Here is a 44578-nt window from a genome sequence, read left to right on the forward strand (position 1 = left end):
AGGGTCTCGAGATCCATGATCTCGTCCTCGTAGATCGCCTCGCCCGTGGCCCGGTCGAAGCCCGTCTGCACCGTGCGGGTGATGACCTCGCCCTTTGCCTTGGCCTCGGCGACTCTCGCGTTGAAGCCGTCGATGTTGCGCACACCGAGCTTCGACATCTTCTTGTAGCGGTCCTCCATCTCGCGGACCGCCCATTTGAGCGCGATGACCGCCTTCTTGGGATCGGTGACGACCGGGGTCAGGAGATGCGGGATGCCGTCATAGACCGATAGCTCGAGCATCTTCGGATCGACCATGATCAGGCGGCATTCCTCGGGCCGATGGCGATAGACCAGCGACAGGATCATGGTGTTGATCGCCACCGACTTGCCCGAGCCGGTAGTGCCGGCGACGAGCAGGTGCGGCATGCGCGCGAGATCGGCGATCACCGGCTCGCCCCCGATCGTCTTGCCGAGGCAGAGCGCCAGCTTGTGCTTAGTGGTCTCGAAATCCTGGCTGGCGAGCAGCTCGCGCAGGTAGACGGTCTCGCGCTTGTGGTTGGGGAGTTCGATGCCGATCGCGTTGCGGCCCGAGACCACGGCGACGCGCGCCGACACGGCGCTCATCGAGCGTGCGATGTCATCGGCGAGCGAGATCACCCGCGACGACTTCGTTCCCGGCGCCGGCTCGAGCTCGTAGAGCGTGACGACCGGTCCGGGGCGCACATTGATGATCTCGCCCTTCACGCCGAAATCCTCGAGCGTGCCTTCAAGAAGCGTCGCGTTCTGTTCCAGCGCCTCCTCGGAGATCGTCGGCACGGTCGGACGCTTCGGCTCCGCGAGCAGCGTCCGAGCCGGAAGCTGATACTGGCCCTCGTCGAGCAACGAGGGTTGCGCCTCCTGGGAGATCCGCTTGCCGGGGCGGGGAGCCGGCGTCGGAGAAGCGACCCGCGCGGAGGGCGCCTCGCGCCGCGAAACCGGCACAGCATCGAAGGAATCCTCGTCGTCATACTCGTCCTGGACAGGCGCTAGGCGTCCTGCAGGAGAACGGCCCGTCGTCTCGAAGACCGGCTCCCGGCGCGCGGTTCTCGCTCTGCCGATGCCGGGCAGGGGTGCGTCGGAGCGCTTGTGCGCGGCGAGCCGCCGCCGGATGACCGCACGCAGGCTCATCGCCGCATGCGCGAGAGCGCCCAGCGAGACGATGCCCCAGCCGGGCTCATCGGCGCCCGGCTCGTCGGGCTCCTCCCAATCGCGGGATGATGCCGCGCGTCCCGTGGGAGCTGGCTCCTCGTCGGGATCGGCCGAGAGGGTGCAGGCCCCACTGAGCGACAGGATCGCCAGGACGGCAAATCCGAAGCCCACGATGGCGCCGCCCGGTCCGCTCGTCAGGCCCGTCACGGCCTTGGCGGCGGCCAGCAGGGCATCGCCCGCGACACCGCCGAGCCCGCTCGGCAGGGGCCAACGCGCCGTCGCCGGGAGCGCGCTTGCGACGGCCGTCGAGGCGCCGCTGCCGAGAATCCAGAGGGCAACCCGGAGCTGCAGCCGGCCGAGCGTGGAGCCGCGCAGGAGACGCCAGCCCCAGATCACCGGCGGCACCAGAGCCGCGACGGCGGCGAGCCCGGTCAGCTGCATCAGGAGGTCGGCGATGATCGCGCCGGGCCAGCCCAGCATGTTCCGGATCGGAGCGTCGGTCGCATGATTGAGGCTGGGGTCATCGACCGACCAAGTCGCCAGCGCAGCGATGATCGCCGATGCCGCCGCGATGAGGCCGAGCCCCGTCAGCTTCAACGTGCGTTGCGCGATCGCTGCGCGCAGAGTCTCGAAAAGTCCCTCATAGACTGACGTGGGTCGACGACTCGCGTGCATCTTTTCGCTTCGACGGGTTTGACGCTCCACCCCGAGTGTTAGGGAGCGCGGGTTAAGGGTCGTTTAACCGTAACGATCGCCGGCACGCGTTGGCACTCTTTCAAAGGGCGCGGAGACCCAAAAGGAAAAGCCCCGGCCGCAGGAGACCGGAGCTTTCGGAACGGCGCGAGCCGATTCCAAGAGTCAGTAATTGTAAGCGCGCTCGCCGTGGTCCGCGAGGTCGAGACCTTCGCGCTCGCTCTCCTGCGTCACCCGCAATCCGACGATCGCGTCGACGATCTTGTAGAGAATGGCCGACCCGATGCCCGACCACAGGAGCGTGAAGACGACGCCCTTGATCTGCGCCCACACGGCTGGTCCGAACGCATAGTCCGCCACCGAGAGCGTGCCGGGATTCGATACGTAGTCCGGAATGCCGACGCCGCCGAGGGCCGGATTGACGAGAATCCCCGTCCCGATCGCGCCGATGATGCCGCCGATGCAGTGGATGCCGAATACGTCGAGGCTATCGTCGTAGCCGAGTGCGATCTTTACCGTCGAGCAGAAGAAGAAGCACACGGCGCCGGCGACCAGTCCCAGGATGATCGCGCCCATCGGGCCCGAAAAGCCGGCGGCCGGCGTGACTGCGACGAGACCCGCGACGACGCCCGAGACGAGGCCGAGGAGCGAGGGCTTGCCCTTCGTGCTCCACTCCACGAAGAGCCACGAGAGGCCGGCCGCTGCAGTGGCCACGAAGGTATTGATCATGGCGAGCGCCGCGGAGCCGTTCGCCTCGAGGTTCGATCCGGCATTGAAGCCGAACCAGCCGACCCACAGCAGGCAGCCGCCGATCATCGTCATCGTCAGCGAGTGCGGCGCGATCAGATCGCGTCCGTAGCCGATGCGCTTGCCGATCATCATCGCGCCGACGAGGGCGGCCATGCCGGCATTGATGTGTACGACGGTGCCGCCCGCGAAGTCGAGTGCGCCCCACTGGAAGAGCAGGCCCGCATCGGCCAGGGTCTCGTCGAGAGCAGCCTGCGCATTGGTCTTTGCTGCAGCATCGCTCGCGTCTGCAACCGCCTGCGCGGCTCCAGCGACCGCATCGGGCCCGGCCCAGTACCAGACCATATGCGCCATCGGGAAATAGATGAACGTCACCCACAGCACCGAGAACAGCAGCAGGGCCGAGAACTTCATGCGCTCCGCGAAGGCGCCGACGATCAGCGCGGGCGTGATCATCGCGAACGTCATCTGGAAGGCGATGTAGACGTATTCCGGAATGACGACGCCGTTCGAGAATGTCCCGGCGACGCTGTTGACATCGACGCCGGAAAGGAAGGCCTTGGAGAAGCCACCCACGACGGCGTTCAGATTGCCACCATTCGTGAAGGCGAGGCTGTACCCGTAGGTCACCCAGATCAGGCAAACCGCGCAGCCAATGGCGAGGACCTGAGTGAGTACGGAGAGCATGTTCTTCGTCCGCACGAGGCCGCCATAGAACAGCGCGAGCCCCGGTACCACCATCAGGAGGACGAGAACGGTTGCGAGCAGCATCCAGGCGGTATCGCCCTTGTCGGGTGTAGGCGCGGCTGCCTGGGCGAGGGCCGGCATGGCGGTCATGATGGCGAATCCGGCTCCAAGGAGGGCGGATACGGAAGTCGAACGAAACGTCATGAGGGGAACTCCGCTGCGGTCTGTCGGGAAGGCTCAGAGGGCATCGTCGTCGGTCTCGCCGGTTCGGATGCGGACCGCGTGTTCGAGCGGCAGGACGAAGATCTTGCCGTCGCCGATCTGGCCCGTGCGTGCGGTTGTGCCGATGGTCTCGACCACGCGCATCGCGAGTTCGGCCGAAACTGCGACCTCGATCTTCAGCTTCGGAAGAAAGCTGACCGCGTATTCCGCGCCGCGGTAGATTTCGGTGTGTCCCTTCTGGCGGCCGTAGCCCTTCACCTCGGTCACGGTCAGCCCATGCACCCCGATCGAAGTGAGGGCGTCCCGCACCTCCTCGAGCTTGAAAGGCTTGATGATGGCCATCACGATCTTCATCGGACCTCACCCCTTTGCACCGCTGGCTTGGCCGAGCCTGCGGCTGTGTTGACGAGAGCCCGCGCCCGAGGACGCAGGCGGCAAGGTCAACTATTCAAGGGGCGTGCCAACCGGTGGCGCGCCGGGGTGCGGACGAGTTCAGAGAGGAATGCACACGCGCCGTGCAGAGCCGGATTGCGCCGAACAGGTCCTGCCTGCTTAAAATTTAGGCAGTCATTCCGCGGGCAGATCGGTCCGCTCGCGGACCAGCCCTTCCTGGGCCACCGAGGCGACGAGCCGGCCGTCGCGCGTGAAGATCAGGCCTCGCGAGAAGCCGCGCGCCCCTGAGGCGCTCGGTGAATCCTGCGCATAGAGCAGCCATTCGTCGGCACGGAAGGGTCGGTGGAACCAGAGCGCATGATCGAGGCTCGCGGCCTGGATCGAGCGATCGAAGACGGTCCGTCCATGCGCGATGAGCGACGAATCGAGCAGCGTCATGTCTGACGCATAGGCCAGCACGCATTGGTGGATTGCGGGATCGTCCGGAAGCGGGCCCGTGGCGCGGATCCAGACATTGAAATGGCGCCCGAGCGGAGCCCGCGACGTGTAGCGTTCGAACTCCACGGGGCGCAGCTCGATCGGCCTCTCGCGCTCGTAATAGGCTCGCACGGGATCTGGCATCAGCGGCAGCACGCCTGCTTTCATCTCGCTTTCGCTCGGCAGGTCCTCCGGAGCCGGGACCTTTGGCATTTCGGCCGCGTGATCGAATCCGGGCTCCGCGACATGGAAGGAGGCCGACATCGAGAAGATCGCCTGGCCGTGCTGGATCGCCTTGACGTGGCGAGTCGTGAAGCTTCGGCCGTCGCGCAGGCGCTCGACCTCGTAGATGATCGGAACCTTCGGATCGCCCGGGAGCAGGAAATAGGCGTGAAGGGAATGCGGCGCCCGCCCCTCGACGGTCCGGCAGGCGGCGACGAGCGCCTGGCCGATCACCTGCCCGCCGAACACCCGCTGCCAGCCGACCTGGGGGCTGCGCCCACGGAAGAGATTCCGCTCGAGGGGCTCGAGATCGAGAATGGCGAGAAGGTCGTCGACGGCGCGAGACATGGCGGTTCTGTCGCAGGATGCGGGTCGGTCGATCCATCCGCCATGCGCGAGTGTCGGTCAAGGCGCAGGTCGGGCACACAATGCAGCCCTGGCTTGACGGCGCTCGCCTGACGGGGGACCACGGTGAACTGTTCGAGGACTCAACCGATATGATGATCGATCAGCGGGATAGGCGGTCAGACGAAGATACCGATATGCAGCCCTCATCCTCGCCACGCGTCGTCATCGCCGGCGGCGGGCTTGCCGGCCTCTCATTGGCGCTCGCCCTGAAACGGAGTCTCGGCGCGGGAATCGAGGTCACGATGGCGGACCCGGCCCTGCGGCGTGATCCCAGCGCCGACAAGCGGGCCTATGCGATCGCTGCTGCGGGACGGCGCCTGCTCGAGGCGCTCGGGATCTGGCCCCTGGTCGCCGGGGAGGCGCAGCCGATTCTCGAAATGACCCTCACGGATTCGAGCCTCGCCGATCCCGTCCGGCCCGTCTTTCTCAATTTTGTGGAGGAGATCGCACCCGGCGAGCCGTTCGCGCATATGGTTGAAGGCGGGGATCTCACGCGTGCTCTCGTCGCGGCCTGCACCGAGAATGGCGTCGTCCTCAAGGCAGCCGCCGTCGAGCGATTCACTGCCGGATCCGCCGCCGTGACGGTGCAATTCTCCGACGGCGAACGATCGGACGCGGCGCTCCTGATCGCCGCGGATGGCGGGCGCTCACGCCTGCGGGATGCAGCGGGAATCGGCTGGATTTCCTTCCCGTACGGCCAGAGCGCGATCGTGGCGACGATCGCTCATGAGCGCGACCACGAGGGCCGTGCCGTTCAGCATTTCCTGCCGGGGGGGCCCTTCGCGATTCTTCCGCTCAAGCCAGGCGGGCCGCTAGGATTTCGCTCCTCGATCGTCTGGAGCGAACGATCGAGCGAGGTGCCGACGCTTCTCTCGCTCGACACCCAGGATCTCCTCGCCGAGGTGGAGCGGCGCTTCGGCCTGCAACTCGGACAGCTCGCCTTCGAGACGAAGCCCCAGGCGTTCCCGCTCTCCTTCGGCGTCGCCCGGCGTTTCGTGGGCGATCGCATTGCTCTGCTCGGCGATGCGGCCCACGTCATTCACCCGATCGCGGGGCAGGGCCTCAATCTCGCCTTTCACGATGCTGCCGCACTCGCCGATGCAATCGTCGAAGCCGTGCGGCTCGGGCTCGATCCCGGCTCGGAGGCCGCTCTCCAGGGCTACGAACGGGCGAGGCGCCTCGATGTCACTGCCATGGGGGCGACCACCGACCTGCTTAATCGCCTGTTCTCGAACGATGTCCTGCCGGTCCGCCTGATCCGGGATCTCGGGCTTGGCCTCGTGGACAGGATGCCGACCATGAAGCGTTTCTTCATCCGCCAGGCTGCGGGCGTGGCCAGCGGGAACGCCGCCCCGCGCCTCCTGCGCGGCGAGCTGCCCTGAACGGCCGCGCCGATCCCACAAGGCACTCCGCGGAAAGTCGCGTCCCTGAATCCGGGGTGGCGGAGCAGCGTGAGACGGAGCCGCTCAGGCGCCGGAAGACTTCCGCGCGCGCTCGATGCCCTGAGTGATGAGATTGCGTGCTTCCTCGGCATCGCCCCAGCGCACGATCTTCACCCACTTTCCGGGCTCGAGATCCTTGTAGTGCGCGAAGAAATGCTCGATCTGCTTGATCGTGATCTCCGGCAGATCGTCGATCGTGTCGTAGCGATCGTAGCGCTGCGTGAGATGGCGGGACGGTACCGCGATGATCTTCTCGTCCTCGCCCGCATTGTCCTCCATGAGGAGGACGCCGACGGGGCGAACGCTCATGATCGCCCCCGGAACGATCGCCCGCGTGTTGGCGACGAGCACGTCGCAGGGATCGCCGTCTCCCGACAGGGTGTGCGGAATGAAGCCGTAATTCCCCGGGTAACGCATCGCGGTGTAGAGGAAGCGATCCACCACGAGCGTGCCCGCCTCCTTGTCCATCTCGTATTTGATCGGCTCTCCGCCGATCGGCACCTCGATGACGACATTGACGTCGAAGGGGGGATTCGTGCCGATCGCGATAGCATCAAGGCGCATGGGAATCTCCGGTCCAGGAAACGGGGCGGCCGCTGCGCGGGGCTTCTACGCGCCGACCCCAAAGGCCACAAGGCATGATGCTGGCACAGGACGCCGTGGTGACGTCAAGGGCAACGTCGGCCGGAGAGCCGGGAGGGATCTGTCCCGCAGCAGCAGGGAGCCGGGGCCTCAGCGAAACAGGAAGGCCACCTTTCCGAGTTGCGCGCCCCCGATGCGCTCCTCGACCTCCGCGATCTGCCGGCCGCCGAGCCGCCGATAGAACGCGCAGGCGCGCTCATTGTCGCGCAGGGCCCAGACGACGACGCGCGTGAGCTCCCGGTCCTGCAGATCGTTCCGCGCAGCTCTGAACAGCCGTCGTCCGAACCCAAGCCCCTGATATTCCGGCGCCAAGTAGAGTTCGTCGACCTCGCCGTCGGCGGGCAGCGAACGGTCGCGGCAACGGCCATAGGAGACGTAGCCGACCACGCCTTCCCCGACGTCGAGGACCGCGAGCGGCCGTCCTCGCCCGATCGTGGACCGCCACCATTTCGGGCTTCGACGCGCCAGCATCCGCTCGAGCGGGACGCCCGGAATGATGCCCTGGTAGGCATCCCTCCACGACGCCTCGAAGACGCGGGACAGCGCAAGGGCATCTTCGGCCCTGGCGCGGCGGATACTGACGAGAAGATCGCTCATGACATGGAACGCGGACAGGTTTTCAAGCTTATCGATTGCCGCCGAAACCACAATGAGTCCCGCGGCCTCTCTGCCATCCTTCGTTGGGCGGAGGCTTTGCTGTTTAGCCCCAAGTCCCGGGCTAGGAAGGACGCTAAATCGCCGCAACGGCTCTGCCGGGGCGAAGTTGCCCCGGTCAGGTTGTGCTGGTATGGCCCCGTCCTGCGATCCACCGGCCGTCCTCGCCTTTGCAAACGGTTCAGGCGCTCTCCACGATCGATCTGCTGTGATTAACAGGTTCTTAAAGCCGGAGACCCGCTATGCGCGTCGCATGGCCCGCATCGCCCGCTGGGATCGACCCCTGCGGGGGCCTATCGGGCGCATCCGCGCCTGGGCTCACATGCTGCTCGTCGATCATGGCGTGTTCCGGCTCATCTACCTGAACAAGCACCGGGTGTCCGGACGGCTCTGGCGATCCGCCCAGCCAGCTCCGTTCCAGCTCGCGCGGCTCCAACGGGAGGGAGTCAGGACGGTCATCAATCTCCGGGGCGGGCGCGAGCATGGCTCCTGGCAGCTCCAGAAAGATACCTGCGAGCGCCTCGGGCTGAAACTCGAGGAGTTCGTCGTGCGCTCCCGCGGCGCGCCGGAGCGCGAGACCATTCTAGGTGCGAAGGAATTCTTCGACCGGATCGAATATCCGGCGGTGCTCCACTGCAAGTCGGGCGCGGACAGGGCGGGATTTGTCGCAGCGCTCTATCTCATCGTCCATGAAGGGCGCCCGGTCGAGGAGGCGCTGCGGCAATTATCGCCGCGTTTCGGCCATTTCCGGTTCTCGAAGACCGGCGTGCTCGACGCGTTCTTCGAGCGCTACCGTGTCGAGGGCGAAGCCAAGGGGCTCGGCTTCCTGGAATGGGTCGAGACGGTCTACGATACCAAGGCGCTGGAACGCGAGTTCAAGCCGTCCTTCTGGTCGGACCTGCTCGTCGATCGTGTCATGCGGCGGGAATAGCCGACGGTCTCTCAGGACGCGGTAGTTCGTTCCGCTCCGGCATCGTCGGAGAGCTGGAGCCGATGCAGCCGCGCATAGACCCCGCCCTGCGCGATGAGTTCGTCGTGTCGCCCGGTCTCGATGACGCATCCGGCCTCGAGCACCACAATCCGGTCCGCGTCGCGGACCGTCGAGAGCCGGTGTGCGATCACGAGAGTGGTCCGGCCGGCCATCAGACGCCGCAAGGCGGCCTGCACTAGGCTTTCGGATTCGGAATCGAGGGCGCTCGTCGCCTCGTCGAGGAGAAGGATCGGGGCATCCTTCAGAAAGGCGCGCGCGAGCGTGATGCGCTGACGCTCTCCCCCCGAGAGTCGGCTGCCTCCCGTTCCGACCCGGGTGTAGTAGCCCTTGGGTAGGGCGCTGATGAACTCGTGCGCCGCCGCCGCCCGCGCTGCTGCGACGATCTCCTCGTCGGAGGCGCCGGGGCGTCCGAAGGCGATGTTCGCGCGGATCGTGTCGTCGAAGAGAGACACGTCCTGGCTGACGACAGCGATGTGAGCGCGCAGTGAGGCCTGGGTCACGGACCGGACGTCCTGGCCGTCGATCAGCACCGCCCCGGATGTGACGTCGTAGAGACGCGGCACGAGCGACAGGAGCGTGGACTTGCCCGAGCCCGAGCGGCCCACCAGAGCCGTGGTCGCGCCGCCAAGGACCATCAGGTCGATGCCGTCGAGAGCCGCCGCATCGCCGCCATAGCGGAACGTCACGTCCGCGAACCTGATCTCTCCCTTCCCGAGCTGCAGGGGAGAGGCTCCCGGCCGGTCGCGGATGCGCGGCTCCTCGTCGAGGATGTCGAAGGTCCGTTGGAGCGCTCCGGCGGCTTCCTGCACGATTGCATTGAGATTCCCAAGGGCGCGGATCGGCTGCGCGGCGAGGATCAGCGCGCTCACGAAGCCCGTGAAGTCGCCGACCGTGCTCTCTCCCGAGGTGATCCTGAACCCGATGAGGATCAGGACCGCTGCCACCGCGAGCCCACCCCCGGCTTCGAGAAGCGGATCGAGGCGCCCGCGGGCATTCGCACTCTTCATCTTGAGCCGGCGGATCTCCTCGAAAGCCGCGCTACCCTTGGCCTTGAGGTATCCCTCGAGGGCATAGGTCTTGGCGACGCGTGTGGCCGCAAGGCTCTCCGAGACGAAGCTCGCCATCTGCCCGATCTGCTCCTGGGTCGAAGTCGCGACCCGGCGCAGCTTCTTGCCGATCCGGGCGATCGGCCTGGCGACGAAGGGCGCCACGACCCCGGCGACGATCGTCAGGACGGGGTCGATCCAGATCATCGCGACGATCAGGGCGGCGATCGTGGCGACCTCACGAAGGAAAACCGTGGAGAGTCGGGTCAGGGCCTCCTTGATGAAGGCGAAGTCGGTTGTGAAGCGCTGTGTCAGGGCCGCCGGGCTTTCTCGCCCGATCTGGGCGAGGTCGGCCTCGACGAGATGCGCGTAGAGAGCGCTCTGGAGGTCTGCCTCGATCCGGGTCACGACCCGATTGGTGAGGACCGTGAGCCCGAGAAGCGAGAAGCCCTTCACGGCGGTCACGCCGATCACGAAGAGCGGCGCGAGGCGGATGGCATCCGCATCCCGGGCCGCGAAGGCATCGAAGGCCGCCTTGATGAGGACCGGGTAGAGCCCCGTCGCGCCGGCGACGAGTGCCACGAGGCCGAGCACCACAGCAAGCGCGCCGCGGTGCGGGCGCATCCAGTCTCGCCAGAGACGGCGCAGGAGAGGAAGGGTCTCGGCCCTGACAGGCAGCTTCGAACGGGACATTGAGGCCGGGTTTCAAACAGGGCGGCGGTCGGTAACACGCGGGCCACGCAAGGCGCAAATTCCGCTCGGCGCATTGGCATTGCGCCCGCGTGGGACCATGATCTGCCCTACTGGAGGTCCCATGCCGATAGAACACCCGTACCTCATGTTCCTCGGCGACGTCCCGGATCAGCTTGCGGCGAAGACGGCGAGCGGGATCGTCGATTGGCGGCCCGAATGGTGCCTGGGCCAGCTTCGCCTGCCGGGTTGCCGCGCCGACCTCGGCCTGCCCGACCTGACGATCCCTGAGGCGAAACACAAGGGTGCACGCACCCTGATCGTCGGTGTCGTCAATGCCGGCGGCGTGCTGCCGGCTCACTGGATCGAGACGATCGTCGCGGCCCTCGAGGCAGGTCTCGACGTCGCGAGCGGACTCCACACACGGCTCGGGGACCAGCCCGCGATCGCGCAAGCGGCCGCGGCTCACAGCCGTCAGCTGTTCGACGTGCGCCATTCCGGTCAGCGTTTCGCCACGGGCAAGGGCACGAAACGATCCGGCCGGCGACTCCTCACGGTTGGGACGGATTGCTCCGTCGGCAAGAAATATACGGTGCTGGCGCTCGAGCGCGGGATGCGCGCCCGCAGCTTCGATGCGGATTTCCGGGCGACGGGCCAGACCGGAGTGTTCATCTCCGGACGCGGCGTCGCGATCGATGCCGTCGTGGCGGATTTCATCTCGGGTGCCGTCGAGTGGCTGTCGCCCGCTGCCGACCCAACCCATTGGGACCTGATCGAAGGCCAGGGATCGCTCTTCCACCCCTCCTTCGCGGGCGTGAGCCTTGGTCTCCTGCACGGGGCGCAGCCGGATGCCTTCATCGTCTGTCACGAGCCCACCCGCACGCACATGCGCGGCGTCGAGCATCCGCTGCCGTCCATCGGCGAGGTGATCGATCTCACGATCCGCTGCGGGCGCCTCACGAACCCGGCGATCCGCTGCGCCGGCATCGCGATCAACACGCAGGCGCTCTCCGAATCCGACGCCAAGGCCTTGCTCGGCGCGACGAGCGCGGAGCATGGCTTGCCGGCAACCGATCCCGTGCGCTTCGGTGTGGATGATCTGATCGATCGCCTCGTCGAGGAGTTCGGCCTTCTCCCCGGATCGGCGCCTGCAGCGTAAGAGAGAAGGCCGAGCCTCCGATCCAAATCCGCGAGCCCTATTGCGAGACCGACCCTCATGAGCTCTTCCCGACCACTCGTTTTCGAGTCAGCCCACGCCCTCCCCGACGATGCCGCCGCGGCGACGCTCGCCGGGCGCGTCTGGCGCCCCGATGTCCAGGGCCCGTCCGTGGTGGTCCTGCGCGACGGTGCGGTCCACGACGTGTCACGACGTTTTCCGACGATACGGGACCTCTGCGAGGAGGAGGATCCGGTTACGGCCTTGCGCAGCACCGAGGGAGAGGTCGTCGGCTCTCTCGCCGAGATTCTCGCCAATACACCGATCGAGCGGCGCGACCCGGACCGCCCCTGGCTTCTCGCACCGGTCGACCTTCAGGTCGTCAAGGCGGCCGGCGTCACCTTCGCGATTTCCCTGCTCGAGCGAGTCATCGAAGAGCGGGCAAGGGGCGACCTCGAAGCGGCATCCGCAATCCGGCAGGAAGTGCAGCGCCTCGTCGGGGACGATCTCCAGCGTCTCAAGCCCGGCTCGCCCGAGGCCGAAGCTTTGAAGGCAGTCCTCGTTGAGCGCGGCGCCTGGAGCCAGTACCTCGAGGTCGGGATCGGCCCGGACGCGGAGATCTTCACCAAGGCGCCGCCGATGGCTTCCGTCGGCACGCTCATGGATGCCGGCCTGCTCCCGAGCTCGAACTGGAACAATCCGGAGCCCGAGGTCGTCCTCATGGTCGCCTCGTCGGGCCGCATCGTAGGAGCGACGCTCGGCAACGACATCAATCTGCGCGATCTCGAAGGCCGCTCCGCCCTGCTTCTCGGCAAGGCGAAAGACAACAACGCGTCCTGCACGATCGGTCCGTTCCTGCGGCTCTTCGACGACGGATTCGATCTTAACGACGTGCGCCGGATGACCGTGACCCTGGTGATCGAGGGCGAGGACGGCTTCCGCCTCGACGGCGAGTCGTCGCTGTCGCAGATCAGCCGCGATCCTGCGGATCTCGTCGCGCAGATGATCGGGCCGCACCATCAATATCCCGACGGCGCTGCGCTCTTCCTCGGCACAATGTTCGCTCCGATCGAGGACCGGGACACGCCGGGTCAGGGCTTCACGCACAAGATGGGCGATCTCGTCACGATCGCGAGCCCGCGCCTCGGCCGGCTCGTGAACCGGATGCGACACACACATGAATGCGAGCCCTGGACCTTCGGCACGGGCGCGCTAATGCGCAATCTCGCAGCGCGTGGGCTTCTGAGTCGTTCGTGAGGTGATGCGTGCAGATCCCGCGCAGCGCGCGGGATCAGGCGACGCGATTTGTTACGCCCTCTTCGTAATTGCGTGTCACGGGCGCGATGCACAACCCATTCCGACACACCCGTCCTTGCGAGCCGGAGGCGAAGCAATCTACCCGTCGAAGGATGCGCTCTTGGATTGCTTCACTTCGTTCGCAATGACGGTGAGGGCATGAGAGCCGGAAGAACACTGCTGAAAATAAAAACAAGCTCCTGACTCACTCCGTCGTTGCGAGAAGGCGAAGGCATCCGGGCTGCACTCGCAGATCTGCTCTGGAATTACTGCCGACGGGCGCGCCGGCGATTGTCGCCCTGCACTTCGTCGACGATACCGCCAGGCGCGGAGGCCACGGCTCCGGCTCCGGCGCCGACGGCTGCCCCGACCGGGCCACCGACGAGTGCTCCGCCAGTCGCTCCGACGAGCGTTCCGGTCGTCTGCTGCTGTGTGGAACATGCAGCGGCGCCAAGGCACAGCACTGCAACGAGGGCGAGTTTCTGCATCCGTTTCCTCCATGCCTGCGACGGCAGGCACGGGATCAACTCGCGACAGGCGAAGCGGTTCAAAGCCTTTGCTACGGGCGAAACTTCGATCGAGTCGTGCTGCGCACGAGATCGGCGTCAGAATCGGATTCGTTGGCGCGACTGATCATTCAGCTCCGCGAGTGATCAGTCGCGCCAGAACTGGGGGAAGAAGAGGATCAGCACGGTAAAAAGCTCGAGACGCCCGAGCAGCATCCCGAAGGCCAGGAGCCATTTCCCGGCATCGGGCAACGTCGAGAAGTTGCCCGTCGGGCCGATGACCGGGCCAAGACCCGGGCCGACATTCGAGACGGCCGCCGCAGCGGCGCTCGCACTCGTCAGGAAATCGAGGTCGAGGGCCATCAAGGCGATCGTCAAAGCGCTGTAGCACGTGAAATAAAGAGCGAAGAAAACCACGACGGAGCCGATCACCTCGTCTGTCAGGAGTCGTCCTGCATAGACGCGGGGAAAGACGCCGCGCGGGTACAGGAGATGTCGGAACTGGCTGCGAAGCAGCACCAGCATCACTTCGAAACGAAAGATCTTCATTCCGCCGGTCGTCGACCCGGTGCAGCCGCCGACGAAGGTCAACCCGAAGAAGATTCCGACGGCGAAGTTCCCCCACAGAGCATAATCCGTCGTCGCAAAGCCCGCCGTCGTCACGATCGACACGACATGAAAGGCGGCGTAGCGCAGGCCCTCTACGAAACCGTACCGTCCGCTGAGCACGAGCCAAGCGGTGATCGCGAAGGTGACAACGGCGAGGAAAGTGATGAATGTCCGGACCTGGCTGTTGCGGAGCGTGTCCTTCTGTCTCTGGAGCAAGCGGACATAGAGAACGAAGGGAAGCGCGCCCGAGATCATGAAGATGATCGCGATCCAATCGACGGCCGCGCTGTTCCAATTGCCCAGTGACTTGTCGGACGTCGAGAATCCGCCCGTAGCAACTGTCGTGAATGCGTGCGTGAGAGCTTCGAATGGCGTCATCACCGTCGCCCAGTAGGCGATTCCGCAAATCGCGGTCAGCGTCAGGTAGATGAGCAAGATCGCCATTGCGATTTCGCGAACGCGCGGCATGACTTTTTCGGAGCGATCCGATGATTCCGTCCGGAACAATTGCATGCCGCCGATGCCGAGCACCGGCAGAATGGCAATCGCCGTCGCGATGACGCCGATGCCGCCCATCCATTGCAGGAGAGCCCGCCAGAGCAGGATCCCTGGCGGCGCTTGGTCCAAGCCTACGATCACGGTCGCGCCGGTCGTGGTCAGTCCCGACATCGCCTCGAAGAACGCATTCGTGAAATTGTCCCGCAATTGCGCGTAGTCGGAGATGTAGAGCGGAATGGCGGCGAAGAGCGTGATCGCCAGCCAAGCGAACGGCGTGAGGACGAAGGCTTGGCGAAGCGTGAGCCCGCCCGCCAGCCGGCATCGGGTGGTGTAGACCAGAACCGTTCCCGCACCGGACGCGATCGCGCTCGAGACGAGAAACGCCTTCCAGTCGGGATGGCCCGCCATCGCGTCCGCTGCGGCGGGCAGAAGCATGGTGATTCCGAGGGCGATGAGCATGCCGCCCACGATATAGACGATCGGCCGGAAGCGAGGCGGCGCCCAGGACGAGAGAGCGGGGCTGATGTCCATCACGCTACAGACCGCTCTCGCGACTGGCGAGCATCGCCTCGGCTTTTCGAAGCGCGCGATAGGTCACGACCGCGATGATGCTGTCGCCCGGTTGCACGCGGGTTTCTCCCGTCGGGATGATCACGTCGCCGTCGCGGACTATCGCCCCGATCAGCATTCCTTCGGGGAGTCCGATTTCGCGCAAGTTCCCGCTGACGAGCCGCGAGCCCTTGGTTGCGGTCGCCTCGATGACCTCTCCGAAATCCTCGCGCAACGTGTAGAGGGCGGAAACCGACCGGTGGCGCACATGGCGAAGGATGGTCGAGATCGTGATCGCGCTCGGGCTCACGACGGTGTCGATCCCAAATGAGGGGAGGAGCGGCTCGTAGGATCTCTTGTTGACGAGCGTAATCGCACGGGCACAGCCCTCGCGCTTCGCGAGTACGGAGGCGAAGATGTTGGTCTCGTCGTCGTTCGTGACCGCGATGATCGTCTCGGCTGCCTGAACATGGGCCTCCAACAGAACGTCGCGATCGAGCGCGTCTCCCTGGAGCACGATGGCGCTTTCGCCGAGCTCGCTGGAGATGAACCGGGCGCGCTCGCGGGAATGCTCGATGATCTTGAGCGACACGGACGGGGCGCTGCCGGCCAAGCGCTTTGCGAGGTTCAGCCCGACATTCCCGCCGCCGACGATGATGACACGGCGCGCCACATCCTCCCGGTGGCCGAAGAAGGCCATGAGGGCGTCGATCTTCGACGGTTGGGCGACGATGTAGACGTCGTCGCCCCGCTCGATCCGATGATCTCCCTGAGGGACGAAGGTCCTGCCGTCGCGGATCACGGCGACCATGACGAAACTCTGCTCGCGTAGGATGGCCGGCAATTCACTCAGCCGCCGACCGACCGCGGAGCAGGACCCCGTATTGCAATGGAGCCCGATGAGCCGCACGCGGCCACCGGCCAGCGACACCGTATCGAAAGCTCCCGGCGTCTTCAGACGTCTCGCGATTCCGTTCGCGACCTCGATTTCCGGCGAGATGATGACGTCGATCGGCAATTGATCGGTCGCGTAGAGCTTCTCCCAGATGGGCTCCAGATAGCCATGATGTCGTACTCGGGCGATGCGGCGGCGGACGTTGAACAGCGAGTAGGCAACCTGGCAGGCGACCATGTTGACCTCGTCGGACCGCGTGACCGCGATCAGCATGTCGGCATCGCGAGCTCCTGCGCGCTCGAGGACCTCGGGGTGGGAGGCATGGCCCACTATGCCGCGCACGTCATAGGACTCATCCGCCCGGCGCGCCTGCTCCGGATCGACATCCAGAATCGTGATGTCGATCCCTTCCGTCGCGAGGTGACGCGCGATTGTGGTTCCGACCTGCCCGGCGCCGCAAACGATGACCCTCATGCCACTTCCTGCAGATTCGACCCATGCGGCTTCGGCAGCCAAGTGATCCGGATCGTATCATATCGGGGAGTGAAAACCCCGACCGGGGCATAGCCGGCAAGCAGGCGAGGCCTGCTGCGCCGGCAGCCAAAGGGAACCGCCGATATCTCGTGGTACGGCGGGGCGTCAGGCCCGGGTCTCACCCATCTGAGCGGCATCCTGCTTCGCTGCGATATCAGCGTCCGAGCCCCGCTCGTCAGGCCTGTGAGTGGTTGCGATGCCATTCACGAGCCAATCCAAGACCTGGGCACAGACTGCGCCAGACATCAGGCCGAAGGACTTCACCACGAAGTCCCGGAACTCGCCATGGCGGCCGGGTGCGACGTGCTGCAGGATTTCGAGCAGGCCCGCTATTCCGATGGCGAGCAGGAGAGACCCGAAGCGCCGGTTCGGATAACCGAGCCAGAATGCGCCTCCGAGCGCCGCGAAGGCGACAAACCGCTCAAGATTCGCCGGAGCCGCCGTCGTAGGGCGCAATCCGATCGGCGAGAGCGTGAAGATCGCAATGGCGATCACGAGGAGCCATGCAGCCCACCGGGAGAGTTTACTAAGCATTACACCTGCGGACGATGAGAGAGATTGCCGAACGGAATAGCCGGACGGCTCGGCAAGATTTCACGAAACGGCAACGGCTCCACCCATGCGACTGGCTCGGCGACAAAGAAGCTCTGCCGGGCCTCCTAACCCGGCGGAGCCTCTAAATCTGGGCACCCGGAGCCGGTCGGCAAGACCGCTCGTTGCAGAAGGGATGGGTGCGTTCGGACGGGGCACGGCCCCATCCGAACGGTCGACTACGCCTTTCGATGCCGGCCGGGCAGATCAACGCAATGGGTCGATCTGGACCTGCTGTTGTCGTCGAGCAGGGCCACAGCGACGGCTTGCACTACGGGAAGGGCACCGGTGGTCGACGGCGGCAGCCGCCGAGCGATCCGCTGCGGCCCGCTGCCGTTCCGACCGGTTGCTGCAGTGTTCTTCATACCGGCCTCAACCTCATTGCGAACGGAGTGAAGCGATCCAGGAGCGCATCCATCGACGGGTAGATTGCTTCGCCTCTGGCTCGCAATGACGGAAGTGCGGCGGAAGGGCAGTGCATCACGCCTGCGGTTCGCAATGACGCAGTGAGTCCGCGGCAGGCCTGATGATGCCAGACCACAATGACGGCAGTGGGTCCAGCGCTACTCCGTATCGGGCCCTGCACCTCCCGCCCTCACGCCCTCTTCGTCATTGCGAACGAAGTGAAGCAATCTACCCCTCGACGGATGGTCGCCTCGACTTCGGCTCGCCATGACGCAGCAAGCGATTCGCAAGTCGTCGCAGAAACGTGATTGTCGCGCACAATGCACGCGAGTGTCCGTCAGCGTACCGGCTTCGGCCAGAAGATCCACAGAAAGAAAGCGAGAACCGCGAGCCAGAACACGACGATCGCCGCCGCTCCAAGTCGACTCACCGGCCGTTCTGCCAGTCGCTCCGCCTCGGCACGAAACTCCACCATGAGCTCGGCGGGAATGAGCTTGATGGCCAGAATGATGCCAAGGGGAAGAATGATGATGTCGTCGAGATAGCCGAGCACCGGAATGAAATCCGGGATCAGATCGATCGGCGAGAGTGCATAGGCAGCAACCGCCATGGCCACGAGCTTCGCATACCAGGGCACCCGGGGATCACGTCCCGCCAGCCACAAGGCGATCACATCCCGCTTGATCTCCCGCGCCCAGGCGCGGATGCGGTCGAACGCGCCGCGATCCAACTCATCGGCCACAGTCGATTCCTCCGAGGCTCGCTTCGCTGCGCCTGCACGGCAAGCATCGGAGCGCATTGTGGCTCGGGCATCATCCGCGGACAATGAGCGATTGTCCGCAGGCGCGAGATGCTGGCGTTCTTCATTTCAGGCGTGCAATCGAGGAGAGCGCGGTCGTTTCTCATATGCAAGGCGAGGGTGGCTGCGCCGCATCGCCAGCATCCGCGCCCGTTCGGATTATGCGGACGCCGGATCCTTCCGTCTGCCGCTCGTCGAAAAGACGTCATTCCGGCTGTGAGCGCGAGCCGAGACGCACGAGCAGGATCAGCGATGCTGCAAGCGCAAGAGCGGCCACTAAAGCAGAGACGTACAGCGCTGCCCGGTCGCCGAACCGGTCAATGAGGAAAGCGTAACTGATCGGTGCGGTCGCCGAGACCACGAAGCTTGGCGCGGTCAAACGTCCGACCAGCGCACCGTAGGAACGAGGATCGAACAGAACGAGGGGCTGCGTCCCGCGCACGATCGTGAGGAGACCGTTGCCGGCCCCGTAGCCGAACGCGAAGATCAGTCCGGCCCAGACAGAGGCTCCACTGAGCAGGCCGGCCAGGAAGCAGAAGGGCAGAATGCCCGTCGCTAGGACGCCCAGGCGCAGCGGGCTCACGTTCCTGCCGAACAGGACATCGCCGAGCCGCGCGAGGGATTGCCCAATTCCTCGAAAGGTCGCGACCCACACGGCCAGTGCGCCGGCCATGCCGAGACCCGTCATGAGGCCGATCATGTGGGCCGACATCCCCGTATTGAGAAAACTGCCGAGCATCACGATCAGGGCATAGAGTGCCTGAGCGAGCCTCCGCTCGCCGGCCGTGCGCGTGAGCGGGGAGACCGTCACGGGCGTCGTGGCCATCCGTTTGATATCGCCGCGGGAGCGAGGCACCGCCAGATGCAGCGGCAGCGTCAGGAGCGCGATACCCGCATAGGCCAGGGCCGCACCGCGCCACCCGAAGGCCTCGGCGAACACAAGTCCGACCGGCCAGAACACGGTCGAAGCCAAGCCGCCGAGAAGCGTGATCTGTGAAATGGAAGGTCTTGCCGAAGCTCCGCCGATGAACACCAGTGTCGCGAAGGCCGCCTCGTAGAGCGTCATGCGCATTCCGACGCCGAGGACGATCCAGGACAGCATGTAGACCGCGATCCCGTGCGAGATGCTGAGCCCGATGCATCCGAGCGCCAGAACGACCGACCCGAGCGCCATGACGCCGCGGCCGCCACTGCGGTCGATCAGCCGCCCCACGAGAGGCGAGACGAGCCCCATGACCACGAGCGCGACCGAGAAGCCGCTATAGGTGAGCGTCGATGACCAGCCGAGATCGGCAGCAATCCGGTCACCCAGGACGCCGATCAGATAATACGAGCTGCCCCAGCACAGAAGCTGGGACCATCCGAGCAACCAGACCAGACGAGGGGTGATCACGAAGTGCTGCTAGTAGACGCGTTGGGCGACCGACGATTGCCGAGGGTTCGATCACATGTCAGCGCGTCTGTAGCATGCTCTCATCCGGAGGCGATCGAAATCAGTGCTGGTTTTGCTGTGATCTTCGGAGGGCGCGGTGTTTCCCTCCTCACCCGGACGTTTCGCGTCCGGGTGAGGGTGGCAGCGCCGACGTCGCAGGCACAGCCCGCCGTCCATCATGTCACCGCACGAGGAGATAACTCATTCTCGTTGCGCTTGCGGGCAGCACGGGCCTCTTCGACGAGCGCGGTCTGCTGTTCTGTCACCGAACGACATATGGCATCAGGATCGTCCGGACGGCCTTTTGCCGTCACATGGGCTCGGGACAGATTCCAAGGACAGAAAAGAGGGCTGCGAGCGCTGCGCGTCATGGCTTCGCTCCGTAAGTGCCTTCCGGTCAAATGGAATCTGATCCGTTGTGCGTCAGAGTTCAACGGGATCAAAAGAGTGATGACGTATAGGCGGGGAGCAACTCCACCGCCCACGATCTCATAACGGCTGTGGCATTCCTGGGGATCAGCCTCACCCACGAATGGTGTCGCTGACAGAAGCCTCGGCTAAGCGACTAATGATAGGATCCGAGAGTGGAGGGCGGTCAGCTGTCGGACGTAGGGCTCTCGCCGTTCTCTATGATGAGCCATAAGCCTCTCGATTGCTCTTTGCTTGAGGACTTCCTCCATCGAACTGGCCCGGGCCGCTTCGAGATCGCGCTCGAAGGCGAAATCGATATCGGCCAGCGTGGCCAGAAGAGATTGCAGCAATGGCTTGAGTTCACCCGGGTAGGTCGCGGATGGTTCGAAATCGTCCTCGGAGGGGCGGACCTGGGCTCCGGCTGTTGCAGCGTTCATGGGTCTCCTCAATCTTTAATTCATTATTCGAGAGGCCATGGCCTTCCCGTTTGACGTAGGTGCCCGGTGGTAATTCGGGACGTGCGCTCGAGGTCTGTCGCTTGCGATCGGTCGGGGTCCGGCAGCTACAAGGCTCCGGGACGATACACATTGGACGTGACGTTATGACGACGGTACGAACGTGACGCGCACCGATTCATCGACGTGCGAGGCACTATACGTGCACATGTGTCAGGTCTTTGTTGCGGTAATATTGCGTGCCTGCAATCGTCGATTTGTGCAGTTCTTGCAGGTGCGAACGGCCAGTATGATCGGGCTGGCGAATTCTGGAACGAAGGTTGTGCGGGGATTGGAAAAGCGAGAGCGTGTGGCACTCCAGGTGTCGCGCGGGTTCTGGCAATGGTGTCGCCGCGCGATGCCAACCTGGATCTTTCAAGCCATCCAGGAGCGCATCGGTCGGAGGGTAGATTGCTTCGCCTCCGGCTCGCAAGGACGGGAGTGGCACCGCCTCAGGCTGGACGACTGCGGCGGCTCGCAATGACGAGGAGACAGCGGGATGGGCTCTGCGCGCCGCCTGCGGCTCGCAACGACAAGGCGGGTCCTCACGACAATAAACAGCGCGCAGCATCGCACCTTGTCCCAAACCGGCACTCCCCTCAGGATGGGCACGTACGACATCCCGGCCCAACAGGCCGCAACGGTGCCGAGCTCTTTCGGGAGAGTAGACTACCAGCGGCTCAAATCGTCGAGGCTGATGATGAAGTTGACCCAGGCCGATGCGATAGCCGCGGCGAGGATAACCGCATTGAACCAGAACATGGCCGTCTCCGGCACGTCGGAGCAGCATCGCCGGCTTTCGCGCGGCGCGCCCGCTCCGTGGGATTTCCATAAGCGGGAGCGTTGCGGGCGCTAAGCACGTTCGGCGACCGAGCGGCGGCGAAGCAGATAGGCTATGCCCAGCACGGCTACTGCCGTCAGGGCCGCCACCGGCAATTCGGCCTGGTGCACCGTCTCTCCGCCGAGATGGGTGACGATCCAGGGATCCGACAGGAACATTTCGCCCGCGACCCATCCGAGGAGTGCGGCACCCGCCCAGACGAGCACCGGAGCCCGCTCCAGGATCGCCATGATCAGCGCTGCACCCGCGACGATCAGGGGAATCGAGATCGCCAGCCCGAGCACGAGGAGCACAGTCGAGTCGTTCGCGACTGCGGCGATCGCAAGGACGTTGTCGAGGCTCATCACGGCGTCGGCGATCGCGATCGTCCAGACCGCCTGCCAGAGGCGATCCGTCTCCTTGATGGCGTCCTCGTCATTCTCCTCTTCGAGAAGCAGCTTCACGGCAATCCAGAAGAGGAGCGCACCTCCGATGATCTTCAGAAGGGGAGTCGAAAGGAGGCTTGCGACAGCGACCGTGAAGATGATCCGCAGGACGACTGCGACGCCGGCACCCAGAACCATGCCGGCGCGGCGCTTGGACTCTGGCAGGCCCCTGCACGCGAGGGCGATGACGACGGCATTGTCGCCGGACAGGATCACATTAATCCAGATGATCCCGAAAACTTTCAGGAGTTGAGGCGCGAGTGTTTCCATGACATTCACTGACCGTCGGTCGATCGGCAGCTCCAAGCTGCGCCCGCCATGGCAGGGCCGGCGATGCTGGCACTGAGCCGTTCTCGTTCGAGGAGTCGCTTGGCGGCGCACCCGGCTCGGGCGCGCTAACAGTGAGCAGCCCTCAGGCGTGCTCGGCGCAGATTTCCATCATGCGCAAGGCGGCCCGGTTGCCGGGGCCGCACAAGGGCCGTGTGTCGGACGCGTTTGCCATGAACGCAGGAATGTCGGGGCCGTCACACGTGCATCGAGGCCAGCATAACGCACCGTGACCGTATCGGCGGGGTCACCACCGGAATCCCTCCAGGAGCTGGCGAGATCCTCCGACGGGTCGGAGTCTGCCTCATCCCAAAGGGCTGCAATTGCATGATCCGAGGCAGCAGCTGGCCAAGAGCCTTGGTTCCCGGCGACAAGCGGGAGAAAGGCGAGCAAGAACAGGGCAAGAATCGCCCGGGCGATACTGGTGTGGCGGTGCGGACACGCTGATACGTGTTTCAGCTGAGCACCCAAAGCTGATGGCCGTTCCTGAGAATCTTAGGTAGGCACAGGACCATCTGCCGGCAACCTCTCGGATTGCGCAATCCGACCGGCGCTCCGATCCGGCACGGGAAGCGACAGGCGGAGCCCGAAGTGATCATGAAGAACACCGGCGCATCGGCCGATCCCGGAGCCCTCCGCTCCGCTTTGTCCTCCGAAGGCCGAGGCTTGGTCACTTTGCTTTGCAGGCGCAAAGTTGGCCGAGCTTCAACGATCCTAATCAATTAGTGTTGGGCCCGTTCGAAGCATTCCTCGGTGCGGGGTGGCAAGGAACTCACGGGCTCTCATCCCGGTTGAGCCTCCATAGCGCGGGTTCGAAGGAGGCTTCCCATGAAGATACCTGTTCTTTGTGCTGCTTTTGGCCTTACCCTTCTCATCGCTCCGGCGGCGGCGCATGCGCAAGGGATCGTGCGCGGAGCTGAACAGGGCGCCGCAGTCGGCAACCGCGCGGCGGGCCCGGTCGGCGGAGCAGTTGGTGGAGCCGTCGGCGGGGTCGCCGGAGGCGTTGCAGGCGGCGTCAAGGGTGTACTCGGCATTCCTCAGAACACGAGCTCGACCAGGAGCGTCCACCGGCACAACACCAGAACCGTTCACGCTTCCCAGCCAACCCACACGACGAAAACCGTCCAGAAGTCCAGAACCGTTCATCGGTAACCGCTAAGAGGGGGCACTTCTAGCGCCGAGCCGCGACGCTCGGCGCTGATCCGGCCGGCATTGCCACGGCCCGGATTGCCTCCAGGTGCGCGGACCTATGAACCGCCAATCGTTGGCTCCGGTCCCGGACAGCGGGAAAATCGGCTCCCCCTGCAAAGCGCAAGCCAGGTGGAGTCGTCGGCCACTCTGGCCCGTGTCAGCACGCATGATGTGCCCCGCTCCGAGAGGCCCAACCTGAATCCGACGATCCTCACTTGGCGGTTATAACCTCGAGGTCGGTAACAATCGTGCAAACACGCTTCGCGAGCACAGTGCTACGATGAGGAGCATGGCACCGACACACAGGTAGGCAAAGGATAGCGAGGCGATCTCGCCCAGCATAACGCCGATGAGGGCTGCAATAATGACCGGCTCCAGGCTGGCAAAGCCGGGAAGCTTTCATCCGAGCAAGCGCGGTGATTGCAGGCGAGACTAGCGTCGCCGATACTAACCACCCGACCTGAATTGCACGAGCCAGCGGTCGGCTGCACGACGACCGGCGTCGCGGAGTTCGATCAGGAACTCCCAATCGAGATTGAGCGCACTCGACTGACTCAATTTCGGGAATTCCGTTTCGGCCGAAATGTGATGAATCCGCAGCTTCTGCAATTTGCCGGACAGGCGCGACCCTTCGCTATCGTTGGCGGCGAGTTTCGTCATCGCGGCAAGAGCCTCCATCTCGCGCACCAGAGAGCTGTTGAACGTAATCTGTTCCATGCGCCGGGAGATTTCTGCAGGCGAAGTCGGCATCTCCAACCCGACCGAGGGCATGATCTGCACGACGAGAGCGTCGGAAGCGCGCGTTGTCGACACGAGGGGAAAGAGGGGAGGGTTGGCCGTGTAGCCGCCGTCCCAGTAGGCTTCGCCGTTGATAGTCACGGCGTGGTGAAGCAGGGGAAGACACGTCGAAGCGAGGATCACGTCGAGGGTGACGGCCTTCTCGCGAAAGATGCGTAAGCGACCATCCCGCACGCGGGTGGCTGCGATCAGCAATCGCAGACCGGAGCGATCCCTGAGGGCGTCGAAATCGATATCTTTCGACAGGATCGTGCGAAGTGGATGGAGGTTGAAGGGGTTGAACTGGTAAGGCGACAGAACCCGTGCCGCGAGAGCGACGGCCATGCCGGCCCTAGCCCGCGGCGCCGCTTCGCTGGCTCGCCGCCAGAACCGCGCGAGCCGCACCTTGGCGGCTTCCGGCCCGCCCTCCCTCAATCCTGATGCGAGGAGGACGGCATTGACCGCACCGGCGCTCGCGCCACTGACGGCATCATAGGCGATATCTTCACTCTCGAGCAGCCGGTCGAGGACGCCCCAGGTGAAGGCTCCGAACGATCCACCTCCTTGCAGGGCCAGCGAGAGACGTCTTCTGGTCGGCTTCGCCCGGGCACCTCTGCGCACGAGGACCGGGGCCGGGTGGCCGGCCTGCTCGAGCCGGCGGCGCTGGACGGAGTTCTCGGACGGGATCTTCATGTCGGCCCCCTTGTGCACTGCAGCATCTCATTTCGATGCTCAACGTTCCGTGGGGGCGCGTGTTCCGAAAGCGCCCTGCGACAGTCGGTTCCGGGCAGAAACTGACTGCGCAATAGGCATTCGGGCTAATTTTCAGCCGATTTTGGAGAAGGCGAGCGTTTAGCGGGTGGACGTGATGGATGCTGCGTTGCAGCGAACAGACGCTCGTCTCCGGCACCGAGCCATCTCGGAAGAGTACATCAGCAGCATCGCCAGCATCGGCAGGGCATGTTCACCCCCTAGGCTCCTCTCGCGCCGGGCTGCGATACACGAGCCGAGGTGATCCGGCCGCGTCCGCACGGTCCGGATTGCCTTGAAACGTGCACTGATGAGGCATCACCTGCGAGTGGCTTCGGGGCTACGCAAGGAGTCAGCGTCCTCCCGCAAGTCTGACTGCCACGTAAAACAACAGAGTGATCGCCGGCGGTACCACGACGCCCCGCCAGCGGGCAACTTCGGCAGATCGGACGGAGCCAGGAGCTTATTCGAGAGGTCATCATCAGCCCGCATCAGGAGTCCTGCAAGGATTGCGGAACCGTTGCTGCCATCCGTTTGTGAAGCGCCGTCAATCGGCGGACGTAAGGAGCCCGGCACTCCTCGTGACGTTGCCGGAGCGTTCTGAGCACCTCCTGCTTGAGCGCCTCGGGAACCCCGCTGTTCCTGACCGTCTCCAGGTCGCCGTCATAGGAACCGTCGATGTCTTCCAAGGCCGCCAAGAGGGCCTGGAAGGCCGACAGGACGTTTGGCAAGCATCCGCGGGCGGAACTCAGCTCGGTGCCGAGGGCGCCACGTTCACCGTTGTAAGCCAAAGAGCTCTCTCCATCGCCGAAACGGGAGAGGCCTCGCAAATGTGGTGCCAGACCGAGGCTTGCGCCTCCTGCATGCAGGGAGCAAAGGCGGCAAAGCGGTTATCGCTGCCAAGCTGACGTAGTCCCAGCCCGTTATCTCCGTGGCGCACAGCAGGCCAAAGCTTTGCTGGTGGGACGATCCTGTCGAGCAAGAGGGAATTGGATCCGGATGTCTTCGACGCTCCCTTGGGGGTTACGACCTCGGGGCCGGTGACAATCGTGCAAACACACTTCGCGAGCACAGCGCCACGATGAGGAGCATGGCAGCGACACACAGGAAGGCAAAGGGCAGAGATGCGAACTGGGCCAGCATGCCGATGATCGCCGGGCCGGAGAGGACGCCCGAATATCCGATGGTGGTAATGGCTGCGATCGCCAGGTCCTGCGGCATGCCCTTCTGCCTGCCGATGGCGGAGTACAGGACCGGGACGATGTTGGATGCGCCTAGACCCACCATTCCAAAGCCGATCAGGGCTGCAGCGAGGGATGGAGCCGCGGCTGCCAGGAAAAGCCCCGCCGCCGCACAGAGCCCGCCGAAGAGCAGGATCGCCCGGCCGCCGAGCGCCTGGACGATCCGATCGCCATTGAGCCTGCCGAGCGTCATCGCAACGGCAAAGACTGCATAGCCGAACCCGGCCAGAGAGGCATCAGCGCCGCGTGCATCGGTCAGGAACACGGCGCTCCAGTCGAGCATCGCGCCTTCGGCGAGAAAGACGATGAAGCACAAGCCCCCGATGAGCAGTACTTCGCCGCGCGGCAGGGCAAACACGGGCGAAACATCGCCCTGGCTGCCATAGGGGAGGAGATACCTTCCGAAGCCCAGAAGAAGGCCAAGGGTGGCAAAGCCGACGCACAGGGTAACTGTCAAGGGAGACGCGCCAAACCACAGGAGAGCCGCGGCCCCACCTGCACCTGCGATGCCGCCGACACTGAAGAAGCCGTGAAACCCGGACATCATGGTCCGCCCGCTCGCCTTCTCGACGAGTACGGCTTGGATGTTGATCGCTACGTCGATGGTGCCGATTCCGGCCCCGAAGATCAGGAGTGCGACGGCTAGGGAGAGGGGACTTGCGGCTGTTGCAAGGACGGGCAGCAAGGCATAGGCGATGGCGCTCGCCACGATGAGGACAAGGCGGCAGCCGAACCCCGATGCAATCGCCCCAGCTATAGGCATCGCAACGATGGAGCCGGTGCCCAGGCAAAGCAGCAGAAGGCCCAGCAGGCCGTCGTCGAGGCCGGCGCGGTTCTTTGCATATGGCACGAGAGGCGCCCATGCTGCTGTGCCGAAACCCGCGATGAAGAACGCGACCCTGGTAGCGATCTGCTGGAGCACGCCGGGCGCCGGATACGATGCTGCCATGGCTCGAGTCACGAATTGTCGTCCTTCCCTCGCGTCGCCGGATCAAAAATTCAGCGACCAGTCGTTGCCGTCGACGCCCGTGAATGCGTCCCCAATACGCTTTAGGCCGATATTCCCCCTCGACGTGGCATGAAAAGGTCGAATTCCCGCCGGCCCCATGGACCACATCAGCCGCGCCTGACGAGGACGGGCATCACTGCGTGTGTCGCCCAGAGCACCAGAGCTAGGGCAAGCGTCAGGGGAGTGAAACTGTCGAACCACGCCTCCACACTGCCGCGCACGAAGGGGCTGAGGCCCAGCTCGGCAACGAGCACCAGGGCCAGGGACAGAACTCCCATCTCCAGCCGGTGTCGAACATCGGATGGGACTCGGCACCAGCCTGTCGCAGCCCAGGCGCTCACCGCAATGGCCATCAACATGAACGGGGTTTCGAGCGGCTCTCCAACAACCCGCCCGAAGGCCGGTACGAAGAGAAGCTCCCGCACCGTCCCCAGGGCGAAGCCGGCGATCATGATCAAGAGGAAATAGACGAACGCTCCGAGGATAATCCGCATTGTCTCGAACCGGACGAGGCCGCAGCCGGGTGTTTGCCACATCATTGCGCGGGAGTCGCGGAGATGAGTGACGCGATGGTCATGACGTCCGCCATGGAATGGTGCGCGAGAACGATGCGGCGGAGCGTGGATGACGAACATGCCCTCGCTCACGATCCCACGGAGGGCCAAGGCCGATGATCGAAACCCGACGGCTCCTCCTGCGTGATGTTCTGCGCGCGGACGCCGAAGGATTCCATGCCTACCGGCGGCGCGAGGCCTATTGGCGGCATGTGCCGATGGAGCCACCGACGCGGAAGCAGATCGATGAATTCCTGGAGCAGTGCCTACGTGAGCAGGAGGAAAGCCCGCGCTCGTCCTATTGTCTTGCCGCAACCTTGAAGGACACGAACGAGATCGTGGGAGAAGCCCTCCTTCGCATTCGGAGCGCTCGGCATTGCCAAGGCGAAATGGGCTGGGCCGTCGCAGAACTTCATCAAGGGAAGGGCTTCGCCACCGAGATCGGGCTTGCTCTTCTTCGTTTCGGCTTTGGGGAAATCGGCCTTCATCGCATTTTCGCGCGCACGAGATGCGAGAACTTCGCCTCTCGGCGGGTGATGGCGAAAATCGGAATGCGCGAGGAGGGAATCCTCCGTGAGAACGTCCGGGCGCGCGGCGAGTGGTGGTCATCCGTTCAGTGCTCGATCCTAGTGCACGAATACGGCGCCGCGTCAGCGCCGGGTGGCGCAGTTCCGGCGGACGGCCCAATCTCGTAGCCTTTCGCTGTTGAAGAGTAATGCTCGTACGGCAAAGAGCGCCCGTGCCGGGCGCTCTAAAATTCCAATCATCACATGCAGGCGCGATCCGTCAGGCTGCTTTGCGGGCGCGATTGGCCGCTGGCTTGGTCTCGCTGCTGATCGTCTGGGCGGCTTCGTTGGCGATTTCGATCGAGTGCTCGGCGAGCTGGCGGCTGACATCGATCATGTAGTGCCAGTTGTTGCGCATCAGCTCGCTTTGCACGGCCACGAGGTCCTGCAGCGACCGGCATCGGGCCAGTTGCGTCAACCCATCAATGTTCTTCTGGAGCCCGTGCTGAGACAAGGTGAGCCACTCGCGGGACACGTCCTGGAAGCCGCGCGCCAGAATCGTGCCAGTCTCCGTCAGGGCGCCAAGATTCTCGCTCGCCTGACGCGCTACCGCTTCGCTTTCCCGACCCGACAGGCCGAGGACGCGCGTGAACTGTTCGGTCATGCGCCGGGCCCCGTCCAGTCCCACGATGGCGGCTTCCTGTGCAGAACCTGCTGCCGAGTCGATCGCTTGCTGACCGGCATCCTTGGCCTCGTTGGCCGCCTCGCTCACGCCTTTCCGAGTATCCGTCATGATCTGTATCTCCTGAAGATGTTCCCGTCCCGAACGGCATGGATTTCGCCGCTCGCCGATTGCTCAAACGCGATGCTGGATGCCCGCCGGGCCGTTCTTCGTGCTTGCTTTCGCGTGGCCGGCGGACGGGGACTAACGTGCCGGCGAGGGTTCGGTTTCAGCGTAGCCGCTGGCGGGGCTTGCCTTGCAGGTCTCTTCAAAGATCTCGTCCGAGCGCAAGGGTGTGGCATCAGTGGCAGGCCGGCCCATGGGAACGAAGGCCAGATCCGCTTACCGCCGATTCCGGAAGCCGGTGTTCATCACGGCGGTTCCGACCGGGAGGACCGAGATCTTGGCGGGAGAGGTTTCCTCCAGGCCAAAGCTGCCCGTTCGCTCCGGATCGAGATCCCGGGAGCAAGGGCCGTTCGACGGAGGCCCCTTGGAATCCGACGGATTCGACGGGGTGCATAAGCCCTATGGCCGATCTTGCCACTTTCCTCCCTCCGAAAGGAGGCCCTCCCAATTCATCCATCGCACTGTGCAGGCGCTTGTCGCACGATGCAGGTTCCAGTGGCGCATGGCGAAGCTCGGAGCCCACCCATGTCGCGATACTACCTCCACCTGGCGAACCAGCACGAGATCATTCTGGACAAAGACGGCGTCGAAGCCACAGACCCGGATGAGGTGTATACCGAAACCGTGAGAGCCCTAGAGGAACTGCGGAGGAAGAGCCCGGCGGAAGCCCCAAGATGGGAAGGCTGGAGACTAGATGTCACCGAAGCTTCCGGAGTCGTCATCTTCTCGATCAGTCTTGCGGAGCCGCTGCACTGATCGCGAAGCCTCGGCCTCTCGCTTCGCAAGCTGATGTGCACTGAGGGCCTGTAGCATCTTGCGAACGTGGTCGCGAATACGCTTCACGCTTTCGGCAGATGCTGCTTCGTCGTAAGCCGGCACAAACAGTCCCCTGATCCACGCTTGCCATCTCGCCCGAGATGCAAATACCCGCCAGTCTGGACGTGCTGTTGACCTACGTAGATTTCGTGAGGAGCCTAAACACCGGCCAAGAGGATTAGGCCAGACGGACAGTGGCGTCCTCGAGCCGTGATCACTCCGATGTGCGAATTCCGGTCGGGCTTGCCGTCCAATCCGCACCCGTTATGGGTCGATTCGTCCCGGGCGAAACACTCCGATAGGACGGATCTCGTAGGCGCCGCCCGGATTGGCTGCCCCGAGTTCCCGCGCGATGTCGAGCACCTCGTCGAGATCAGCGCAGTCGACGACATAGAAGCCGAGCAACTGTTCCTTGGTCTCGGCGAAGGGGCCATCGATCACCAGCGGCGGCTCGCGATCCTTGCGCAACGTCGTGGCTGCTTTCGTGGGCATGAGGCGCGCGACCGGTCCGAGCTTGCCTTGGCGCGCCAGCTTGTCCTGAATGACGGCAAGCTTCGTCATGACAGCATCATCCTGCTCCCGCGACCAGGCGCCGGTAATCGTCTCGTCGTGATAGCAGAGGATAGCGTATTGCATCGGGTTGCGTCCTTATGTGGCTTGCCGGCGCGCTCGTTTCCTCGGCAAGGCATGCTGCCATGCCAGCTCGAGCGCAGCCTGGAGCTCCACCGGGTTGAGCGCTGCGAGCGTCACCGTAGTCCAACCCTGCTGGCCCCAGGCATTGGGCACCGGCCGGAACGCTTCGGGCGCCATCATGCATTTGAATTCTTGCTCATCGCGGGAGAGTTTGAGGTTGGCGGTCAGGCCATCCGGCGCCAGCGTGGCATAGATGCGTGCAACCTTGAACGCCACGCGCTCGAAATGCGGCGCTTCTGTCGTCCCATCGAGCGACATTGCGATGTGTCGGAAGTGCTGTACCGTGGGCATGAGACTACCTCCCATATCTTCGGCGGAGATGACCCAGCGCCTCCTTGCTCGATACCGCGCCGGCTGCCGATTCGCCGTCCGCCTCGACAGCGACCATGACCCTCGTACCCGGCGACTCCTTTCACTGCGCTTAAGGGCGACTGGCGTCACTGCGAGAGGGTCGCCCAGTGAGCTGCGCAATCAGGCGGGCGCAAGTTTGAGGATGATGCTTCCGTTCAATGCGAGCACGATGCCGCCGGCGAGCCGCATCGAGTGTTTCACCAACGAGACAAAAAAGAAGCGCCCCATGGAGAGCGGGGCGCTTGACCGGCAATGTCGGGTAAGGGAAATCATGCCGGCCACGCTTGTCCTACTCGACCAGCGAATCGCCGGCCTTGACTTAAGTCAAGCAAACCCTGTTCAGGGCGGTCGATTCCAGGTGAAGATGACGCGCTCTGCGCCGATGACGGTTCTTGGGCCCGTTCAGATCATCGGTGTCGAAGGAGTGGATGCGTCCGCGCACGGTTCTGCCATCAAGGTTCGCACGAGCCGCTCCTTGACAAGTCTCTGAACGGTACCGTCGTTGCGAGCCGGAGGCGAGCCATCCGTCGACGGGTAGATTGCTTCACTGCGTTCGCAATGACGAAGAGGGCGTAAGAGCGGGAGGTGCAGGGCCGGAACCGGAGCAGCGCCGGGCCCACTGCCGTTCTTGCGCGCCGCGGGCGTGATGCACTGCCCGTCTCATCACACTCCCGTCCTTGCGAGCCGGAGGCGAAGCAATCTACCCCTCGACAGATGCGCGCATGGATCGCTTCGCTCCGCTCGCGATGACGACGAGGGTGGCGTGGGTCATGGAGACAGCGGCGAACCGGCGCAACGGCATGCATCCCGCGGGTGTTATATCGAGCCCCGGTATCGGTCGGCCCCGGCCGTGTGTAAGGAGTGCAGCATGGATCTCGCCACCCGCCGCAGGCTCGAAGGCCTGGCGTTTCTCGCGGCTTACGCGGCCTCGATCCCGGCGGCGAACTGGATGATCGGCCATGTCGGGACCGTCTGCCCGCCGGACAGCCCGTGCCTGATCCCGGTCGCGCCCGGGCTGCTGGCGCCAAGCGGCGTCGTGATGGTCGGGCTGGCGCTCGTCCTGCGCGATCTCGTGCAGCGCCGGCTCGGCAAGGCATGGGGGCTCGCAGCCGTGCTCGCCGGCGCGGTGCTGTCGACGCTCGTTGCACCGCCTGCGCTCGCCGTCGCCTCGGGCGCCGCATTCCTGATCTCCGAACTCGCCGATTTTGCGGTCTACACGCCCCTGCAGCGCCGCGGGCTCGTGCTCGCGGTAGTGGCGAGCAGCACCGTCGGACTTGTCCTCGACAGCCTTGCCTTCCTGTGGCTCGCCTTCGGGGACCTCTCCTTCCTGGCTGGGCAGGTCATCGGCAAGGGCTGGATGGTGCTGCTCTCCATCCCGGTCATCTGGCTGCTCCGCGAACGCGACACCCGCATCGGGCTCCAGCCCGCCTGAGCCGGGATGTGCGTCGTCATGTCCCCGGCAGGCCTACGGGCCGCAGGAACTCGCAAGTGTGCGCCCGGTCCATGGCACGATCTCTACGATCGTTAGCAAGACGACAAGAGATGCTCAGCGAGTGGTTCCGTCACCCATACAACGGGCATTCCCGCCGCTGCCTTGATGCACACAACTGTTCGAGGGACGAGCGCGGTATGGCTAGAGAATCCTTAACTCGTCACCGGTAAGTCGACCGTCAGGGCATGACCTGGGACGAGCAGCATGTCGATTTTGGTGGTGGATGACGAGCCTCTCGTAACAAGACTCGTCACCCGGCTTTTGAGAACGTTTTATTTTGACGAGATCGAGACAGCTCATGATGGTGCGACCGCTCTCGAGATGCTGCGTGAGAGCAGGTATGAGCTCGTCATTTCGGACTACCGCATGGAGCCCGTCACGGGCTTGGAACTTCTGGCCAGCATACGGGCCAACTCCCAATTGCGAGAGACCTGCTTCCTCATGATGGCGGGTGGAACCGAAACCGAGCTGGTTAGTGCAGCCTACTCTGCCGGGATGGATGCTTTCATCCTGAAGCCCTTCTCGGCCTCCATGCTGCGTTCCAAGCTCCGCGAGATCTGCGAGAGCAAGCGTTTGCTGCTCTCCTGAACGCTCCCGGCAGGGCCGGAAAGCATAGAGGTCCAAGGTCCTCCTGTAACCAGGCGGATCCGCTGATCACCTCGGTCCATTGCTCTCCCAGGCTCACATCTCTGGGAGTCGCGTTGAGAAAGCGCACGCCGCCACTCTGACCTGCAACCGTCCATCCTCTTGCCGCCCTCACGAGCGCGCCTTATTCGACGCATCTTGAAGCGCTTTCCCTTCAGTATCCGTCGTAAGCGTTCATATCGGGCAGCGTTCTTCCATCGGTCGAACCCACGTCATGTGGGATTCTCAACAAGCTCACGTGTTCCGGCATGTCATGACGCTCGACCCGAATACTCTTGGTCTGATCTTTGTCCTTCTCGCGTTCGTTCTTGGAGGGCTTCTTCTCTTATCCTGGGCGCTCAATCGGGAAGTCCGCAGCCTTGGATGGTGGGGATCGGCCTTCGTTCTGGTTTCCATAGGAATGAGCCTCGTGAGCCTGGGACAAGGCTCACCGAGCGGGCGGGTGTTGATCCTGGCGAACGGCCTCGTCGCTCTGGCTTACGGATGCCAGTATATCGGCTGTCGTGTCTTCAATCGCCGCTCTGCCAGCATCGGGACAGGGTGTATTGGGCTGGCGCTCTGGTTAGTGGCCTGGCCCTTCATCGGCGAGTGGTTTCTGGCTCGCTTTCTGATGATGTCCGTCATTATCAGCGGATACACGTGCATGTCTGCCTGGGAGTTATGGCAACACGCGCGCACCAGGCTCACGTCCCAGCTGCTCGCCATCATTCTCCTGCTCGGGAGCGCTGGCTTTCACTTATCCCGAGGAGTGCTCAGTCTCGTTCAAACCACGCATCCCTGGATCGACGCATGGACGAGCAGGTGGTCGGCCGAAGTAGCATTCGTGTTTCTGCTTTATATTCCGGTGCTTGCGTTCGTGTACCTCTCGATGGCGAAGGAGCGAATCGAGGAGGATTACAGGCAGGCGGCAATCCGCCTTCAGGAAAGCGAGACCCGCTTCCGGGACTATGCTGAAGTCGCCGCCGACTGGCTTTGGGAGCTCGACCAGGATCTCAACTTCACTCGGCTGACCGGACGGAAGGCCCAAGCGTTCGGCCGCCCCGTGGCGGAGGTCCTGGGCCAGTCGATCCGGTCGCTCATCACGGCCGGCGCCACTGACGACGCATCAACCCGGGCCCTCGAGCACTTCCAGGCTCGGGAGCCGTTTCGAGACCTGGAGTCCCATTTGAAGGATCCGGATGGTGTGAGCAGGTGGCTTTCCAGCAGTGCCCGGCCCCTTTTCGACCATGCCGGCAGGTTCACCGGCTATCGCGGCGTTACGACCGATCTGACCGAGCACAGACGCCTCGAGGCACAGCTCGTGCAGGCGCAGAAGATGGAGGCTATCGGTCAGCTTACGGGCGGCCTCGCGCACGACTTCAACAACCTGCTTGGAATCATCATCGGCAATCTCGACTTCCTGAAGGATCGTCTCGATGCGGATATCGAAGCCAGAGAGGCGCTCGACGAGTCGCTCGAGGCGGCATGGCGGGGAGCCAATCTCAACCGGAGCCTGCTCGCGTTCGCCCGCCGCCAGCCTCTCAAGCCGAGGCGGCTCGACGTCAACGAATTGGTCCGCAATACGGCGCGGCTGCTCGGACGTGCTCTCGGAGAGACCATCGATCTGAGGCTATCGCTTGCCCCGAATCCTGGAACTGTCCTCGCCGATCCTGCGCAATTGGAAGCGGCCATCACGAACCTCCTGGTGAATGCGCGAGACGCCATGCCCGAGGGTGGACGGTTGATCATCACGACGGAGAACCTGCGCTTTCACGAGGATTCGGGACCGGACCACGCCGATGTCACTCCCGGTCATTACGTCCTGATCGAAGTGACGGATTCGGGGAGCGGAATTGGTTCGGAGAACCTGTACCGGGTTTTCGAACCCTTCTTCACGACCAAAGAGGGCAAGGGCACCGGTCTCGGCCTCAGTCAGGTGCTGGGCTTCATCAGACAATCGGGGGGACACGTTCGGATCTCGAGCGAGGTGGGTTCAGGGACGACCGTTCGGCTATATCTTCCGGTGTTGGCCGATGAGGGATGGACAGCCGAGCCGCAGCCGGAGTCCCTCGATCGCGTCGCGCAACCGGGAACGCGGGAAGTGATCCTGGCGGTCGAAGACAACGAAGCCCTCCGGCGCGTCCTGGTGAAGCAACTCCGCGATCTCGGATACAATGTGCTTCAGGCCAGCACAGGCGAAGCTGCGCTGGAGATCCTGCGAACGGATACCCGGATCGATCTGCTCCTGACCGACATCGTCATGCCGGGCGGGCTGAACGGATATGAACTCGCGCGGGAGGCGCTAAAGGCTCGACCCGATCTCAAGCTGCTCTACACATCCGGTTTTCCCGAAGCCGCTTTCGGACGCGAGGGTGAATTGCGACCGGGCGACCTCCTGCTCGGGAAGCCGTATCGGAGCGAGGAACTGGCACGGTCGTTGCGCGAGGCCCTTGGGGCTTCGCCCGCCGCTTGAGACGATTCGGGGAGTGCGATGGCCTTAGTTCTCGTAATCGATGACGAACCCGGGATGCGGCGCACCATGCATCGCTTCCTGAAGGACGCCGGACACACGGTTCTCGAAGCCCCGAGCGGGAGCATCGGGCTCCGCCTCTTCGAGGAGGCCGCGCCTGATCTCGTGATCCTGGATCTCTTCATGCCGGAGAAGGAGGGGATTCAGACGATGAGAGAAATGCGGGAGATCCGCCCGGATGCGAAGATCATCGCCATCTCCGGAGGAGGCCGGTATGGCCTCAATCTGCTGGATGGCCTTGAGCAGCTTGGAGCGACCGACACGCTCGCCAAGCCCTTCGGAAAGGATGCATTCCTGAGTTCTGTCGAGCGGGCGATCGAATCTGCAGGCAAATGAGCGGTGGGCCTCATCGACAAGTACGAAGCCGAGGAATGTGTGATCCAACGCGGCAAACGCATGGGTCAGCCGACGAAGCCTCGGACCAAGAAGTTCACGATCAACCGTCTTCGGCCTCAAGTCGTGCCGATGCTCGGCTAGTAACGCGAAGCCGGAAGCCATGATAATCGACCGCGTAGCCGGGCGGATGCAGCTTTAGCTCGCGGTGGCTGATGAAGGGCTCACGGGTCCTTCGTCACATAGGCTTGTGCAAACTTTTCGATGTCTCCCCCACTCAGCTGTCCGGCACCCGGATGGTTCACGTTCCCTACGAGGGCCAGGACTGGGAAAGCGGCGAGGGAACGGCTACGATTCACGCGCCCCATGCGTTCCCGGCGGTTGTCCTGCCGGCAGGTTGTGGGTAGACGCCCGCCTTCCCCATCTGAGGCATCAAGACTCCCAACAACAGAAGAAACGCAAGGAGCCATCAGTTGCTTTCGAGTGCTCAGTTGCGGACCCTTCGGTTGCTCGCCGAGGGACCCGCGTATCGCATCGTGAACTCACCCCGGCAGGACGATTACACGTGGATCCATCACGGGGACCAAGAGAGATCCATCACGAGGACCCTGCATGCCCTGCTCGTGAAGGGTCACGCCACGGTGACGCCCTGCAAGGGCAAGGCTGTCATCACCGAAGAGGGAAAGAAGGTGATGGCGATGCACCGGAGGGCCACCTTAAGAGCAGCCTAACGTGTCACGTGGATTGTGGTCACAGAGCCTTGCTGCCGGACCTTCGCGGCGAGACTCCCTTCTTGTCGCTCGCGCGTTCCCGGACAGGATCCCGCGCCGCCAGACCGCCCGTCACTACGCAGCCACAGCAATTGTCATCAGGTATCCCCCGAGATACTGCCAAGATCGATGCTGAAGGCGACTGCGCCTCGGGCATCGGTGACCTCGATCCACCAGCCCATCCAATCCGTATTGGCCTCGGAGCCCTCCCGGCGGAGTTCGCGGATGGCCTCGATGGCTCCGGCTCGGGCCTCCTCGAGATCGGCCACGCGGACTCCGACCTCATCTGGAATGACGACGTGCCCATCCGTGAGATGGAAGTAGTAATGTTGCACCTGTACCTCTCGTGGCTGACCTCCTTGCGCGTCGCTATGGGGAGCACTGGTCGCTGTGACCGAGGTGGAGTTGTGTAGTTCCGAACGGCAGATGAATTCTGCCGTGCGTGCACGGCTCCGGCGCTCGGCACGGTATTCCTGCGGATGCCCGCCGATCGCTGTCATCGGCCAAGATGATCCTGATCCCTTCAACCTCTCGCCGACATGACGCCGGGATTAACTATCGGTCACGCGAGCGTTGCTCGCATGCCGTGAAGGGAAAAGCAGGTTGCAGCCACGGCCCGGGGCGGCGCGACATTCGGCGGCAGCTGGGAGTCCGAGGCGGCTCGATCCCGCGATGATGCCAGCCTTGCGGATCATTTGCGCTCGCTGAGCTGAGAGACGCGCTGTCAACCAGGGCATGGCCCTTCACACCGCCAGCTTCGCAGGCGGCAGCAGGAAGGTTTAACGTGGATTCACCCTTCCCAGGGTGAACCCCAAGGCCGGACAGCAAAAAGCCGCCCGAAGGCGGCTCTTGCGCAAACCCTTGCTGATGCTTGGGAAATTTGGAGCGGGCGAAGGGATTCGAACCCTCGACCCCAACCTTGGCAAGGTTGTGCTCTACCCCTGAGCTACACCCGCGCTCCGCGACGTTGGTCACGCCGTTGCGAGGCGGCCCATATGCCCGCAATTTCCTCGCCTGACAAGAGGGGCGTGCGTCCAATCGTGCAACACAGGGGCGGCTCCCTTGAGGCTCGGGAGAGGGGCGGCTAGAAGCGCGGCATCAGGCCGCTCGGCCAAAGTCCTCATCGTCAGCTCCGTCATGCCACTTTCCCCGCAGGATCTCCTGGCCTTTCTCGATCGCCTCGGCATTCCGGCCGAGACATACGATCACGAGCCAGTCTTCACCGTGGCCGAATCGCGGCCCGTCAAGGCGCGCATCCCGGGCGCCCATTCGAAGAACCTCTTCGTGAAGGACAAGAAGGGCCAGTTCTTCCTGATCACCGCGCAGGACGAGACCGCAATCGACCTCAAGAAGGTGCACGAGGTCATCGGTGCGTCCGGGCGGCTGTCCTTCGGCTCAGCCGACCAGCTCCGCACGCTCCTCGGCGTCGAGCCGGGCTCGGTCACTCCCTTTGCGATCCTCAACGACACCGAGGGGCGCGTGACGCTCATCCTCGACGCCAATCTCATGGAGAACGAGCGGGTGAACTTTCATCCGCTGGTGAATTCGATGACGACCGGGATATCGCGGGAGGATCTCGTGCGCTTCGCGAAAGCCACCGGTCACGAGCCCCGGATCGTCCGCCTTCCGGCTCCCGCCGCGCAGGAGACCGAGACGGCCGAGGCCGCCTTCTAGGCCACAATTGCCAGACGCGTCGGGCCTCCCCATCTCAGCCTTGCACCCTTCTTCTCTCACTCTACGCTCGAGGAAACCATGCTGGCAGAAAATCCCGCCGCGGCCGGAGACCTGATCAAGGACACCACCACGGCTACCTTCCGCCAGGACGTCCTGACGGAGTCGATGCGCCAGCCGGTGCTCGTCGATTTCTGGGCGCCATGGTGCGGGCCGTGCAAGCAGCTCACGCCGGTCATCGAAAAGGTCGTCAAGGCGGCGGCCGGCAAGGTGAAGCTCGTCAAGATGAACATCGACGAGCATCCGCAGATTGCCGGCCAGCTCGGGATCCAGTCGATCCCGGCCGTCATTGCATTCCAACGAGGCCAGCCCGTGGATGGCTTCATGGGCGCCTTGCCCGAGGCGCAGATCAAGGGTTTCATCGAGCGGCTTGTCGGGCCGGTCACCGGCGCCGTTGAGGAACTCCTGAAAGAGGCTGCAGCGCTTGCGGAGGAGGGGGACGCCTCCGGGGCTGCCGAGATCTACGCGGCGGTGCTTGCGCAGGATCAGGAGAACGCCGCTGCGATCGCGGCGCTCGCGAAGCTCCATCTCGACATGCAGGACCTTGAGGGCGCCAAGCGCTTTCTGGCAATGGCGCCGAAGGACAAGGCGAACGATCCAGCCATTGCCGCCGTGCGGGCCGCCATCGATCTCGCCGAGCAGGCCGCATCGCTGGGCGATCTCGCCGAATTGCAGCACCGGGTCGACGCCGATCCTCTCGACCACCAGGCCCGGTTCGATCTCGCGGTCGGGCTGGCCGGCAAGGGGAGACGCAAGGAGGCCGTGGACCACCTCCTTGAAATCGTGCGCCGGGATCGCAGTTGGAACGATGACGGCGCGCGCAAGCAGCTCGTCCAGTTCTTCGAGGCCTGGGGCCCGAAGGACGAGACGACGATCGCGGGACGGCGGAGGCTCTCCTCGATTCTCTTCGCGTAGCCGCGTTCGGCTCGGGAGTGCGGCATGGGAATGAATGCGGTTTACCGGGGGCCTCAGGACTGCCCGGCGGTGATCCCGATGTTCCCGCTTCCAGGTGCGCTACTCCTGCCGCGAGGCCAGATGCCGCTCAACATCTTCGAGCCTCGCTATCTCGCGATGGTCGACGATGCCTTCCGGACCGATCGCATGATCGGCATGATCCAGCCGGATGCGGATGGCGGCGGAACGCCCCTCGTTCCGAAGCTCTACCAAGTGGGCTGCGCGGGCCGGATCACGCAGTTCGCGGAGACGGGTGACGGGCGATATCTGATCACGCTCGTCGGCGTCGCGCGGTTTCGCGTCGTCGAGGAACTCTCGACGACCACGCCCTATCGCCAGTGCCGCGCCGACTTCGAGGCTTATGCTGCCGATTTCACGCCGCGGGCGGGAGAGGACGAGGTCGATCGCGCCGGGGTCCTGAAAGCGCTCAAGGACTTCGTCGCCGCTGCGGACGCGCGGGTCGACTGGAAGGGCATCGACCAAGCGCCCAACGAGGCGCTCGTGAATGCACTCTGCATGATGAGTCCGTTCGGCGCGCGCGAGAAACAGGCCCTGCTCGAAGCGCGGGATCTCAAGGCCAGGGCCGAGGTGCTCATCGCGATTACCGAGATCGAGCTTGCCCGCGGCGGCGGTCCGGAAACCCTGATGCAGTGAGAGTCCCGATGAGCGACGATAAACCTGCTCCCGTTGAAGCGACCCGGATCGACCCGAAGCTTCTCGAGCTGCTCGTCTGTCCGCTGACGAAGAGCTCGCTCGATTACGATGCGGAGCGCCAGGAGCTGATCAGCCGCCAGGCGAAGCTCGCCTATCCGATCCGCGACGGCATCCCGATCATGCTGCCGGAAGAGGCGCGCCCGCTGGAGTGAGAATTTCAGTGGTGGTGCGGCCATTCACACCCGGCTGGGCAGCAGCCAGCAGCCGGGTGAAGGAGAGAGCCTCCGGGCTTTCCTATTGAGACCGCGCCGCGATCGCCTCGGCGAGTTCCACCGTCCGGCGCGCGATGTCCGCGTGCATCCGCTCGACCATGCGGCCATCGAGGGAGATCGCGCCCTTGCCCTGATTCTCCGGCTTCTCGAAAGCCGCGATGACGGCTCTCGCGTGCTCGATCTCCTCCGGGAGCGGCGCGAAGATCTCGTTGGCGGGCGCGATCTGGTTCGGGTGGATCAGTGTCTTGCCGTCGAATCCGGCATCGCGGGCCTGCTCGCATTCGGCGCGGAATCCGGCGTCGTCGGCGAGCGTGTTGTAGACGCCGTCGAGGATGTCAAGGTCATGGGCACGCGCGGCGAGAATTGCCGTCATCAGCCACGGCAACAGCACGGCCCGGCCCGGCAGGATACGGGCGCGGGTTTCCTTCGCGAGATCATTCGTCCCCAGCACGAGACATTCGAGGCGCGTATCGACGTCCCGCGCGGCGCTCGCGATCGCTTCCGCGTTCAGGATCGCAAGCGGCGTCTCGATCATGGCCCACACCCGGATGCGTTCGGCCGCACCAAGGCGCCGCAGGCGCGTCCCGATCGCGACGAGATTCTCTGGCGAAGAAACCTTAGGGATGAGAATCGCAATCGGCCCCGCAGCGGCAACGGCCGCGAGGTCTGCCTCGCCCCAGGGCGTGTCGAGCGCATTGATGCGCACGACGACCTCCCGGTCGCCGTAACCGCCGGTCGTTACGGTGTCACAGACCTGCTTCCGCGCGTGATCCTTCGTCTCCGGTGCGACGGCATCCTCGAGGTCGAAGATCACGGCGTCGGCCGGAAGGGTTTTTGCCTTCTCGAGGGCTCGTGCGTTGGAGCCCGGCATGTAGAGTACGCTGCGGCGGGGGCGCATGCTCATCCTGGTTTCCTCTCTGATCGGCGTTGTCGGCACGGTTTGTTACCCTGTCGTGAGCCCATGGCAATCGTGCGTGCCGCATTGTCGCGGTTCACGCGCGGAGTCGTGGCGGATGTCCACTGCCGATGCGCGGCCTCGCCTCTTGCGGTGAGGGACTCCATCGCGGCAGGACGGTATCCGGTTGGCCGCTCTTTGCTCCAACGATGAAGATCGCCATGACATCACCGCTTTCCCGCGATGCGATCCGGACCGCCGCTATGCGCATTGCAGGCTATGTGCGCCGCACGCCTGTGCTCCATGTCGATTCCGCCTTCGGCCATGGTGGCCCCGTCAGCCTGAAGCTCGAATTTCTGCAGCATGCCGGCTCGTTCAAGGCCCGCGGCGCCTTCAACACGCTTCTCTCGGCCGGCGATCTGCGGGCCGGTGTCGCGGCCGCGTCGGGCGGCAATCACGGGGCCGCAGTCGCGCTCGCAGCGCGGCGGCTCGGCCTCCCGACGCGGATCTTCGTCCCCGAAACGTCGAGCCCGGCCAAGGTCGCCGTGATCCGCGCGCAGGGCGCCGAGGTGGTGATCGGCGGCGCCCGCTATGCGGATGCCCAGGAGGCCTGCGACCGTTACGTCGCCGAGACCGGGGCACTGGAGGTGCACCCGTTCTCGGCCGAGCCCACCATGGCGGGCCAGGGAACCGTGGCGCTCGAATGGGAGGAGGATGGTCCCGCCCTCGATACGGTGCTGGTCGCCGTGGGTGGCGGCGGCCTGATCAGCGGCATCGCGAGCTGGTGGACCGGACGGGTGAAGGTCATTGGGGTCGAGCCCGAGGGATCCCGCGCGCTGCAGGCTGCCCTGAAGGCCGGCGGCCCCGTCGATGTCGATGTTGCCTCGGTCGCGGCCGATTCGCTCGGGGCGCGCAATGTCGGCCCGCTCGTCCACGCGATCTGCCGTGAGACGGTCTCGGACGTCGTCCTCGTGACGGACGAGGCCATCCGCGCAGCGCAGGCCGAACTGTGGCGAGATTGGCGGATCGCCGTCGAGCCCGGTGGCGCTGCGGCACTCGCAGCCCTCCTCTCGGGCGCTTACCGGCCAGAACTCGGCGAGCGCATCGGCGTCCTTCTCTGCGGGGCCAATGTCGACCTGGGCACGCTGGCAATGTGAGCGCGGCCGAACCGGCGATTGCATCGCGAAAACCGGTGTCGCTCCGGTCATTCGGCGATAAATACCCGCATCTGGTGATCGCCCGGCCCGATCGAGCGTGCACGTGATGGAAAGTGAGGTCCGATGTTTCCCGATCGACTGTCAGAAGGCTACCGCTCCTTCCTCGGCGGGCGTTTCCCACACGAGCGCAGCCGCTACAAGGCGCTCGGGGAGCGCGGGCAAAGTCCGGAGATCATGATCATCGGGTGCTGCGACAGCCGCGTCTCGCCCGAGGTGATATTCGACGCCAGCCCTGGCGAAATGTTCGTCGTGCGCAACGTCGCCAATCTCGTTCCCCCCTACAAGCCCGACGAGGATCATCACGGAACGAGCGCGGCCCTGGAATTCGCCGTCCAGGCCCTCAAGGTGAAGCACATCGTCGTGCTCGGTCACGCCCGCTGTGGTGGTATCCGCGCCTTCGCGGATCATGCAGCGCCGCTCTCGCCGGGCGACTTCATTGGGCGCTGGATGAACCTGATCGCGCCGGCCGCCGAGCGGCTCGATCCGTCTCAGGGCGATTTTGCGGAATACCTTACGAAGCTCGAATTGGCGTCGATCGAGCTCAGCCTCGAGAACCTGATGACGTTTCCCTGCGTGCGGATTCTGGTCGAACGCGGGCGCCTGCAACTGCATGGCGCCTATTTCGGCGTCGCGACCGGCGTGCTGATGCTGCGCGATCCCGCGACCGGCGCCTACGCACCCGTGGTCGCGGAACCCCCGGAGGCCTATTCGCCGCTCCGGTGCGAGGAAAGCCCGTAGCGCGGCCGCCGACCCCCGAAGATTGCGCTCCGGCCGTTTCGAGCGGCCGGAGCGACGGCCGATCAGGCTGCCTGACGCTTCGGCTCGATAAGGTGCCGGTTGATGAGGGCTTCGGCGATCTGGATCGTGTTGAGCGCCGCACCCTTGCGGAGGTTGTCCGAGACGCACCAGAACGCGATGCCGTTCTCGACGGTAGCATCTTCGCGGATGCGCGACACGTAGGTGGCGTCTTCGCCAGCCGCCTCGTGCGGCGTGATGTAGCCGCCCGGCTCGCGCTTATCGACGACCAGCACGCCCGGGGCTGAGCGCAGGATGTCGCGCGCCTCGTCCGCCGTGATCGGCTTCTCGAATTCCACGTTCACGGCCTCCGAGTGCCCGATGAACACAGGCACGCGCACGCAGGTCGCGGTCAGCTTGATGCGCGGATCGAGGATCTTCTTCGTCTCCGCCATCATCTTCCACTCTTCCTTCGTGAAGCCGTCCTCCATGAAGACGTCGATATGCGGAATGACGTTGAAGGCGATGCGCTTCGGGAACTTCTTCTCCTCGACGTTCTGCAGCGAATAGAGCGCCTTGGTCTGGCGGTCGAGCTCGTCCATGCCTTCCTTGCCGGCGCCAGACACCGACTGATAGGTCGAGACCACCACGCGCTTGATCGTGGCGTGGTCGTGCAAGGGCTTGAGCGCGACGACGAGCTGCGCCGTCGAACAGTTCGGGTTCGCGATGATGTTCTTCTTGCGGAAGTCGCGAACGGCATCGCCGTTGACCTCCGGCACGACGAGCGGCACGTCGGCATCGTAACGCCAAGCGGACGAGTTATCGATCACCACCGCGCCCTGGGCCGCGATGCGGGGCGACCATTCCCGGGACGCGTCGCCGCCGGCCGACATCAGGCAGATGTCGACATCCGAGAAGTCGTAGGTGTCGAGAGCCTTGGCTTTCAGGGTCTTGTCCCCGAAGGACACGTCCGTGCCCTGGCTGCGGCGCGAGGCGAGCGCAACGACCTCGTCGGCCGGGAAGGCGCGTTCGGCCAGGATATCGAGCATCTCCCGGCCCACATTACCCGTCGCACCCACGACGGCGACCTTGAAACCCATGGTGATCTCCTTGATCTCGCTCTCCCCGGATCGGTCTGAAGCCCTCTCGGGCGTGGCTCTCACCCCGACGGGAGAGAAGGCCGGGGACGAGCGTTAGCCGGCCGCTTTCGCGACCGTCGTGACGGTTTTCGCTTTCGTGAGAGTGAGCGTGGTCATCGTCATCGTCCGGGGCAGCATCCGGGCCCCCTCGCCACCAACACACCAAAGCGTGCACGAGGTCAAGACGGATGGAGCCGCGACGCAGCCTGGACGGATGCGCGCCACCTGATGGGGTGCGGCCCGGCC

The 44578-nt window shown here is 64.4% G+C and carries 46 protein-coding genes and 1 tRNA gene; 19 read left to right on the forward strand and 28 right to left on the reverse strand.

The genetic code is table 11. The features are described from left to right. The 4 genes from BN1233_RS01405 to tesB form a co-directional block, all read right to left on the reverse strand. Positions 1 to 1844, reverse strand: a 1844-nt coding sequence (locus BN1233_RS01405; RefSeq protein ID WP_052763662.1) for a DNA translocase FtsK 4TM domain-containing protein, incomplete at its 3' end; no start/stop codon positions are given. Between the two features lie 183 nt (positions 1845 to 2027). Further along, positions 2028 to 3500 (reverse strand): ammonium transporter, encoded by a 1473-nt coding sequence (locus BN1233_RS01410; RefSeq protein WP_046861714.1) that lies wholly within the window; start codon positions 3498 to 3500, stop codon positions 2028 to 2030. 33 nt (positions 3501 to 3533) lie between these two features. Continuing rightward, positions 3534 to 3872 carry a P-II family nitrogen regulator gene (locus tag BN1233_RS01415; RefSeq protein ID WP_046861715.1) on the reverse strand — a complete coding sequence of 113 codons (339 nt, stop codon included), beginning with the start codon at positions 3870 to 3872 and terminating at the stop codon, positions 3534 to 3536. A 213-nt stretch (positions 3873 to 4085) separates the two neighbouring features. Continuing rightward, positions 4086 to 4958: an acyl-CoA thioesterase II gene (gene tesB, locus BN1233_RS01420; protein ID WP_046861716.1), complete on the reverse strand. Its 873-nt coding sequence runs from the start codon at positions 4956 to 4958 to the stop codon at positions 4086 to 4088. 194 nt (positions 4959 to 5152) lie between these two features. Between tesB and BN1233_RS01425 the strand changes: the two genes are divergently transcribed. After that, complete coding sequence (locus BN1233_RS01425) at positions 5153 to 6400, forward strand: FAD-dependent monooxygenase (RefSeq protein WP_046862346.1); 1248 nt, start codon at positions 5153 to 5155, stop codon at positions 6398 to 6400. 84 nt (positions 6401 to 6484) lie between these two features. Here the strand turns inward: BN1233_RS01425 and ppa are convergent, their stop codons facing one another. Both ppa and BN1233_RS01435 read right to left on the reverse strand, forming a co-directional pair. After that, complete coding sequence (gene ppa / locus BN1233_RS01430; protein ID WP_046861717.1) at positions 6485 to 7024, reverse strand: inorganic diphosphatase; 540 nt, start codon at positions 7022 to 7024, stop codon at positions 6485 to 6487. Between the two features lie 168 nt (positions 7025 to 7192). Continuing rightward, positions 7193 to 7699 (reverse strand): GNAT family N-acetyltransferase, encoded by a 507-nt coding sequence (locus BN1233_RS01435; RefSeq protein WP_046862347.1) that lies wholly within the window; start codon positions 7697 to 7699, stop codon positions 7193 to 7195. 265 nt (positions 7700 to 7964) lie between these two features. On the opposite strand from BN1233_RS01435, the gene BN1233_RS01440 reads away from it, so the two are divergent. Further along, the gene (locus BN1233_RS01440) at positions 7965 to 8687 is read left to right on the forward strand and encodes a fused DSP-PTPase phosphatase/NAD kinase-like protein (protein WP_046862348.1); all 723 of its coding nucleotides are present in this window, start codon (positions 7965 to 7967) and stop codon (positions 8685 to 8687) included. Positions 8688 to 8698: 11 nt separating this feature from the next. Here BN1233_RS01440 and BN1233_RS01445 read toward each other — a convergent pair whose 3' ends face one another. Further along, positions 8699 to 10486, reverse strand: a complete 1788-nt coding sequence (locus BN1233_RS01445; protein WP_046861718.1) for an ABC transporter ATP-binding protein — start codon at positions 10484 to 10486, stop codon at positions 8699 to 8701. Between the two features lie 121 nt (positions 10487 to 10607). Here BN1233_RS01445 and dgcN point away from each other — a divergent pair, with 121 nt between their 5' ends. Continuing rightward, positions 10608 to 11642 carry an N-acetyltransferase DgcN gene (gene dgcN, locus BN1233_RS01450; protein WP_046861719.1) on the forward strand — a complete coding sequence of 345 codons (1035 nt, stop codon included), beginning with the start codon at positions 10608 to 10610 and terminating at the stop codon, positions 11640 to 11642. Positions 11643 to 11699: 57 nt separating this feature from the next. Beyond that, positions 11700 to 12896 carry a fumarylacetoacetate hydrolase family protein gene (locus tag BN1233_RS01455; protein WP_046861720.1) on the forward strand — a complete coding sequence of 399 codons (1197 nt, stop codon included), beginning with the start codon at positions 11700 to 11702 and terminating at the stop codon, positions 12894 to 12896. A gap of 305 nt (positions 12897 to 13201) precedes the next feature. On the opposite strand, the gene BN1233_RS01460 is transcribed toward BN1233_RS01455, so the two are convergent. The 9 genes from BN1233_RS01460 to BN1233_RS01510 form a co-directional block, all read right to left on the reverse strand. Further along, positions 13202 to 13423, reverse strand: coding sequence for a hypothetical protein (locus BN1233_RS01460; RefSeq protein ID WP_046861721.1), 222 nt, complete (start codon positions 13421 to 13423; stop codon positions 13202 to 13204). 165 nt (positions 13424 to 13588) lie between these two features. After that, complete coding sequence (locus tag BN1233_RS01465; RefSeq protein ID WP_046861722.1) at positions 13589 to 15079, reverse strand: TrkH family potassium uptake protein; 1491 nt, start codon at positions 15077 to 15079, stop codon at positions 13589 to 13591. 4 nt (positions 15080 to 15083) lie between these two features. Next, the gene (gene trkA / locus BN1233_RS01470; protein ID WP_046861723.1) at positions 15084 to 16466 is read right to left on the reverse strand and encodes a Trk system potassium transporter TrkA; all 1383 of its coding nucleotides are present in this window, start codon (positions 16464 to 16466) and stop codon (positions 15084 to 15086) included. A 165-nt stretch (positions 16467 to 16631) separates the two neighbouring features. After that, entirely contained in the window at positions 16632 to 17060 is a 429-nt protein-coding gene (locus tag BN1233_RS01475) for a VanZ family protein (RefSeq protein WP_063779851.1), read from the reverse strand. A 799-nt stretch (positions 17061 to 17859) separates the two neighbouring features. After that, on the reverse strand, positions 17860 to 18264 hold the full coding sequence (locus BN1233_RS01485) for a YkvA family protein (protein ID WP_244470867.1): 405 nt from the start codon (positions 18262 to 18264) through the stop codon (positions 17860 to 17862). Positions 18265 to 18526: 262 nt separating this feature from the next. Continuing rightward, the gene (locus BN1233_RS01490) at positions 18527 to 19714 is read right to left on the reverse strand and encodes an MFS transporter (RefSeq protein WP_046861725.1); all 1188 of its coding nucleotides are present in this window, start codon (positions 19712 to 19714) and stop codon (positions 18527 to 18529) included. A 215-nt stretch (positions 19715 to 19929) separates the two neighbouring features. After that, positions 19930 to 20124, reverse strand: coding sequence for a hypothetical protein (locus BN1233_RS46580; RefSeq protein WP_147706919.1), 195 nt, complete (start codon positions 20122 to 20124; stop codon positions 19930 to 19932). Between the two features lie 186 nt (positions 20125 to 20310). Next, positions 20311 to 20601 carry a hypothetical protein gene (locus BN1233_RS01495; RefSeq protein ID WP_046861726.1) on the reverse strand — a complete coding sequence of 97 codons (291 nt, stop codon included), beginning with the start codon at positions 20599 to 20601 and terminating at the stop codon, positions 20311 to 20313. A 909-nt stretch (positions 20602 to 21510) separates the two neighbouring features. After that, entirely contained in the window at positions 21511 to 22194 is a 684-nt protein-coding gene (locus BN1233_RS01510) for a TerC family protein (protein ID WP_052763663.1), read from the reverse strand. An 885-nt stretch (positions 22195 to 23079) separates the two neighbouring features. On the opposite strand from BN1233_RS01510, the gene BN1233_RS01515 reads away from it, so the two are divergent. Then, complete coding sequence (locus BN1233_RS01515; protein ID WP_046861729.1) at positions 23080 to 23403, forward strand: hypothetical protein; 324 nt, start codon at positions 23080 to 23082, stop codon at positions 23401 to 23403. 486 nt (positions 23404 to 23889) lie between these two features. On the opposite strand, the gene BN1233_RS01520 is transcribed toward BN1233_RS01515, so the two are convergent. The 4 genes from BN1233_RS01520 to BN1233_RS01535 form a co-directional block, all read right to left on the reverse strand. Continuing rightward, entirely contained in the window at positions 23890 to 24912 is a 1023-nt protein-coding gene (locus BN1233_RS01520; RefSeq protein ID WP_147706920.1) for a patatin-like phospholipase family protein, read from the reverse strand. 548 nt (positions 24913 to 25460) lie between these two features. Then, positions 25461 to 25760 carry a hypothetical protein gene (locus BN1233_RS01525; RefSeq protein ID WP_046861730.1) on the reverse strand — a complete coding sequence of 100 codons (300 nt, stop codon included), beginning with the start codon at positions 25758 to 25760 and terminating at the stop codon, positions 25461 to 25463. 232 nt (positions 25761 to 25992) lie between these two features. Further along, a complete protein-coding gene (locus BN1233_RS01530) occupies positions 25993 to 27159 on the reverse strand; it encodes an MFS transporter (RefSeq protein ID WP_046861731.1) in 1167 nt (388 codons plus the stop codon). Between the two features lie 167 nt (positions 27160 to 27326). After that, the gene (locus tag BN1233_RS01535; RefSeq protein WP_147706921.1) at positions 27327 to 27758 is read right to left on the reverse strand and encodes a hypothetical protein; all 432 of its coding nucleotides are present in this window, start codon (positions 27756 to 27758) and stop codon (positions 27327 to 27329) included. Positions 27759 to 27889: 131 nt separating this feature from the next. Between BN1233_RS01535 and BN1233_RS01540 the strand changes: the two genes are divergently transcribed. Then, positions 27890 to 28468 (forward strand): GNAT family N-acetyltransferase, encoded by a 579-nt coding sequence (locus BN1233_RS01540; RefSeq protein WP_046861733.1) that lies wholly within the window; start codon positions 27890 to 27892, stop codon positions 28466 to 28468. Between the two features lie 91 nt (positions 28469 to 28559). Here the strand turns inward: BN1233_RS01540 and BN1233_RS01545 are convergent, their stop codons facing one another. Then, positions 28560 to 29072 (reverse strand): phasin family protein, encoded by a 513-nt coding sequence (locus tag BN1233_RS01545; protein WP_048708907.1) that lies wholly within the window; start codon positions 29070 to 29072, stop codon positions 28560 to 28562. Positions 29073 to 29651: 579 nt separating this feature from the next. On the opposite strand from BN1233_RS01545, the gene BN1233_RS01550 reads away from it, so the two are divergent. After that, positions 29652 to 29882: a DUF6894 family protein gene (locus tag BN1233_RS01550; protein WP_046861734.1), complete on the forward strand. Its 231-nt coding sequence runs from the start codon at positions 29652 to 29654 to the stop codon at positions 29880 to 29882. Positions 29883 to 30206: 324 nt separating this feature from the next. On the opposite strand, the gene BN1233_RS01555 is transcribed toward BN1233_RS01550, so the two are convergent. Beyond that, on the reverse strand, positions 30207 to 30578 hold the full coding sequence (locus tag BN1233_RS01555; RefSeq protein WP_046861735.1) for a YciI family protein: 372 nt from the start codon (positions 30576 to 30578) through the stop codon (positions 30207 to 30209). A 12-nt stretch (positions 30579 to 30590) separates the two neighbouring features. Further along, positions 30591 to 30893 (reverse strand): MmcQ/YjbR family DNA-binding protein, encoded by a 303-nt coding sequence (locus BN1233_RS01560; RefSeq protein WP_147706973.1) that lies wholly within the window; start codon positions 30891 to 30893, stop codon positions 30591 to 30593. Positions 30894 to 31128: 235 nt separating this feature from the next. Between BN1233_RS01560 and BN1233_RS01565 the strand changes: the two genes are divergently transcribed. The 6 genes from BN1233_RS01565 (at position 31129) to BN1233_RS01590 (ending at position 36696) form a co-directional block, all read left to right on the forward strand. Continuing rightward, positions 31129 to 31476, forward strand: a complete 348-nt coding sequence (locus BN1233_RS01565; RefSeq protein WP_147706922.1) for a hypothetical protein — start codon at positions 31129 to 31131, stop codon at positions 31474 to 31476. A gap of 378 nt (positions 31477 to 31854) precedes the next feature. Further along, on the forward strand, positions 31855 to 32418 hold the full coding sequence (locus BN1233_RS01570; protein ID WP_046861738.1) for a VUT family protein: 564 nt from the start codon (positions 31855 to 31857) through the stop codon (positions 32416 to 32418). Positions 32419 to 32682: 264 nt separating this feature from the next. Then, positions 32683 to 33066 (forward strand): response regulator, encoded by a 384-nt coding sequence (locus tag BN1233_RS01575; RefSeq protein ID WP_046861739.1) that lies wholly within the window; start codon positions 32683 to 32685, stop codon positions 33064 to 33066. Positions 33067 to 33337: 271 nt separating this feature from the next. Then, positions 33338 to 35575, forward strand: coding sequence for an ATP-binding protein (locus BN1233_RS01580; protein ID WP_048708904.1), 2238 nt, complete (start codon positions 33338 to 33340; stop codon positions 35573 to 35575). An 18-nt stretch (positions 35576 to 35593) separates the two neighbouring features. Next, a complete protein-coding gene (locus tag BN1233_RS01585) occupies positions 35594 to 35968 on the forward strand; it encodes a response regulator (protein WP_046861740.1) in 375 nt (124 codons plus the stop codon). Between the two features lie 470 nt (positions 35969 to 36438). Beyond that, positions 36439 to 36696 carry a hypothetical protein gene (locus tag BN1233_RS01590; RefSeq protein ID WP_046861741.1) on the forward strand — a complete coding sequence of 86 codons (258 nt, stop codon included), beginning with the start codon at positions 36439 to 36441 and terminating at the stop codon, positions 36694 to 36696. Between the two features lie 137 nt (positions 36697 to 36833). Here the strand turns inward: BN1233_RS01590 and BN1233_RS01595 are convergent, their stop codons facing one another. Together BN1233_RS01595 and BN1233_RS01600 are read right to left on the reverse strand one after the other, a co-directional pair. After that, positions 36834 to 37235 carry a DUF6894 family protein gene (locus tag BN1233_RS01595; RefSeq protein ID WP_046861742.1) on the reverse strand — a complete coding sequence of 134 codons (402 nt, stop codon included), beginning with the start codon at positions 37233 to 37235 and terminating at the stop codon, positions 36834 to 36836. A 381-nt stretch (positions 37236 to 37616) separates the two neighbouring features. Next, positions 37617 to 37691, reverse strand: a tRNA-Gly gene (locus BN1233_RS01600). A 181-nt stretch (positions 37692 to 37872) separates the two neighbouring features. Between BN1233_RS01600 and BN1233_RS01605 the strand changes: the two genes are divergently transcribed. The 4 genes from BN1233_RS01605 (at position 37873) to BN1233_RS01620 (ending at position 40286) form a co-directional block, all read left to right on the forward strand. After that, the gene (locus BN1233_RS01605; protein WP_046861743.1) at positions 37873 to 38409 is read left to right on the forward strand and encodes a prolyl-tRNA synthetase associated domain-containing protein; all 537 of its coding nucleotides are present in this window, start codon (positions 37873 to 37875) and stop codon (positions 38407 to 38409) included. Between the two features lie 78 nt (positions 38410 to 38487). Continuing rightward, positions 38488 to 39381: a thioredoxin gene (trxA, locus tag BN1233_RS01610; RefSeq protein WP_046861744.1), complete on the forward strand. Its 894-nt coding sequence runs from the start codon at positions 38488 to 38490 to the stop codon at positions 39379 to 39381. Positions 39382 to 39405: 24 nt separating this feature from the next. Then, a complete protein-coding gene (locus tag BN1233_RS01615) occupies positions 39406 to 40074 on the forward strand; it encodes an LON peptidase substrate-binding domain-containing protein (protein WP_046861745.1) in 669 nt (222 codons plus the stop codon). An 8-nt stretch (positions 40075 to 40082) separates the two neighbouring features. After that, entirely contained in the window at positions 40083 to 40286 is a 204-nt protein-coding gene (locus BN1233_RS01620) for a Trm112 family protein (protein ID WP_046861746.1), read from the forward strand. Positions 40287 to 40368: 82 nt separating this feature from the next. Here the strand turns inward: BN1233_RS01620 and BN1233_RS01625 are convergent, their stop codons facing one another. Continuing rightward, complete coding sequence (locus BN1233_RS01625; protein WP_046861747.1) at positions 40369 to 41250, reverse strand: HpcH/HpaI aldolase/citrate lyase family protein; 882 nt, start codon at positions 41248 to 41250, stop codon at positions 40369 to 40371. 212 nt (positions 41251 to 41462) lie between these two features. Between BN1233_RS01625 and BN1233_RS01630 the strand changes: the two genes are divergently transcribed. Together BN1233_RS01630 and BN1233_RS01635 are read left to right on the forward strand one after the other, a co-directional pair. Further along, the gene (locus BN1233_RS01630) at positions 41463 to 42398 is read left to right on the forward strand and encodes a threonine/serine dehydratase (protein WP_046862355.1); all 936 of its coding nucleotides are present in this window, start codon (positions 41463 to 41465) and stop codon (positions 42396 to 42398) included. A 123-nt stretch (positions 42399 to 42521) separates the two neighbouring features. Then, positions 42522 to 43196 carry a carbonic anhydrase gene (locus BN1233_RS01635; protein WP_046861748.1) on the forward strand — a complete coding sequence of 225 codons (675 nt, stop codon included), beginning with the start codon at positions 42522 to 42524 and terminating at the stop codon, positions 43194 to 43196. A gap of 62 nt (positions 43197 to 43258) precedes the next feature. Here BN1233_RS01635 and BN1233_RS01640 read toward each other — a convergent pair whose 3' ends face one another. Together BN1233_RS01640 and BN1233_RS49040 are read right to left on the reverse strand one after the other, a co-directional pair. Next, positions 43259 to 44293: an aspartate-semialdehyde dehydrogenase gene (locus tag BN1233_RS01640; RefSeq protein ID WP_046861749.1), complete on the reverse strand. Its 1035-nt coding sequence runs from the start codon at positions 44291 to 44293 to the stop codon at positions 43259 to 43261. 93 nt (positions 44294 to 44386) lie between these two features. Beyond that, the coding region (locus BN1233_RS49040; RefSeq protein WP_048708902.1) for a hypothetical protein at positions 44387 to 44578 on the reverse strand (192 nt) is incomplete at its 5' end.

Origin of the sequence: Microvirga massiliensis, from assembly GCF_001006805.1 — a bacterium.
In the GTDB taxonomy this organism is placed as follows: Bacteria; Pseudomonadota; Alphaproteobacteria; order Rhizobiales; family Beijerinckiaceae; genus Microvirga; species Microvirga massiliensis.

Coding starts and splice junctions, on each gene's coding strand:
- BN1233_RS01410 (WP_046861714.1), bottom strand. CDS start 3,500: ATGACGTTTCGTTCGACTTCCGTATCCGCCCTCCTTGGAGCCGGATTC.
- BN1233_RS01415 (WP_046861715.1), bottom strand. CDS start 3,872: ATGAAGATCGTGATGGCCATCATCAAGCCTTTCAAGCTCGAGGAGGTG.
- tesB (WP_046861716.1), bottom strand. CDS start 4,958: ATGTCTCGCGCCGTCGACGACCTTCTCGCCATTCTCGATCTCGAGCCC.
- BN1233_RS01425 (WP_046862346.1), top strand. CDS start 5,153: ATGCAGCCCTCATCCTCGCCACGCGTCGTCATCGCCGGCGGCGGGCTT.
- ppa (WP_046861717.1), bottom strand. CDS start 7,024: ATGCGCCTTGATGCTATCGCGATCGGCACGAATCCCCCCTTCGACGTC.
- BN1233_RS01435 (WP_046862347.1), bottom strand. CDS start 7,699: ATGAGCGATCTTCTCGTCAGTATCCGCCGCGCCAGGGCCGAAGATGCC.
- BN1233_RS01445 (WP_046861718.1), bottom strand. CDS start 10,486: ATGTCCCGTTCGAAGCTGCCTGTCAGGGCCGAGACCCTTCCTCTCCTG.
- dgcN (WP_046861719.1), top strand. CDS start 10,608: ATGCCGATAGAACACCCGTACCTCATGTTCCTCGGCGACGTCCCGGAT.
- BN1233_RS01455 (WP_046861720.1), top strand. CDS start 11,700: ATGAGCTCTTCCCGACCACTCGTTTTCGAGTCAGCCCACGCCCTCCCC.
- BN1233_RS01460 (WP_046861721.1), bottom strand. CDS start 13,423: ATGCAGAAACTCGCCCTCGTTGCAGTGCTGTGCCTTGGCGCCGCTGCA.
- BN1233_RS01465 (WP_046861722.1), bottom strand. CDS start 15,079: ATGGACATCAGCCCCGCTCTCTCGTCCTGGGCGCCGCCTCGCTTCCGG.
- trkA (WP_046861723.1), bottom strand. CDS start 16,466: ATGAGGGTCATCGTTTGCGGCGCCGGGCAGGTCGGAACCACAATCGCG.
- BN1233_RS01475 (WP_063779851.1), bottom strand. CDS start 17,060: ATGCTTAGTAAACTCTCCCGGTGGGCTGCATGGCTCCTCGTGATCGCC.
- BN1233_RS46580 (WP_147706919.1), bottom strand. CDS start 20,124: ATGACGCGCAGCGCTCGCAGCCCTCTTTTCTGTCCTTGGAATCTGTCC.
- BN1233_RS01495 (WP_046861726.1), bottom strand. CDS start 20,601: ATGAACGCTGCAACAGCCGGAGCCCAGGTCCGCCCCTCCGAGGACGAT.
- BN1233_RS01510 (WP_052763663.1), bottom strand. CDS start 22,194: ATGGAAACACTCGCGCCTCAACTCCTGAAAGTTTTCGGGATCATCTGG.
- BN1233_RS01515 (WP_046861729.1), top strand. CDS start 23,080: ATGAAGATACCTGTTCTTTGTGCTGCTTTTGGCCTTACCCTTCTCATC.
- BN1233_RS01520 (WP_147706920.1), bottom strand. CDS start 24,912: ATGAAGATCCCGTCCGAGAACTCCGTCCAGCGCCGCCGGCTCGAGCAG.
- BN1233_RS01530 (WP_046861731.1), bottom strand. CDS start 27,159: ATGGCAGCATCGTATCCGGCGCCCGGCGTGCTCCAGCAGATCGCTACC.
- BN1233_RS01535 (WP_147706921.1), bottom strand. CDS start 27,758: ATGATGTGGCAAACACCCGGCTGCGGCCTCGTCCGGTTCGAGACAATG.
- BN1233_RS01540 (WP_046861733.1), top strand. CDS start 27,890: ATGATCGAAACCCGACGGCTCCTCCTGCGTGATGTTCTGCGCGCGGAC.
- BN1233_RS01545 (WP_048708907.1), bottom strand. CDS start 29,072: ATGACGGATACTCGGAAAGGCGTGAGCGAGGCGGCCAACGAGGCCAAG.
- BN1233_RS01550 (WP_046861734.1), top strand. CDS start 29,652: ATGTCGCGATACTACCTCCACCTGGCGAACCAGCACGAGATCATTCTG.
- BN1233_RS01555 (WP_046861735.1), bottom strand. CDS start 30,578: ATGCAATACGCTATCCTCTGCTATCACGACGAGACGATTACCGGCGCC.
- BN1233_RS01560 (WP_147706973.1), bottom strand. CDS start 30,893: ATGTCGCTCGATGGGACGACAGAAGCGCCGCATTTCGAGCGCGTGGCG.
- BN1233_RS01565 (WP_147706922.1), top strand. CDS start 31,129: ATGATGCTTCCGTTCAATGCGAGCACGATGCCGCCGGCGAGCCGCATC.
- BN1233_RS01570 (WP_046861738.1), top strand. CDS start 31,855: ATGGATCTCGCCACCCGCCGCAGGCTCGAAGGCCTGGCGTTTCTCGCG.
- BN1233_RS01575 (WP_046861739.1), top strand. CDS start 32,683: ATGTCGATTTTGGTGGTGGATGACGAGCCTCTCGTAACAAGACTCGTC.
- BN1233_RS01580 (WP_048708904.1), top strand. CDS start 33,338: ATGTGGGATTCTCAACAAGCTCACGTGTTCCGGCATGTCATGACGCTC.
- BN1233_RS01585 (WP_046861740.1), top strand. CDS start 35,594: ATGGCCTTAGTTCTCGTAATCGATGACGAACCCGGGATGCGGCGCACC.
- BN1233_RS01595 (WP_046861742.1), bottom strand. CDS start 37,235: ATGACAGCGATCGGCGGGCATCCGCAGGAATACCGTGCCGAGCGCCGG.
- BN1233_RS01605 (WP_046861743.1), top strand. CDS start 37,873: ATGCCACTTTCCCCGCAGGATCTCCTGGCCTTTCTCGATCGCCTCGGC.
- trxA (WP_046861744.1), top strand. CDS start 38,488: ATGCTGGCAGAAAATCCCGCCGCGGCCGGAGACCTGATCAAGGACACC.
- BN1233_RS01615 (WP_046861745.1), top strand. CDS start 39,406: ATGGGAATGAATGCGGTTTACCGGGGGCCTCAGGACTGCCCGGCGGTG.
- BN1233_RS01620 (WP_046861746.1), top strand. CDS start 40,083: ATGAGCGACGATAAACCTGCTCCCGTTGAAGCGACCCGGATCGACCCG.
- BN1233_RS01625 (WP_046861747.1), bottom strand. CDS start 41,250: ATGAGCATGCGCCCCCGCCGCAGCGTACTCTACATGCCGGGCTCCAAC.
- BN1233_RS01630 (WP_046862355.1), top strand. CDS start 41,463: ATGACATCACCGCTTTCCCGCGATGCGATCCGGACCGCCGCTATGCGC.
- BN1233_RS01635 (WP_046861748.1), top strand. CDS start 42,522: ATGTTTCCCGATCGACTGTCAGAAGGCTACCGCTCCTTCCTCGGCGGG.
- BN1233_RS01640 (WP_046861749.1), bottom strand. CDS start 44,293: ATGGGTTTCAAGGTCGCCGTCGTGGGTGCGACGGGTAATGTGGGCCGG.